Consider the following 57671-nt stretch of genomic DNA (forward strand, 5'->3'; position numbering starts at 1 on the left):
AGATGGCCATGAAAGCCTTCGGAATCGGTGCGGCCTCGCCCATGCTTTATAAGTTCGGCTCCAAAATGGCCCCATCAGCGATGTCTCCTTTTAAAACGGGGGATATCATCTCAAAAGGACCAGGACCACTCAAAACTTGGACAGAAAGCCGCGAGTTCCCTGCTCCAGGAAAAGAGAGCTTTCGGGACTGGTTCAAAAATCGGGAAAAAGGAGGGAAACCATCATGAATGGAACCATCCATAATGAAGGGACATTTTTAAACAATATAGCCAAAAACCTGGGAAGGGCTCCTATTACGGAAGGCATCTCCGTTCCGGAATGGAAGCACGCCCCCCAAAAAGAAGTTTTGAAGCATGCGACACCAAATGATCTTGTCGCGGAATTGAAGGAGCAATGTAAACGGGTACATACTCAGCTTCACATGACCGACACCAAGCAAGTGATGCATTGTTTAAAACGGGTGATCGAGGAGCTTGGAAACGGATCCTTGATCATCCCTAAGGACGATCGATTTTCCGACTATGGGTTAGACGGTATCTTAAGAGAAAAAGATGTCCATATATGGGATCACCAAACCGGGAAAGAAAATATCGAAAAAGCCGAAAGTGCTAACATCGGAATCACATTCAGTGAGATGACACTAGCAGAATCAGCGACGGTCGTCTTGTTCAGCGACAAGGACCACGGCCGTTCCATCAGCTTCCTTCCTTCCTGCCATGTTTCCATCATTCCAAAAAGCACCATCGTTCCGCGAATGACCCCGGCTGCTGCGGCCATCCGTTCAAAAGTTAACCGGGGCGAAGTCGTTCCTTCCTGCATCAATTTCATAACAGGGCCGAGCAACTCTGCTGATATCGAAATGGACCTTGTCGTCGGCGTCCATGGACCGATCAAAGCGGTTTATATAATCGTCGAAGATAAGTAGAAAATAGGAAAAGAAAATGGAGAGGTCCTGATTAGGCCTCTCCATTTTTAATTTCCACTACTCGTAAATGATCCGATCAACCGCTTCACGATCGAGGCGTTTAATCACTTCGACAATGAGCTTAACTGCATTCTCATAATCATCCCGGTGGAGCATTGCAGCGTGGGAATGAATATAGCGTGTGGCAATCGTGATCGCCAGAGCGGGAACGCCATTTGCCGTTAAATGGATGGAGCCGGCATCCGTTCCACCGCCTGGAATCGATTCATATTGATAAGGAATATTCATTTCATCAGCCGTGTCGGTGACGAAATCGCGTAATCCCTTATGTGCTACCATCGATGCATCATATATGACGATTTGCGGGCCTTCCCCCATCTTACTCATCGCTTCTTTTTCGGATACCCCCGGTGTATCACCAGCAATGCCGACATCGACGGCAAAACCGATATCCGGCTGAATTTTGAATGTGGATGTTTTGGAGCCACGCAGGCCGACCTCTTCTTGCACCGCGCCAATTCCATAAACTACATTAGGGTGGTCGCTGTCTTTCAGCTGTTTAAGCACATCAATGGCGATTGCACAGCCGATTCGATTGTCCCAGGCTTTGGCGAGCAGCATCTTTTCATTATTCATGACCGTGAATTCAAAATATGGCACAACCATATCCCCGGGCTTGACGCCCCATTCCTTAACATCTTCTTTGCTGGATGCACCAATATCAATAAACATATCCTTAATATCAATCGGCTTTTTCCGCGCATCCGCTGACAGGATATGTGGCGGCTTGGAACCGATAATGCCAGTTACATCACCTTTACTTGTAACGATCGTCACGCGCTGGGCCAGCATTACCTGTGACCACCAGCCCCCTACCGGCTGAAAACGCAAAAATCCTTTATCATCAATTTGGGTGATCATGAAACCGACTTCGTCCATATGCCCGGTAACGACGATTTTCGGTCCGTTTTCATCACCCGTTTTCTTGGCAATCAAACTTCCCAGGCCATCTGTCGAGATTTCATCCGCAAATGGTGTTATGTATTCGGTCATCACTTTTCTTACTTCACTTTCATTTCCTGCGATGCCTTTAGCATCCGTTAAGTCCCGAAGCATCCTTAACGTTTCATCCAATTGAGCCATCCTCATACCTCCCTATTACTTACATTACAAGAATAATTATACATATAATATAATGCATAAACAATCAGCAATCAATAGCCTTGCTTTTGCCTTTCGTAGTTCACTTCATTTTTGCTTACATAGGCTTTTTCCACATCCACTGCTGAAAATCCAAGCAACTCCCCTAAATGTAAATACGCAGCAAAAACCTTTTGGAAGGATGACTCTGTCAACTGTGTGCGAAATTCACTGATGTAGCCGTATATAGCAGTAAATTGAACAGTCAAATCCTCCTGATCCATGTTGGGGGCAGATGGAACTTCCGGTACAAATCCCCGTTCAATCCCGAGTGACAAAATGAAATGAATGCCATCCACGTATTCAGCCAAAATCGTTTCTTTATCAGAGGGGCCTTTAAGACTCCAGAATTTAAAACATCTCGTTTCATTGGCAAGTTCTCCAAGCTCCACTAAAAGAGCAAGTATCTTCCGTTCCACCAAGTCTTCAGCACCCAAATCATGCTTTGATTGTATATGCTCATCCAAAGCTGCCTGCATTTCCATTAATTTACCTATGTTCATTTTCATCACTTCTTTCCATTGTCTTCCCCTAAATTATATCAAATAAATGAAACTTATTAAAAACCCATACGTAAATGAAGGGAATCACTCTGTTTAAGGAGGTAGCTCCATGGTATTGATCATGCGGTTCATTCTTTTGGCTCTCATCATTTTCTTAATATATTCAGTCATCAAATACCTATTTAATCCGAAAAGAAAATTAGAGCTGGCACATGAACAGAAAAAGTTCTTTCTGCTCGACGATACAGCCAATATACGAAAGAATTTTTTATTGACGTACAACGGGGTGATGTTTGAAGGGGAAAAGTATCTAGGGACGACGGAACGCTCCTTTGAGGTCATTTCCATCTTCATCTGGCCTAAAAAAGTGGCCGGCCTGAAAGGCTTGAAGCAAAATGACTTCTTAAAAATCGAGGAAGCCATTAAAAAACAATATCCGGATGCCGTTATTGATTGGAAAAGCCCCGTTAAGGAATTTTTACAAAAATGAAAAAAATTACACGTAATGAAGAGCCTTGAGAAAAAATGACTCAAGGCTCTATATTAATCATCTGAACGGAAAAATTCCTTCCAGGGGACGACCGTCTGCTTCTCTCTCAATAAATATAGCAATAAGGTTAAGGATAATAAAATAATGACGATCAGCGTTGGACTGAAATCCGCAATATAGTGGCCAAAAACCGTATATACGAATGCAACAGGGAGATTGGTCATGAAGGAAAGATAAAAATAATTTTTCAGCCCTTTATTGGATTCCAATAAGCAAAGTGACAGTAAGTAAAAGTGAATGAATGGTATTAGCCTCAGTACTGCAATTTGCCGGCTGTTTAGCTTTCGGTTTCCAAACAGCTTATTCTTAAGCCGCAGCAGCCTATCCTTTGTTTTCGGAAATTTGCCTATTACGAAATAAAACGCCATGCTGGACAACGTCAAACCGATTACCGAATAGATGGTTCCAAAAGCTGCCCCGAATAATACTCCGCCAGACATGCAAACCACAATGACGGGAATGAATAAAAATTGCCTTAATAAATGAAAAGTGATAAAAATCAACGGTGCAAACACGCTTCCTGATTGAACGTAGCTCATCACAAGTGTCAGTTTATCATTCATGCTCTCCCTCCAGCCACTCTTTGCTGCTTCTACAAGCATATACATTATACGGGCTACATATTACAACTGAATGAATATCTTGATCAATAAGCCTATTTGAAGGATCATCAATATTGGCAGGCCCCACTTAAAGGCTGCATGCTTCGTCTTATGGCGAAATTGCTTCATCCCCAAGAAAGAACCAGTCCCTCCGCCTATGACCGCCCAAAACCAAAGTGTCTTTTCGCTTATCCGGTACTCCCCATTACGCGCTTTCCTTTTGTCGATTCCCATTAAGGAAAACCCGATGATGTTTGTGATGATCATATAAACAGCAATGAGCCATACTCCTTGCATCCTCATCCCCTCCTTTAAATATGTAAAAAGCCACCCTCTTGAAAAGAGAGTGGCTGTATCAGTCAGACTTATTTGTCTAATTGTTGTTTAGCAGCAGTTGCTAATTGAGCAAAAGCTTGTTCGTCAGCAACAGCAAGATCAGCAAGCATTTTGCGGTTCACTTCGATACCAGCAAGCTTTAGACCATGCATTAAACGGCTGTAAGAAAGACCGTTGATGCGTGCTGCAGCGTTGATACGAGTGATCCAAAGTTTGCGGAAATCACGTTTCTTTTGACGACGGTCACGGAAAGCATAGTTTCCTGACTTCATTACTTGTTGGTTAGCTACTTTGAAAAGAATATGTTTCGCGCCATAGTAACCTTTAGCTAATTTTATTACCTTTTTACGACGTTTGCGAGTAACAGTACCGCCTTTTACACGTGGCATGTTATTTCCCTCCTATTTAACTCGATAAATCGAACTTATTTAATGTTGTCTAACATATGACGAATACGTTTGAAGTCACCTTTGCTTACAAGGCTAGCTTTGCGAAGCTTACGCTTTTGCTTAGTAGATTTGTTAGCAAATAAATGGCTTGTGTAAGCGTTAGAACGCTTAAGTTTGCCGGATCCAGTCTTTTTGAAACGTTTAGCAGATCCGCGGTGAGTTTTCATTTTAGGCATAAGGTATTCCTCCTCATTACAAATTACTTTACAATTACTTTTCGTTTTTCGGTGCTAAGATAATGAACATGCTGCGCCCGTCCATTTTTGGGTGTTGCTCGATAGTAGCCACTTCTTTACATGCTTCAGAAAAACGAACGAGTACACGTTGACCAATTTCCTTATGCGTAATGGCACGTCCTTTGAATCGGATAGAAGCTTTTACTTTATCGCCTTTTTCAAGGAATTTAATACCGTTGCGAAGCTTCGTATTGAAATCATGTTCTTCAATCGTCGGGCTCAAACGAACCTCTTTCAGACTGATGACTTTTTGATTTTTACGTGCTTCCTTGTCTTTCTTTTGCTGCTCGAAGCGGTGTTTTCCGTAGTCCATGATCCGGGCTACCGGAGGCTTTGCATTTGCAGCAACTAAAACTAGATCAAGATTTACACGAGCGGCAATTTCCAATGCTTCGAATTTCGTTTTAATTCCAAGTTGTTCTCCGTTTTGGTCAATAAGACGAACTTCACGGGCTCGGATGCCCTCGTTTACCATCGCGTCTTTACTAATAGTTAGCCACCTCCAAAGATATTGGCGAATACGAATATTTGAATAAATTCGGTCACGCTCACAACTCGCTTACAGGATATAATCATAATAAAAAAGTGTGGATGCATGTTGCACCCACACTGATAGACTCATTCAGAAAGATCCAAATAATCAAATCATGACCTGTTAACTGCATTGTTTGCGTCAACCAGGTGAGAAGCGGGTGCTTCTTCTTTTCCTCAAACACGTATTCAATTCACTTTAGAAATATATCATAAACACAGATGACTTGTCAAATACTAATTTATTCGTTTTTCACAACAAAATTAATATTATCAGACATTCTGATATTTGACAATACGTTTTTTAAAGTAATTTGGACAAAAAATATTCATCATGATATTCCCCATCAAAAAACAGTGATTCCCGCTTTATTCCTTCCTTTTCAAAACCCATCTTTCTATATAAGGAAAGCGCAGGGGCATTGTTTGCAATCACGGACAATTCCAGGCGCCGGATTTTGTTTGTCCTTGCATGCTCCTCCATTTTCTGAAATAGCTTCGTACCGATGCCTTTTCCCCTGTCCTGTTCATTGATGCCGATGACGATTTTGGCTGAATGCCTCGTTCGGCCCAATTGATTGCCCAATAATATTAGGTAACCCTTCAGTTCCTGGCCGCTAGCAGCAACAAGGAAAATGGAAAGGGGATTTTTTTCGATTTGCTCCAATTGCTTTTCCACTTGTTTCCCCTTCGCTTTTCTTTCCCCAGGGTTGAACAGCATATACCCGGAATCTTCAACATGATTGAACAGAGCAGCCAAGTTACCCGCGTCTTCCCTTGAAGCCTTTCTAATCTCCATTCATCCCAACTCCCCCTTGGTTACAATCCATACTGACCGAAATCATCAAGAATTTTCTTTCGCCTTTTTCTTTTTCTCAATCGTCTCCCAAGAAAATAGGGCTATCCAAAAAAACAGGACCGGGACAATGGCATATTGTCGATAACCATCCAATAACAATAAGATGATGATGACAAGGAATGTCGGTCCGAATAAGTAAGTGAATTTCTTTTTCATGCTGACCCTCCTTTTCATTGCTGTACAATTTTCACATGATGGTTTCATTTTATCATGCCTTAATTAAAAAGAGGGACACAACTATGTGCCCCTCTTTTTGCTGTTAACGGCTTACTTCCGCTTTAATTGCTGAAACGAAATCTTCAAAAGCGATCGTTTCGGATTTTTGTTCACCGTATTTTCGTACATTCACGCTGCCTTCTTTGGCTTCATTGTCTCCAACAACCAGCATGTACGGGATTTTTTGCATTTGCGCTTCACGGATTTTGTAACCGATTTTCTCGTCACGTGTATCGAGATCGACACGAATGCCTTGCGCTTTAAGTTTTTCCTGTACTTCTTTCGCATAATCCAAGTGCACTTCAGGTGAGACCGGAATCACTTGTGCTTGGATAGGTGCCAGCCAAGTCGGGAATGCCCCCTTGTATTCTTCGATCAAGTAAGCGACAAAACGTTCCATTGTGGAAACGACGCCGCGGTGGATAACGACCGGACGATGCTGCTTGCCGTCCTCACCGACGTAATTAAGATCAAAACGTTCAGGAAGCAAGAAATCAAGCTGAACAGTGGAAAGCGTTTCATCTTTCCCTAATGCAGTACGTACCTGAACATCAAGCTTAGGACCGTAGAATGCCGCTTCACCTTCCGCTTCAAAGTAATCCAGACCAAGTTCATCCATGGCGCCTTTTAACATGCTTTGTGCTTTTTCCCACATGTCATCATCGTCGAAGTATTTTTCTGTATCCTGCGGATCGCGATAGGACAGACGGAATGAATAATCCTTGATATCGAAATCTTTATATACTTCCAGAACCAGGTTCACAACGCGCTTGAACTCTTCTTTGATTTGGTCGGGGCGAACGAAAATGTGCGCATCATTCAATGTCATCCCACGTACACGCTGAAGGCCGGAAAGGGCACCTGACATTTCATAGCGGTGCATCAAGCCTAGCTCGGCAATCCGGATTGGCAGTTCGCGGTAGCTGTGGATACTGTTTTTATAGACCATCATGTGATGCGGACAGTTCATCGGACGCAGGACAAGCTGTTCGTTTTCCATCTCCATGACTGGGAACATGCCGTCCTGGTAATGATCCCAGTGTCCAGATGTTTTATAAAGGTCCACACTACCCATTACAGGTGTGTAGACATGGTCATAACCCAAACGTTCTTCCTTGTCCACGATATACCTTTCGATTGTCCGGCGGATGGTCGCGCCTTTTGGCAACCACATCGGCAGCCCTTGTCCCACTTTTTGTGAGCTCATGAACAAGTTCAATTCTTTGCCGATTTTACGATGGTCACGTTCCTTGGCTTCTTCAAGGAAACGCAGGTGTTCGGCTAAATCTTCTTTTTTATAGAAAGCCGTACCGTAAATGCGTTGCAGCATTTTGTTTTTGCTATCGCCTCTCCAGTAGGCTCCAGCGATGCTCAAAAGCTTGAATTCTTTGATTTTCCCAGTTGATGGAACATGAATTCCACGGCAAAGGTCAAAGAATTCACCCTGCTCATAAAGCGTTACCTGCTGATCGGCAGGAATCGCATCGATTAATTCCAATTTATACTCGTCACCTATTTCTTTAAAACGGGAAATCGCTTCATCACGACTTACTTCAATGCGGGAAATTTCCAAGTTCTCGTTGACGATTTTCTTCATTTCTTTTTCAATCAATGGAAGGTCTTCGGGAGTCAATGATTCCTCCATATCCATATCATAGTAAAAGCCGCCCTCGATGACTGGCCCTACGCCGAATTTAGCGTTTTTGTATAAACGTTTGATCGCTTGTGCCATCAAGTGCGCTGTACTGTGACGCAATACTTCAAGAGCATCCGCTGTGTCCTGTGTGACGATTTCGATTGAACCATCTTGTTCAATCGGGCGTTTCAAATCATATAATTCACCATTGAATTTTCCGGCAATGGATTTTTTCCTTAAACCAGGACTGATGGATGCAGCGATGTCTTCAGTTGTTGTGCCTTTAGCAAACTCCTTAACCGCTCCGTCAGGAAAAGATATTTTCAGTAATTCTGACATTCAGTTTCACTCCTTCTTATTGTTCGAACAAATTACAGGTATTTGATTCCATTACAACACAAAAAAGCCCGCCCCTGTATAAAACAGGGACGAGCTTAGTAATAAATATCATTAACCCGCGGTTCCACCCTCGTTCCAGCTTGCTTTTCACGGCAAAATGGCACTTGTAACTTGGTAACGGCAGCTTCCCGTCAGCTCATATTCGCAGGATGCCTGCTTTCCGAGCCGAAGTTTAAAGGTGGTAAGTGTTCCATGCGAATAGGAAGCTTACAGCCTGTTGGCTCCCCTCTCTGATAATCGGCGACTAGAATACCCTTGTCCTCATCATAACTTTTAGTTTTTTAATAGTATGTAGGAAATTATAATTTGTTATACGGTGAAAATCAAGGTTAATTTTCTTTTTTCCACGAAAGATCATTCAAATGCATGGAAAATGACGAAAGTGGCAGGACAGTCGCCCGTTCTTCGAAAATCCTCGAAATGGTCTGGATCAGCCCTTCTTCCTTGTCATCGGTATAGATACACAAGTTTTCAGGAGCAATCGATAAAAGCGGGGCAAGTATCACCGTATCGAGAAAAAGTGAACTTTTGGCAAGTAGCCTCCTGTCGATCATACTATTGATTTTTTGACGGTCGAGCTTGCTGAACTTCTGATCATAGAAATGAAAACCATCCCGGTTGACCAGGTGTAGCTTTCTTAATTTCGACTCCTGCCCATGAAGGCAATCACGGAGCGTAGCAATGAAATTTTGATAGTCCTGCTCCAGCTTGTATTCATCAATCGCCTTGACGACATACTTTTCCAAAGTGTGCTGAAATGATTTTAAACGGAACGTCGTAAAAGAATCGAATGAAAAAGATACCTCTCCAGCCAAGATGCTTTGAAGTCCTTCCTCAATCAATCGTTTCTCCATACTGAATGCTTCATCTTGATTCCTGGCTCTTTCCACCTCGATGATTGATGATGCAATTTCAATGATGGCTTCAATTTCTTCCCGTTCCCTATAAAAAAATTTACCGACTATTATTTGCTCCAGAACAGGAAGCGTCTTTTCTTCCAATAAAAAAGAATGAAATGCATCACGAAGCAGGATTAGCCATTTATCACCTGAAGACTCCGTCATATCCACATGCATGCCTTGTTGTGGAAGAAATCGAATGTATGCTTGAAATTCTGCCCCCAATGGATGGACAGAAACGAAATTCAGTAATTTCAATGCCTCTGAATCGTTTTGAAACGAAATTTGCACTACGACATCCCCCCTTCCCCCTTGCTTCTTTTTTCATGTATATGGGAATGGGGACGTGTTTAGAAGTAGGATGGGCCTTGTAAGAAGAAAAAAGTGACCTCCTTTAAGAGACCACTTTTCTTCATCTTCTCCGATTCACGCCATCCAGCTTGACCGGCTCCGCTAAATATTGAATTCGTTCCAGTACCCTGGCCGCCTTCACTTCTTCCTTTTCACCACGCTGTGAAAAGGTAAGGTGGTTCTCCAGGCCATTCAAGTCAAAATTCGAAGTGAAAAACGTCGGCAGGTTTTCCAGCATCCTAAATTGCAAAATCGGACCAAAAACCTCATCGCGTCCCCAACTCGTCATGGACTCCGCTCCAATGTCATCCAGCATGAGGACAGGTGCCGTTTTCACCATTTCAATTTTTTCATTGACCGTATTATCACCTATCGATCCCTTAAGTTCCCTCAAGTAGTCAGGGACATAGACAATAAGGGAGGAAATTTGCCTTTTTGCAAGTTCATTGGCAATCGCACCTAATAAGTACGTTTTCCCAACACCGAATTTCCCATATATATATAAGCCTTTTTGCCTTTTACCTGGCTCATATTCCATAATGAACGACATCGCATTACTTAAAACAGCCAAGCGTTTGTTTTCATTATCCGTTTGGGTAAAGTCTTCAATGCTCGCCTTTAAAATATCCTTCGGTACATACAGGCTGCGGATCAACTTTTCCCGTTTCCGCTTTTCATCCTCTGCCAATTTCCGCGGGCAGACTTCATAATGCAGGTTCAGGGCTTTCCCTTGAACCACCAATTTGGGATAATACCCTTGCATCATATTGATGCAGCCATCCAAGCTCGGACATTTATCACATTTATTGCTTTGTGAAGTGAACTCATAAAGCTTCCCCAAGTTTTTATCAATCATTTCCTTCGTGACCGTCGAGCTGTTGGCATTCATAAATAACCGCACCTGTTCGTTTTCAAAAATCTCCTGTTTCAGCTTTTCATAACGCTGTTGAAATTGATTTGTATTGGCCAATTTATTTAGGGACCTATTAATCTTTTCCATCGTTCATTTCACCTCCTGCTTTCCACTGCTTCCATTTCTCCAGAAGCTCGCGTTTCTGGGCATCCAATTCAGGCTGATCCGCATTCTGCTCCTGCTGTGCTTCTTCTTTTTTCTCAAGCCACTCCGGAACCACTTCTTCCCGTATCGCCTTTTTCCGGCTGCCCTTCGCAGCATTCCTGCTTCCTTGAGCCCAGTCCTGATATTTCCGGTGTTCATTTTTAGCCAGTTCCATCGCCTCGACGACCGTGGAGACCTTCAGCCGTGCCCAATGGCCCGCCAGCTTTTCCACATAACCCTTCGTGAACTTCATATCCGTTTTGAGCATGACATATTCAATCAATACATTGACGACACCCGGATTCAGCTTTTGATTGATCATCACGCCCTCAACCACTTTCAAATCACCGCTTGATGGCTCTGCACCGCCAGACAATTGCATCAGCCGCTCCCTTGGAGAAATCGTCTCCAAATGACGGATTAACTCTTGTTCCTGTGTTTTCGGTTCTTCTTTTTGTGTCCGTTCACGAATCGGCTGCACCCGATTGACAAGGGAAGGCATATCGGCCTGCCGCTCGATCTGGTACCAATCCCTTGCTGCCTTTCTGAGCACTTCCTCATCGATCTCATCATCCAATGAAACGGCATCCATTACTAGTTTTTGCATTTCAAGCGGATCGATGCCATATAAAAAAGCAAGTTTGGCAATCGTACTTTTTATTTTCGGGGTAAAGGCCTTTTTCGGTACGATCGAGGATTTAATCCCGGCAAATAAAAGGTCAAAATCAAATAAGTCATCAAACCCCGATGGCTCGACGCCTTCCGTCCGATCGATGAATTGCTGTTCAGGCATCGGTTGCCATTCATTTTTCGCTTCATCCGTTACATATAAAGAGTCCAAATGATCTGATGAGAACACTTCCGCAAAAGATTTAGTCACACCTTCATATTGATCGGTCAAGATATGGTCATCACAAAAGAATCTCTTTAACCGGTTGAATTGCGCTTTACCGATTTTTTTGTATAAGTAAATATTCAGCATTCCGTCCGTGAAAAACTGCTGGGGGGAAAGCGGCGGGTTTAACTCATAGATGAATTCCTTCGTTTCATTTTTCGATTTCTTATATACATTCAACAGACCGATTCCCTCAAGTAAAAGGCGTGCTTCGTAAATATCACCTAACTTAAGGCCGATGGTATTCATTAATTGATAATGTGAGGAGGTTTCCGACCATAGCCTGTTTTCCTCCAACTCACTCCATAACGTCATATATAGGCTAATGCAGATAGGTCCAATAAGAGGTTGATATAGTCGGGTAAGTATTTTCCGATCATAATCATGAAGCAGCCCCGCAGATGAGACCAAATATGAATCAGCTGGGAGCAATTCTTGCCAATGCATTGACATCTCCATTCAAACCTTTCAAAAGATGTAGTGAAAAAAGAGCCAAAGTGAATCTTCAGCTCTACTTTCTTTCTTTATTTATCAAATCTTTCAATTCATCGATAAAGACATTGATATCTTTAAATTGTCGATAGACGGATGCGAACCTTACATATGCAACCTCATCGACTTCTGCCAGCTTGTCCATCACCATTTCGCCGACACTGTCGCTTTTCACTTCCGATATGCCCTGGTTGCGTAGTTCTTTTTCTACATAACTGGTAATTTGCTCCAGTTCTTTCAAGGGAACCGGACGTTTTTCGCAAGCCCTGATTAAGCCACGCAGGATTTTATCACGACTGAACTCTTCCCGTGTCCCGCCCTTTTTCACTACAATGAGCGGTGTTTCCTCCACCTTTTCAAATGTCGTGAATCGAAAACCACATGCCTCACATTCACGGCGTCGTCGAATCGATTTACTTTCATCGACTGGCCTGGAATCGAGCACTCTTGTTCCGTTATATTGACATGATGGGCATTTCATCATTATCAGCTCCGTATTTTATGTAGGACTCCCCTATCTAAATGTTCCCCAAGGAATTACTTCTCTATCTTAATCTTATATTAAAAGGAACGGCCAGTACAAGTAAAAAGTGTAACTTCCGGCACCAGGCACTTTTTGTTCTGCCCTTGAAGCACCGTTGTCAAAGTCTTCGTGCTACAAGGTCTTCCTCCCCTATAAAGTGAAGCGGACTGCCGATTGATTGCATTAAAAAAGAGATGCACCCATGGCATCTCTGTGTATACGTGTTTTTTATAGGGCACTTATATTGGCTTTTTTCATTTGTACAGGACCTAATCCACGTGGCAATTCTATGTTTTCACGTGTTTGCGCATTCAAAGCTTCTGCAATATAATCTGCCGCAATATTCGGATCCAAGTTACCGCATGTATAGACATCAATGCTCGCATAGCCGTGTTCTGGAAAACTGTGAATCGTTAAGTGTGATTCAGAAATGATGACAACCCCGCTGACTCCTTGTGGAGCAAATTTGTGAAAGGCAACTTCTCGTACCTCTGCACCTGATTTCAAAGCAGCATCAACAAAAATCTTTTCAATTAAATCGATATTGTTCAGTTTTTCAAAGTCACAACCCCAAAGTTCAGAAATGACGTGTCTACCCATAGTTTCCATAGTGTAAGCTGTTTCCATATTAAGCTTCCCCCTTACCATGATTTAAAAATAAGTTCTGATAACTACCACGGGGGAAAGTTAGTCCAAAGAGGTCCTAACCCTTTAAGTAGCCATCATGCAAACCGCTTTTGAAGAAGTTCACGATTCATAGTATATATGGTTTGAATTTTTTTTGCAACTCCAAATTGAATTTTTGGAAAGATAAACTTTATATGTAATAGAGATATAGCGAAGGTTCCAATGTGGGGGGAATTATGTTTTCGGGATTATTCAGCGCCTTAAAGCAGACAGGAAGTGATGGATCACTGCATTAAAAACTAGCCCGCTAAAAAATTTTAGCAGGCTCGATTTTTTCATTATTTTACTGATAACTCGACTTCGGAAGTTTTTTTCAACTCGGAGCCAACCAATTTCACAAGATCCACTACCCGGTTGGAGTAACCCCACTCATTATCATACCATGCAAGCACTTTCACTTTCCTGTCCCCGATCATCATCGTCGTCAACCCATCGATGATTGCAGAGTGTGGATTCGTTTTGAAATCACTGGAAACTAAAGGTTCCATCGTGAATTCCATGATTCCTTTAAGTTCATTTTCTGAAGCATCGATGAAAGCTTGGTTCACTTCATCAATCGTGACATCACTGTTTAAATCCACAACAAGATCGACTAAAGATACGTTAGGTGTCGGTACGCGTATCGCCATTCCATGAAGCTTGCCTTTTAATTGCGGCAACACTAGTGAGATGGCTTTTGCAGCTCCTGTAGTCGTAGGAATCATGCTTTCCGCAGCGGCACGGGCACGTCTCAAGTCTTTGTGCGGGTTATCGATATTATTTTGGTCATTTGTATAAGAATGTATCGTTGTCATTAAACCGTTGTTTATGCCGAATTTTTCATCAAGCACTTTTGCAACCGGTCCAAGGCAGTTCGTTGTACAAGATGCATTGGATATGACGAAATGCTTGTCAATTTCCAGCACTTCCTGATTTACTCCCATTACAATGGTAACGTCTTCATTTTTACCCGGGGCTGATAATATAACTCTTTTTGCTCCTGCTTCTAAATGAAGAGCCGCTTTAGAACGATCATTGAATTTGCCAGTGGCTTCAATTACAATATCTATGTTCATCTCTTTCCAAGGCAATAGCTTTGGATCGCGGTTATTTATTAGTTTTACTCGGCGGCCATTCACTACTAGTGAATCATCTTCAGCTATAATGATACCGTCGAATTTACCATGTATCGTATCATATTTTAGTAAGTGTGCTAAAGTTTCAGCTGGATAGCTTGCATTAATGGCAACAATGTCCAAACTTTCATCTAATATGGCCTTTCGGAAAACCATTCTTCCAATTCTCCCAAATCCGTTAATCGCTATTCTTGAATTCATTGTTCGGACCCTCCAGAAAATATTAGTGTTATACTTATTACCTTTCACATGTAATTAGTATAACATAATTCAAGGGAATTGTGCTAATAAAAATGCGGATTGTTCTTATTTTTTCAACATAAAAAGAAGAAACCGGGCGGTTTCTTCTTTTTATCATAATTATATGACATACCATTCGCTAAGTATGGACTTCACTTGCCTCTTCGTTTCATTAATGTCCCCATTATTATCGATGACGGCATCCGCCAATGCCTTTTTATCGGCCAAGGGCATTTGCGAATTGATCCTGGCAAGTGCCTCCGTCTCCGAAAGACCATTCCTGTTCATTAATCGCTGCAATTGAACTTGCTCATCCACATAGATCAAAAGCGTCTTATCCACCATGAATGTCAGCTTGCTTTCGAATAGGAGCGGAATATCCATGAACACCGTTTCTTCCCCTGATGATAGTGCCGCTTCCGTTTTGAGTCGCATCCAATTTCTGACGGCAGGATGCACGATGCTATTCAATAGCAATCTCTTTTCTTGATCATTAAATATGATCGACCCAAGCTTTACGCGATCTATATTCCCATCCGTCAATAAGATATCTTCACCAAATGCCTTCACAACTTGATGATAGGCTTCTTCACCTGGCTCAACGACAGCACGGGAAGCCAGATCTGCATCTACAATCGTGAATCCGAGTTCCTGTAAATAGAGGCTGACACTGCTTTTCCCACTGGCGATGCCTCCGGTGATTCCGATGATTTGTCCCATAAGCTCCCCCTTTTAAACCATGTATCATAACTTGAATATACCAATGATAATCAATAGTACACCTGGAAGAAAGGTCAAATGCTGGACAACTTTATTATTTGAAAGCATTTTCCCGCTTTGAATTCCGCTCCAAATGAAAATCGAACTCATAACCGCGATGCACCCTGCGAGGATAATCGGTGAAATGCCGATCATAGCCGCTCCAACTCCGGCCCCGAAAGCATCCAGCGAAAGTGCAAACCCGAGAACAAGCGCTTCAACACCCGTAATCGTGCCTGATTTATCAAAATCGGCATTCAATGGTTTTTGTAAAATATTAATGACTACCCCAAGTGATTTAATTTCAAAATTGAAGATGATCTTTTCATGATATCTATCATCTTTCAGATCTTTTTCAGGCTTAAAATACTGATATACCATCCAGGCACCAAGAAAAATGAGGATGATGCCACCCGTTTTTTCAGCCGCCCCGATAGATATGAGCTGACTGATGAATTGTCCGATGACCATCGCTATACCTAAACTCAATGCAGAACAAAATGAGATGACCGCTATTGACCTTAAGGGGATTTTCATCTTCCGCATACCGAATGTCAAACCTACGCCAAATCCGTCAATACTAACTGCAAAAGCGAGAAAAATAATTTGTAGCCACATCGGAATATTACTCCTTCCCTACTCGTTGCTACCCTAGTATATGGAAGGAGCCCATCCGATGTGTTTGAAATAACATTACCTATTTAAGCGGCTGGCATAACGGGCAAATATGTGTACCGCGTCCTGCAACAACCAGTTTCTCAAGCGGCGTGCCGCATGTTTTGCAGTTCTCGCCTTTTCGTCCATAAACATTCAGTTCCAACTGAAACATGCCGATTTGCCCTTGGGAATTGATGTAAGAACGAATTGTACTTCCGCCTTTTTCCACAGCTTCACCTAAAGTCGCAATGATTTCTGCATGCAACGTCTTGATTTCCTGCAATGAGAGTGAAGAAGCGATTCTCTCCGGATGGATACCGGAACGGAATAACGACTCGTCCACATATATATTTCCAATCCCGACGACAACCGTTTGATCAAGGAGAACGGGCTTGATTTTCCTGTTGGTTCTTGCCAACTTGCTACTTAGCCCCTCGACAGTAAAATCTTCAGACAAAGGTTCAGGCCCTAAATGCAACAGAGGCAGCCGATCAAGTTCTTCCCCTTTGGCAAATAGATGCATCGTTCCGAATTTCCGGACATCCCTGTATCGAAGTTCACTGCCATCCGTGAAAGTGAAGATCACATGGGTATGCTTATCATACGGCTCTTCTTTTGGATGCACGCCGTATTTCCCCTCCATCCTTAAATGCGAAACCATCGAATAATCATCCAAGGTGAAAATGAGGAACTTGCCCCGACGGCCTATTCCCCTTATCGTCTGCCCCTTTAAAGCATCCTGAAACTGTTCGACAGGTTCAGGAGCTTTAATGATCTTTGGCCAGAAGACGGACACTTCCTTGATCTCTTTTCCGAGTATGAGCTGCTCTAACGTTCTTCTGACTGTTTCCACTTCTGGAAGTTCTGGCATTGCAATCACCTATCTTTTATTATTTGGCATCATACCATGTTGGCCCGAAAGCATAATCCACTTTAAGGGGCACGTTCAATTCAATGGCATTTTCCATTTCCTCCGGAACGATCACTTTAAGGATTTCCAGTTCCTCAGGAGGAGTTTCAAAAATCAATTCATCATGCACCTGAAGAAGCATTCTCGTTTTAAGTCCTTCACTTTTCAGGCGCTTATTCATATTTATCATGGCAAGCTTGATGATATCCGCGGCGCTGCCTTGAATCGGCGTGTTCATTGCTGTCCGTTCGGCAAAGCTCCTGATGTTGAAATTCCTGCTTGTTATCTCAGGTATATAGCGCCTTCTTTGCATCAGAGTCGTGCTATATCCTTTTTGACGGGCCTCATGTATGCTTTCTTCCATATATTCCTGAACACCAGGAAAGCTTCTTAAATACTTCTCGATGAACTCTCCAGCTTCTTTTCTCGTGATGCCAAGACTTTGCGATAGCCCGTAATCACTTATGCCATAAACGATTCCGAAGTTGACCGCTTTGGCATGGCGCCTCATGTTCGAAGTGACTTCCTCTGCCGATACATGGAACACATCCATGGCTGTCTTTGTATGAATGTCCATCCCGGCCTGGAACGCTTCCACCAATCCGCTGTCATTGGCGATATGTGCCAGAACGCGTAACTCGATCTGGGAGTAGTCGGCAGCAAAAATGATCCAATCCTTTTCGGAAGGAATGAAGGCCTGCCTGATTTTCCTGCCTTCTTCCAGTCTGATCGGGATATTCTGCAGATTGGGATCTGTAGAGCTTAACCGGCCTGTCTGGGTCAATGCTTGGTTGAACCGGGTGTGCACCTTGTCCGTTTTGCCATTGACCACTTTAAGCAACCCTTCAATATAAGTGGATTGCAACTTACCAAGCTGGCGATACAATAGTATCTCCTTGACGATATCATGCTTGCTCTCCAATTTTTCCAGCACATCGGCTGAAGTCGAATAACCTGTTTTGGTTTTCTTCATGACAGGAAGCTCCAACTTTTCAAACAGGATGGCCCCAAGCTGTTTAGGTGAATTGATATTGAACGCCTCACCAGCCAAATCAAAAATTCGTGCTTCGATGTTTCTTAAGCGAATGGCTAATTCCTGTCCCATGTTTTTCAGTCGGCCTATATCCACCTTGATCCCCTGCCATTCCATATTGGCCAGGATGATCGACAGTGGCAGCTCCAGTTCCGTAAATAGGTGAAATTGCTCGAACTCTTGCAGCTTATCAATCATCGGTGCTTTCAGAGACAGGATCGCCTTCGCTTTTCTGGCGATATGCTCCCTCAATTCCGCTTCCTCAGGTATTTTGCGTTTTGCACCTTTTCCATAAAAAACATCATCCGTTTCAAGGCGGATAGCACCTTGAGTTTTCGTGATTTCTGCAACTTCGTCCACTGACTCCGCCGGATCCAGGATATAGGATGCCAAAAATACATCAAAATCGATGCCTTTTATGTCGACTCCTCGATGACGCAGTGCAACAACCGTACGCTTCGCATCAAAAACCGTTTTCTTTTTTGTTTCATCCTCTGCCCAGGATTTAAAGGCCCCGGAACTCAGAGCATCATCTCCATGGAAGTAAAAGTGACCTTGTTCATTACTGATGGCAATCCCTATTATATCGGCACGATGATAATTATCTTCTAAAATTTCAACATACAAAGCACTTTCATCTGTAAACATTCCTTCTGTCATTTCAGAAGTATGCACCTCTATCTTCTCCTGTTCAATCGGTGCACTTTCCGTTACATCCAATTTATCAAGCAAAGTCGAAAAGCCAAGCTCTTTATAGAATGAAATGACTCGATCCTGATCCATGCCAGTATACTCGGTCTCGTTTACGGAAACTTCAAGCGGCGCTTCCCTCGTTATTGTAGCCAGCTCTTTGCTTAATAGGGCCAGGTCTTTATGTTCTTCTATTTTCTCTTTCAATTTTTGTCCGCTTACCTCATCAATCGACTGCAAAAGGTTTTCAACCGTTTCAAATTGATGCAATAATTTAAGGGCAGTCTTTTCACCAACACCCGGAATACCGGGAATATTGTCCGAGGCATCTCCCATCAGCCCTTTTAAATCAATGATTTGCAATGGGGATAGACCGTATTTTTCATGTATATGCTTTGGGGTGTACTCCTCAATTTCAGTAATCCCCTTTTTCGTGATGGAAACCGTCGTACTAGGGGAGGATAATTGCGTTAAATCCTTATCACCGGAAATGACCTTCACTTCAAAACCATCTTTTTCCGCTTGCAAAGACAGCGTACCGATAATATCATCGGCTTCGTAGTTCTCCAGTTCATACCTTTTTATTTGAAAACAATCAAGCAGCTCGCGAATGAAAGGGAATTGCTCCGATAATTCTGGCGGCGTTTTTTGGCGCCCACCCTTATATTCTTTGAATGATGCATGTCTGAATGTCGTTTTACCCGCATCGAATGCCACAAGTATGTGCGTTGGCTTTTCTTCTTCAAGAATGCGGTTAAGCATCATGGTGAATCCGTACACGGAATTCGTATGGACCCCCTTATCATTATTCAAGAGCGGAAGCGCAAAAAACGCACGGTATGCAATGCTGTTTCCATCTATGAGTACTAACTTTTTATCCAAATCCGTCTTCCTCCAGTCATACAGGTTTATGTAGTTATAGCTTCTATATAAAAACGCAAAAAGCCGTTCATTTTCTTTCTCTATTCTACCATGAGTAGAAGCGGAAAGAAAAATGACGGCATCAAGGTTATTTAGTATTTCCCATTAACAAGCTGGCATAAGGGGAATCCGAAGGCAGAACGATGACCGTTTGATCTCCGATCGTTTTTTTGTAGGATTCAAGAGTCCGGTATAGTTTATAGAATTCGGGGTCTTTGGAAAACGACTTATTATAGATTTTCGCTGCTTCCCCTTCACCTTCAGCCCTGATCACTTCTGCATCAGCCTCTGCAGTAGAGAGCAATTCTTTCACTTTCCGATCAGTATCCGCAATGATCCGGTTTTTCTTCGCATCACCCTTGGATAGGTATTCTTGCGCTTTCGATTCCCGCTCGGATATCATCCTCTTGAAGACTGATGCTTCGTTTTCGGCGGGCAGGTCAGTCCGCTTTATCCGGACATCCGTCAAGCTGATGCCATAACTGTCCTTTTGCAGCAAATCGTTGACTTTTTCCGTTATGCGGTCGTTTAAACTTCCCCTGGATGACTTCTCATCATTGATGATCTCATCATAATTCAGCTGGCCCAGCTCTGAACGAACTGCCGAATAGATGAACTCTTCCATTTTCGTTTCGGCATTCTCAAGTGTCCTTGCATTTGTAATCAATTTCTTCGGATCTTCTATTCTCCAAACTGCATAGTTATCGATCAGCATCCGCTTTTTATCTTTTGTATTGATTTCCGCTTCGGAAACATCAGAAGTCATCTGATACTTCGGCAAGGTCATGATACTCTGAATGAAAGGCACCTTCGCCTTTAATCCCGGGGTCTTATCGATCCTTACCACCTCACCGAATTGGCGGACGACTTTGTATTCGCCCTCTTTGACGATATATACATTGGTGAAGATGATTAGCAGCAACACGATGAAAATAATCAGGAAGATGCCGATTCTCACATAGCCCCTCCAATGAAAATCCCCTTTTTTCAACTCAGAGAAATCTATTATTTTTCCGCTCATTGTTTAGTGCCCCCTTCCCCTGTCGCTTTTTCTTCCGATGCATTCCCTTTTTTCGTTTCTTCTTCAGGTATAGTGGCTTCATCAGGGGCAGGCGTTTTTTTCGTTTCTTCCTTTTCAAGCGAGCGGAGCGGCAAGTACTTCATTGTGTTTCCATCATCATTCATAATATAAATCTCTGCATTCGGCAATACTTCCTCAAGGGTCTCAATAATAAGACGGTCCTTCGTAATCCCCTTATTGCCCTTATACTCACTGAGTAATTTTTCAAAGACCGCTACATCCCCGCGGGCAGCTTCCGTACGGGCAGCTTTATCCCCATTAGCCTGTGAAATGAGAGCATCTTTTTCCCCTTCCGCTTCATTCATACGCTTATTTTCATATTTATCCGCTTCGTTGATTTTCGTATTCGCCGTTTCCCGGGCATCCGTTACATTGGTAAATGCTTTCCGCACTTCCTCATTCGGTAACTCCACGTCCTGGAGTTTAACAGCAGATATGGAAATCCCGACATCATATTTCTCCATTAGCTGTGACAATAGATCGCGTACATCCGCTTCGATTTGCGCTTTACCAGATGTAAGGGCATCATCGATTCTCGTGCTGCCGATAATGCTCCGTAATGCAGCTGAAGTCGTATCGTATAATATTTTTTCTGGATCATCCGCATTGTATAGATATTTTGGAGGGTCTGTGATTTTCCACTGAACCACTAGGTCGGCCAGCACAATATTTTCATCACCCGTAATCATTTTGGTCTCACTCGGGTAATCCGTCACCTCTCCATCCTCTTCCTTATATCCAAATTTAAGGCTGAATGTTTCTTTGGATAATTTCTCGACCGATTGAATGGGCCAAGGCAGTTTAAAGTGAAGTCCTGGTTCCGTTATCGTCTCCTCCACTTTACCAAACGTCATTATGACAGCTTGATCGGATTCATCAACAGTGTACCAGGTCGATATCGCAACTACACCTAAAATTAAAAGAAAAAAGACAAGTCCTGTGATCGTATATATCCTTTTTAAGCTAACGATATGTATCACCCCTTCTTTGCAGTTATATCTTATTTACGCAAGAAAGGGCCTAAAGTTTCATGAAAATCAAATATTTTCCTAGAAAAATAGGATAGAGGAATGGTTCCCGGGGAATATAGCCAAAATTAAAGACAGAGACTATGTCTCTGTCTACTGTTTTTTAAGGCTTTTGTACAATTTGAACGTTGATTGGAACATAGGACACTCGCTTTCCGCGGGCAGTCCGCCCTTTACGCCTTCGGGGTCTCCTTGGACGGGCTTTCCTACAGGAGTCTCGCCCACCTGTTCCAATAATCAACTTTGCTTTAATATTTAGATTGAACTGCCACAAAATCAAACAGAGACTATGTGTCTCTGTCAATGTTTAACTCCTTGGATGAGGGGTTGTACAACCATTGTACCCCTGCATTATGAAGTCCGTTTTAAGGAATTGTAAAGGACATGTAAATAAGAAACCCGCTACATTTTTCCTTTTAAGCTTTTATTTAAAGTGACTGTAAAAGTCGTCCCGGTTCCAGGAGTGCTTTCCACGTTGATTTTACCTTTATGGACTTCTATTATATGTTTAACAATTGCCAGTCCAATGCCCGTACCTCCTGAATCGCGGCTCCTGGCCTTATCGATCCGGTAAAACCGTTCAAAAATCCTGGGCAGTTCTTTTTCTTCGATGCCGATCCCGCTGTCTTGAACTGCTATATCGACCGTCTGTTCATTTTCAATGATATCAACGGAGACCCTGCCGCCATTTGGTGTATAGGTCAATGCGTTCGTAATCAAATTGATGAAAACCTGTTTGATCCTGTCAGATTCCCCTTCAATGAATACTGGTTCCGGTGATGTTTTAATTTCAAGGGATACTTCTTTTTCCTTCAGCTTGCCTATAAGCATCTCTTGTATTTCGCCAAGTACTTTCGTAATATCCACGACCCCTGCGTTTAAAACGAATTCCTGTTGCTCCATTTTGGATAAATTCAGAAGCTCCTGAATGAGTTCTTGCAGCCGATCACTTTCTTTCAGGATAATCGATAAAAAGTGCTTTAAGGTCTTTTCGTCTTTTAAGGCGCCATCTAACAATGTTTCAGAAAAGCCTTTAATAGAAGTGATCGGGGTTCTCAATTCATGTGACACATTCGCCACGAAATCCTTCCGCATCTGCTCGAGCCTTTTCAATTCGGTGATATCATGGAAAATGAGGAGGATCCCCTTCCATTCATCATGATTCCCAATAATGGGAGCCCCGTAAATCTCAAAATGCTTACGTTCTATGGCAAGCGGTATTTTCACCTGTCGTTTTATCGTTTTTTCCGTTCGAAAGATCTCTTCGATGATGGCTATCACTTCCTGATCTTTAATGACCGAATAATATTCCTGAAACAAAAACGTAGCGGCGTTCACATGGAAACTTTTCTTGAATTCCCGGTTGATTAAGGTGGTATACCCTTTACTGTCTATCAGCAAGACTCCACTACCGATATTTTCAACAAGTGCTTCCAAACGATCCTGATTCATTTCCCTCGCTATTTCTGTTTCCTGAAGATTCCTCGCCAATATGTTCAGGGAAGTTGTCAGCATTCCCGTTTCATCGGAATGCCGCCCGAATGTCCGGGTTCCGTAATTCCCTTTTGCCAGTTCAATGGCTGCCATCGTCGCCTCTTCGATCGGACGGGTATAATATGAAGTGATTTTGCTCGCAAGCATGAGAATGATGATCAAGGCAACCCCTAGACAAATGATCAATATTTGCCACATTTGTTTATTCACTTGATGGATGGCCTCTATTTCATTGCTATGAACGACAAAGCCTTCAATCTCGCCATCCTTTTCAACCGTCTTCCAATAATAATGGAGGTCCGATTCCCCTTCGACCACTTCATACCCTTCCCCATGCTTAAGCCCTTTTTCCAAAGTTATTTTACGAAGGACATTGGCATGGCTTTTAAGTATTTCATTGGATGATGTGGAATCGTATAATATTTCCCCACTCGTGGAAAGAATGGTTAAATTCGAATCTAAAAGGGGTGTCAGTTTTTCCGTTTTCCCTTTTTCCAAAAAGGACTCGATCCCGCCATGCTCCTGAATATATGTAGAAATGAAAAATGTTTCGTTCTGTATACGCTCATTGAACGTTTTAATATAATAACTTTTGAACAAGTGTCCTAATAAAAAGCCCACGGCCATCAGGACGACCATCACCAATGTGATGAGGGTATATAAGAGCTTTTTACGATAGGTGGTCATTCTTTTTTAGGCTCCTCAAGCTTATACCCCAAGCCCCTTATCGTTTTAATATAGAGAGGTTTTTTTGTATCCTTCTCTATTTTTTCACGAAGATGGCTAATATGGACATCGACGATTCGTGAGTCTCCCGCGAAATCATAATTCCATACCGCACTGAGCAGTTGGTCCCTAGTCAGCACTCTTCCTTTATTCTTCGCCAAGTATAAAAGTAATTCAAATTCCTTTGGAGTCAATTCTAATTGCTGTTCATCAAAGAATGCTTCGTATCGTTCCGGGAACACTTTCAATTCCCCTAATTTCAAGAGACCATCTTCCTGATCCTGACTTGACTCACTGCCGTTCGATTGAAACTGGGATCTTCTTAATATGGCTTTAATCCGGGCCACTACCTCCCTTGGACTAAATGGCTTGGTCAAGTAATCATCCGCCCCAAGTTCAAGTCCCAGCACTTTGTCAAATTCATCGTCCTTAGCTGTCAGCATCAAGATCGGTATATTGATTTTTTGCTGGCGAAGCTGCTTACATACTTCAAGCCCATCCATTTTTGGCAGCATCAAATCCAATACCACTAAATCGGGGCGTATATCCACGGCAGCCTCCAGCCCTTGTTCTCCATCCAAAGCTGTGATTACCGAATAGCCTGCTTGTTCTAAATTGTACTGAAGTAAGGTAACTATTGATTGTTCATCATCCACTACGAGAATTTTCTTTGACATTAGATCCTCCTGATTATGTATTACCCCAAAGACCAATTTCTCGGTCTACTCATCCAATTCCATTATAAAGAATATTATATGAAATTTACACATAAAAAAACGGAAAGAAAGTTATTCCTATCTTCAGCAGGGAGATTATAAACCTCCGGATAGTTCCAGCGTCTTTTAAGCGGATTAAAAAACTGCCCGGAGTTGGAAAATGGCCTCGGCCTTTTCTTCCAATATCCGGGCAGTCCGTTCATGATCTCTTATTGAAGGACTTGCATGACTGCTTTTACTGATTCAACTGATTTTGAAAGTGCCGCTTTTTCGTCTTCAGTCAATTCAAGTTCGATGATTTGTTCAATACCGTTTGCACCTAGTACAGTCGGCACTCCAAGGTAGATACCTTCGAATCCGTATTCGCCTTCAAGATAAGCGATGGATGGAAGAACGCGACGTTGGTCTTTAAGGATCGCTTCAGCCATCTCCACTAGAGATGCAGCTGGTGCATAATATGCGCTTCCGTTTCCAAGAAGGTTTACGATTTCTCCGCCGCCAGTGCGGGTACGGGCCACTATTGCTTCTAAACGATCTTCGGGGATCAATGTTTCCAAAGGAATTCCGCCTGCATAAGAGTAACGCACTAGAGGAACCATATCGTCTCCGTGTCCGCCAAGTACGAAACCAGTTACATCTTTAACGGATAAGTTTAATTCTTGAGCTACGAAAGTGCGGAAACGAGCTGTATCAAGAACACCTGATTGTCCGATAACGCGTTCTTTAGGGAAACCTGATTCTTTGTATACAGTGTAAGTCATTGCATCTACAGGGTTTGTCAAAACGATGATTGTTGTATTAGGGGAATATTTAACTACTTCTTTAGTTACTGATTTCATAACTTTTTGGTTGGTTTGAACTAAGTCGTCACGGCTCATGCCGGGCTTACGGGCAATTCCGGCAGTGATGATCACTACGTCGGAATCAGCTGTTTCTGCATAGTCGGATGTACCGATGATGTTAGCATCGAAACCTAGAACAGGTCCTGCTTCCGCCATATCAAGGGCTTTACCTTTTGTAGGGTTTTCAGCTTGCGGAATATCAACCAAAACGATATCACCAAGTTCTTTTTGAGCTGCTAGGAATGCTGCTGTAGCACCGGTGAAACCAGCACCTACCACCGTGATTTTTTTACGTTTAGACATGTTATTTCCTCCTTAAAATATATAAATACTTTTGGAATACTTTTAACATTCTCATGAAAATATATATAAGCCTCCTGGAAAAGCAGCCCGTTCAGGCACTTTTCCAGAAAGCATATAATGAATTATTTAAGGTTTTTGATAAGCTCGTCTGCGAACTCAGAACATTTAACTTCTGTTGCACCTTCCATTAGGCGGGCAAAGTCGTATGTAACAACTTTAGAAGCGATTGTTTGTTCAACTGATTTTGTGATGCTGTTTGCAGCTTCGTTCCAGCCAAGGTGTTCAAGTAAAAGAACGCCTGAAAGAAGAACTGAAGATGGGTTAACTTTATCAAGACCAGCATATTTAGGAGCCGTTCCGTGAGTTGCTTCGAAGATGGCATGTCCAGTTTCGTAGTTGATGTTTGCTCCTGGAGCGATACCGATTCCGCCAACTTGTGCAGCTAATGCATCAGAAATGTAATCTCCGTTCAAGTTCATTGTTGCAACAACATCAAACTCTTTAGGACGAGTCAGGATTTGTTGTAAGAAGATATCAGCAATGGAATCTTTAACGATGATTTTGCCTTCAGCTTCAGCAGCAGATTGTGCTTTGTTAGCAGCTTCAGTTCCTTCAGCTTCTTTAATTTTGTCATATTGGTTCCATGTGAACACTTTATCGGCGAATTCTTGTTCTGCAACTTCATAACCCCAAGTTTTGAATGCACCTTCAGTGAATTTCATGATGTTACCTTTATGAACAAGCGTTAATGACTTACGGCCTTCTTTGATCGCATAGTTAAGTGCAGAGCGAACAAGACGTTTTGTTCCTTCTTCGGATATCGGTTTAATTCCGATACCTGAAGTTTCAGGGAAACGAATTTTTTGAACGCCGAATTCATTTTGTAGGAATTCGATTAATTTCTTAGCTTCGTCAGAACCTTTTGCATATTCGATACCAGCATAGATGTCTTCAGTGTTTTCACGGAAGATGACCATGTCAGTGTCTTCTGGACGTTTAACTGGTGAAGGTACACCTTCAAAGTAACGTACTGGGCGAAGACATACGAATAAGTCCAATACTTGACGCAATGCAACGTTCAATGAGCGGATACCGCCGCCGATTGGAGTTGTAAGAGGTCCTTTGATAGCGATCAGGTATTCGTTAATGACATCAAGAGTTTCTTGTGGAAGCCATTCGCCCGTTTGGTCAAATGCTTTTTGTCCAGCTAAAACTTCTTTCCATTCGATTTTCTTTTCGCCATTGTAAGCTTTTTCAACTGCTGCGTCCAAAACGCGAGATGCTGCAGCCCAGATATCAGGACCGATTCCGTCTCCCTCAATATAAGGAACGATTGGGTTGTTTGGTACGTTAAGAACACCGTTAGTAACTGTGATTTTTTGGCTTTGTGTCATGTCTCTTACCTCCGATTCAAATTCAAAGGTTAGATGGCCTGCCATTAAATGAGGCAGAACCACTAACCTTTTTTACTCACATCTATTAATTTACTACAAATTCGATGAAATAAAAAATGATTTTTCGAAAAAACTTTTAATTAGCGTTTTTCAATCGGTACATATTTTTGCATACCTGGTCCAACATACTCTGCACGCGGACGGATAAGGCGGTTGTTTGAATATTGCTCAAGGATATGAGCGATCCAGCCTGAAACACGGCTTACAGCAAAGATTGGTGTAAATAGGTCATGCTCGATACCTAAACTGTGGTATACGGAAGCAGAATAGAAATCCACGTTCGGCGGAAGATTTTTTTGACCAGTTACGATTTCATGAATTTTGATGGACATATCATAATATTGCGGTTGTCCAGTAAGTTCAGTCAGTTTTTGTGACATTTCTTTAAGGTGTTTAGCACGAGGATCACCTTTACGGTATACACGGTGGCCAAAGCCCATGATTTTTTCTTTATTGGCTAATTTTTCGTTGATATATGGCTCAACATTATCAACCGAACCAATATCTGTAAGCATTTTCATGACTTGCTCGTTAGCTCCGCCGTGAAGTGGGCCTTTTAAAGCGCCGATGGCAGAAGTTACGCCAGAATAGATATCAGATAATGTAGCCACACAAACGCGGGCAGTGAATGTAGAAGCGTTTAATTCATGGTCAGCATGAAGAACCAATGCTTTGTTGAATGCTTCTTCTTCGATTGCCGTTGGTTCGTTACCGCTTAACATATATAAGAAGTTAGCAGCGAAGCTTAAATCTGTACGTGGAGCAACAGCTTCTTTCCCTTGGCGGATGCGAGCGAAAGTTGTTACCAATGTAGGGATTTTTGCTTGGATGCGGATTGCTTTACGATAGTTAGCGTCTTCACTCATTACATCTGCCTCTTCATCATAAAGACCAAGAAGAGATACTGCAGTGCGAAGAGCTCCCATTGGATGTACTTTATCAATTGGGTATGTTTTGAAGTGATTAACCACTTCAGCTGGAATTTCAGCATTTTCAGCAAGTTGTTTAGTTAATTCTTCTAGTTGGCTTTTGTTCGGAAGAGCTCCGTGCCATAAAAGATAGATTACTTCCTCGAATGTTGCGTTTGTAGCCAAATCATCGATGTCATAACCTACATACGTTAATGTGTCATCGATAATGGAGCTTACTGATGAAGTTGTTGCTACCACACCTTCAAGACCTTTTGTTGCTGTCATACTAAATCTCTCCTTTTCCTAAATATTCCCCTATGCCCTTGCTATTAGCGTATAAATATAGCGCTTCCAAGAAATTAGCTATTGCAAACAACCATCTATTTTTTAGCAGAAGACATACATTTTGTATTGGAAGCGTTCACAGAATATGACCCCAACAATAGTAAAATGTACGATAATCTTTAATAAGAAATTCTAAAAATAATGCTTGTAGCTATTCCTAGTGAGCGCTTGCTCAATAACTACATCTTTTTTAAGATTCCTCAAAAATATCAATGATATTCTGAATCCCATTTTTAATAAATCAGAGCAGTTACATGATTATTATAAACAATAAACACTTTTTTGGGAATGAAAAGCACTTAAAATGTGAAAAAATTATTATTTTATTAGAAAAATTAGCTACTTATTCTCTTGCTTTTTTTAATGCGTTTCAAAACGTTTTTTTGAAAATTCGCCGCAAAGCAGAATAAACGAAACATTAAATAGAAAATTTTCATTCCCGACACTGACGGACTCTTCTATCCTTTGCCACTCGCTTCATTTAAAAAAATTGAAGATCTGCATGCATAAATAAGCAATTCCCGCCCCGATTAACGGACCGACAGCCACACCTTTGAATAATGCGACCGCAAGAATCGTCCCAAAAACAAGAGCCGTGGTAATGTGCGGATCATGTGACAGGAGCGTAATCCCATTTTTTGCTATGAGCGCAACCGCTATTCCAGATGCAAGTGCAATCCAAGCATAAGGAGATTTTATCGCGTCTCCGAGTTCCTTGAAACCTATCGCCCCGTTTGCTATTGGTATGAGTACGGAAATCGTAATGATCGTAACGCCCAGGTTGATTCCTTTCGCTTCCAGGTATGGAAACACTTTAGCGTCGAGGCCAATCAGTTTCATGCTTAAAAGAAAGCCCGCAGCCATGATCAGTGATGTATTTTTCCCAAACCAACCGATTGCAGCAAGCAGAATTAAAAATACGACAGGACCGTTGATCATTATCCCTTCACCTTCTTCCTTCTTTTTTGTTATTTTAACATAACAAACTCCCCTGTTTCCTGGGAGAAAAATGATTTATGGAACGATGCATCACGGAAAAAAGTTAAGCCGAAAAACGAAAGAATCTTTCCTTTCTTTTCCATCATCGTTACAATTATAATACAAACTTTATGATTGAAGGAGGATAAGACTTGAATCCGGTATATATGTATCGTTTCATTCGCTCTTTACTGGTCATCGGAGGAGTAATTTTAGGCGGGATTGCCTTGTTTTATTTATCTAAATATACATATCCATTCATCATTGCCATGATAATCGCTTTCCTGATGAATCCCCTGGTCACTTTTTTCGAAAGGAAAGGAAGGCTGCCGCGAGGGTTAGCTGTATTCGTTTCCCTTTTACTCATTTTCCTTTTATTTGCAGGTCTTATCACCTTACTGGTTGCCGAGATCATTTCAGGAACCAATTACCTTGCCGGAGTCATCCCGAAACACATTGAAACCATCGTGGATTATATAGAAACATACATCGCGTCCACCGTCATACCTTTATATAATCAAATAGCTGCCATGTTCAATAATTTGGATATCGAACAGCAAGACACAGTCCTCAAGAATATTCAAAATATCGGTGAATCGATCACTACCGGAGTAAGCGGCTTCATTCAAGCTTTCTTGAAAAACATCCCCACAATCATCGGTTGGTTTCCAACTACAGCAACAGCACTCCTTTTTACCCTGCTGGGCACTTTCTTCATCAGCAAAGATTGGGATACCTTTGGCAGAATGACCGGAAAGGTGTTGCCTGATAAGATTTTTGCGGGTGCAAAGCGTTTATTCAAGGATTTAAAAAGGGCTTTGTTCGGGTTTATCCGTGCACAATTCACCCTTGTTTCATTGACGACTGTCACGATTTTAATCGGATTTCTCATTTTGGGGGTGAATTATTCAATTACCATTGCCCTGATATGCGGACTGGTCGATATCATCCCCTATTTAGGGACAGGTACGATTTTCATTCCTTGGATCATCTTTGAATTCATCGCCGGTAATACAAGTCTTGCAATCGGTTTGTCCGTCCTTTACATAATCGTCGTTGTCCAACGTCAACTAATAGAGCCAAAAGTACTTTCTTCCAGTATTGGTTTGGATCCGCTTGCCACTCTCATCGCCTTGTTCATCGGCTTCAAATTGATCGGTTTCCTAGGTCTGATTGCAGGACCTGTCGTACTTGTCATATTCAATACACTTCAGCGTGCCAATGTCTTCAAGGCCATATGGACTTTCATCATCGGGGATACAAACTTAAGTTAATCAAGAATATCCTTAGCATTCACCCATTTCCATTTAAAAATCCGCCTCGGGTACAAGGCGGATCTTTGGTTTTAAGCTAAAATTATTTTGACGTCTCGAATTGTTCTGTTTCAGTTGAACCTGCAAGTGCTGTTGTGGATGATGTTCCACCAGAAACGACTTGTGCCACTTCATCAAAGTAACCAGTTCCCACTTCACGCTGATGACGTGTTGCTGTATAGCCGTCGGGCTCACTAGCGAACTCCGCTTGTTGAAGTTCTGAGTATGCAGCCATGCCGCGGTCTTTATAACCAAGAGCAAGATTGAACATGCTATGGTTCAATGAGTGGAAACCTGCAAGTGTAACGAATTGGAATTTATAACCCAATTTACCCAATTCCACTTGATAATTGGCAATCTCTTCATCACTTAACTTCGCTTTCCAGTTAAATGATGGGGAACAATTGTAAGCAAGCAGTTTGCCCGGGAACTCTGCATGGATCGCTTCGGCAAAGCGGCGAGCATCCGCTAGATTAGGTTCAGAAGTCTCACACCAGATAAGGTCGGCATACGGCGCATAAGCAAGACCTCTTGCAATAGCTTGGTCAAGACCTGCATTCGTGCGATAGAATCCTTCTGGAGTCCTTTCACCCGTGATGAATGGTGCATCGACCGGATCAATATCATCGGTAATCAAATCTGCAGCATCAGCATCCGTACGGGCAATCAAGATAGTCGGTGTACCCATTACGTCGGCTGCCAATCGGGCGGAAACTAAGTTACGTACTGCCGTTTGGGTTGGAAGGAGGACTTTGCCGCCTAGGTGACCGCATTTTTTCTCGGAAGAAAGCTGGTCTTCAAAGTGAACGCCTGCCGCTCCAGCTTCGATCATGCCTTTCATTAATTCGAAGACGTTAAGGGAACCACCAAAGCCTGCTTCAGCATCTGCCACGATTGGAGCGAACCAATCGATATCATCTTTTCCTTCAGCAAAGCTGATTTGGTCTGCACGCTGAAGTGTCTGATTAATGCGTTTAACCACTTGCGGCACGGAGTTGGCTGGATATAAACTTTGATCAGGGTACATTTGCCCTGCGATGTTAGCATCTGCCGCCACTTGCCAGCCGCTTAAGTAGATTGCTTTTAAACCAGCTTTCACCTGCTGCATGGCTTGGTTACCAGTCAATGCTCCTAACGCGTTGATGAAATCCTCTGTATTTAATAGATTCCATAGTTTTTCAGAACCACGGCGTGCCAATGTTTGTTCAATATCGATGGAACCTCTTAGTTTAATAACTTCTTCTGCCGTATAAGGACGTTTAATACCAGTCCACCGTGAGTCATTTTCCCAGCTTTGTTGTAATTTTTGCGCTCTCTCATTCATCATCATTATTTCCTCCTAATTTATATTATATATTTTGAATATTAAGATAATTTTTCATATGCCGCGTTGGTTAAAAAATCTGCAAAGTCATCCTCTTCAATCAATTGTTCAAATAGTTTAGTAGACTCTTCAAACCTTCCTGATTTGAAAGTTTCTTCCCCTACTTCCGATTTAATGGCCGCCAACTCTTCTTCTTTGATTTGATGGAATAATTCCTCGGTTATTTTCCTGCCATCTTCGAGAATGCCTTTTGGATGACGGATCCATTGCCAGACTTGAGCCCTTGAAATTTCAGCGGTTGCAGCATCTTCCATTAAGTTATTGATGGGTGCCGCACCTCTGCCGCTTAGCCAGGAGGCGATATATTGGATGCCTACGTTAATATTCGTCCTTAATCCTGCCTCTGTGATCGTTCCTTTCGGTACAGCCAGCAGCTCTTGAGCTGTTACATGGACATCTTCCCGTTTCCGGAAAATTTGATTCGGTTTTGGGACGAGCAGGTCAAAAACCTCTTTTGCCGTGCTTACCATACCTGGGTGGGCAACCCATGTTCCATCATGACCGTCTCTTGCTTCGCGTTCTTTATCTGCCCTTACTTTCGCAAAAGCCTCATCGTTCTTGACCGGGTTATTTTTAACAGGAATTTGCGCTGCCATCCCGCCAATTGCAGGAGCATTACGAGTGTGACATGTTTTGATTGCCAGTAAGGAATACGCCCTCATGTTCGGGACGGTCATCGTGACCTGCTGCCGGTCTGGGAAGATAACATCATCCGAGTGACGGAATTTTTTCAGGAAACTAAAGATATAATCCCAGCGGCCACAGTTCAGGCCTGCCGAATGTTCTTTCAGCTCGTACAGAATTTCATCCATTTCGAATGCAGCAAGAATCGTTTCTATCAAGACCGTTGCCTTGATGGTTCCTTGCGGAATTCTCAAATCGTTCTGTGCATATACGAATATTTCATTCCATAATCTTGCTTCGAGATGGCTTTCCATTTTTGGTAAGTAAAAGTATGGACCGCTTTGTTTTTCGATCAATGCTTTTGCATTGTGGTAAAAGTACAGTCCAAAGTCAAAAATGCTGGCTGATATAGGCTGTCCATCCAAAAGGACATGTTTTTCCTCTAAATGCCATCCGCGTGGCCTTACCTTTAGGACAGCTGTTCTTTCATTTAATTCATACATTTTGCCATTTGGATTTTTAAACGAAATGGTTCCGCGAATTGCATCGTGCAGATTCAATTGACCATCAATGCAATTCTCCCAAGTTGGTGAATTGGCATCTTCAAAGTCCGCCATGAATACATTGGCACCTGAGTTCATGGCATTAATGATCATTTTACGATCGACAGGTCCAGTGATTTCAACCCTGCGGTCCTGCAAATCATTCGGGAGGGGCGCAATTGTCCAATCACTTTCACGAATATGCTTCGTTTCTTCAAGGAAATCAGGAAGCTTGCCTTGATTCAGTTCTACCTGAACGCTTTTCCGCCGTTCTAGAAGTTCTGCCCTTCTTCCACTGAAATGCCGTTCAATTCTTTCGATGAATTGAAGAGCTTCCGTTGTAAGTATTTGTTCATATCCTGGCTTAATATTGCCTGTAATTTGTAAGCCTTTTGCTTCCGTAATCATGTTGCCTCTCCACATCCTTTCCAACTCTTTTATGTTATAATACAGTTGTTTTATTTCCTGTTTGTATTATATAACACGTTGTATAAATTTGTCACCAGTTTTTTCTAAAAAATCTAAAAAAAGATTTTTATACATGGAAAAGCCTGATTTACCAATGTTTTCAGGGGTTAATAATTTAATAAACCTGTATGATACACATTTTCTTTCTCGTGAAATTCACCATTTTATGGTGAAACAGGCAATATCCGATTTACATTGAAATGCAAAAAAGCACCCATTAAAAAACTTGGATGCTTTTGTAGACCTATTTTTCCAGACCAAAAAGGCTGCCTAAAAGCTTGAGCCCTTAGACAGCCTTGTATTATTTATGCCGAATGATGGTAACTTTCCCTTTATTCATCCTGTTCATGATAAACCGGATAACGATCGGTTTGAGGAGATTCCGGGTTGGCGGAAACACAAGGATCAATCCCATGATATCCGAGATGAGCCCAGGGGACAGCAACAGTGCAGCTCCGATAAAGATACAGATTCCATCAATGATTTCATTTCCAGGCATCATTCCGTAACGAATCTGTTCCTGTGCCTTTTTCCATGTTTCCATCCCTTGCCGTTTAGCCAAATAAGCTCCGATTAAACCTGTGGCTACAATCAGGAACAGCGTTGGCCAAAAACCAATCATATTGCCTGACAGCAATAGGACAATGATTTCAACGACCGGCATCGCAATGATAAACAATAAAAAATATTTCATCTACATTCCTCCTGCACAGCCCATTTCTGGTGCGGTACATCCATCTTACCTCATTGGCACGAAATCAGCCAAAATTTCGTTTTACAAAACGTTGGCATGTCCATCATAAATGACTCCACGACCTGCATCGACTGTTATTCTTTGCCCATCCGTGAAAACCTTGGTCGCGTCCTCCGCACCAACGATGACCGGAATGCCCAATGTAACTCCTACAACAGCGGCATGGCTTGTCAAACCGCCTTCTTCCGTAATCAATGCCGCACACTTTTCAATCGCTGGCATCATATCGCGGTCCGAACCGATTGTAACCAATACTGAGCCTTCCGTCACTTTTTCCAAAGCTTCCTTGGCATTCTTAGCTATAACCACTTCACCTTTCGCCGATTTCCTGCCGATTCCTTGAGCCTTCAAAAGAACCTCTCCTAACACATGAATTTTCATCAAGTTAGTCGTACCTGTTTCTCCTACAGGAACACCGGCTGTAATGACGACTAAATCCCCATGGGAAACTAAGCCTGAATGCAAGCTTTCATCTATAGCGGTTTGAAGCATTTCATCGGTAGTCGTCGCTTTTGGACCAATCTGCGGATAGACTCCCCAAGCCAATGCAAGCCGTCTTGAAACATGATCATTGGATGTAACCGCAATGATCGGTGCTTTAGGGCGGTATTTGGAAATCATCCGTGCCGTATGGCCGCTTTCCGTAGGGGTGATGATTGCTCCGGCATTAAGATTAAGTGCGGTGTGGGCAACGGATTGACCAATTGCATCCGTGACATTATGACGGTTCACTTTGCTTCTGACTGATAATATATCCCGATAATCAAGCGCAGTTTCAGCACGTGAAGCAATATTATGCATCGTTTGCACAGCTTCGACAGGATAGGTTCCAGCAGCTGTTTCACCAGAAAGCATGATGGCATCCGTTCCATCAAATATGGCATTGGCGACGTCACTTGCTTCTGCACGGGTTGGCCTTGGGTTACGCTGCATCGAATCGAGCATTTGTGTAGCCGTTATGACAGGTTTCCCGGCATTATTACATTTTTTGATCATTTGTTTTTGGACTAAAGGCACTTCTTCAGCAGGAATTTCCACTCCCAAGTCGCCACGGGCTACCATCAAACCATCTGAAACTTCCAAGATTTCATCAAGCCGGTCTACGCCCTCTTGATTTTCGATTTTAGGGATGATTTGAATATGTTCCGATCCATTTTGCTGCAATAATTCACGCACTTCAAGCACATCGGAAGCCCTGCGTACAAATGAGGCAGCAATGAAGTCGATACCCTGTTCGATTCCAAAAAGGATATCTTGTTCATCTTTCTCCGTTATGCCTGGCAAGTTAACCGAAACACCTGGAACATTCACGCCTTTTTTGTTCTTAAGTGTACCGCTATTCAATATTTTGGTACGGATTTCTTTTCTTACCTCATCGATCTTCAACACTTCAAGACCGATCAATCCATCATCCAAAAGGATTTTAGATCCTGGGTGGACATCATGCAGAAGCCCTTCATAGGTAATGGAGAATTTTTCAGGTGTTCCCAGGACTTCATTCATGGAAATAATGACTTCATTGCCGGCTACAAGCTCAATAGAGTCATTTTCCATATTATTTGTCCGGATTTCAGGTCCTTTTGTGTCCAACAGTATGGCAACCTGTTTACCCGCTTTTTCGCCAGCTTCTCTGATATTGCGGATTCTAGCGGCATGTTCTTCATGATTTCCATGAGAAAAGTTAAGCCGTGCCACATTCATCCCTGCTTCTATTAATTGAACCAGCTTTTCTATACTTTCACTCGCGGGTCCAATCGTACAAACAATCTTGGTTTTACGCATGTGTCATCCTCCTTTAAGGAAAACTCGCCGCCTGTTCACCTTTTGAAGGCAGGGGCGCAGTGTTTTATGTCTTCTTTTTAAATACCCAATTCTTTAAAAAGCAAATTCATATCAATAATGATTAAATCGATAGCTCTGCAGATAAATCATACATCTTCTTGTCAATTGTATGCGGTTTAGCAAGAGCTTCGATGATATCATAATCAACAAGTTGATTTTGTTCTATCCCGACAGCCCTGCCTCCTTTTCCTTCAAGAAGCAATTCGACGGCTCTTGCTCCAAGTCGGCTTGCCAATACCCGGTCATTAGCAGAAGGAGATCCTCCGCGCTGAACATGGCCCAGGACGGTTACACGGGTTTCAAATCCTGCTTTCGCCTCAATTTTCCTGGAGATATCAACAGCACTTCCAACACCTTCAGCTACAATGATGATACTGTGCTTTTTCCCTCGGTCATGTCCGCGGTTCAGCTTCCCAATCAAATCTTCTATATCATATTCATATTCAGGACAAAGAATCGTTTCGGCTCCGCCAGCCAATCCAGCCCAAAGCGCAATATCGCCGGCATCTCTTCCCATCACCTCAACCACATAAGTCCTTTCATGAGAAGTAGCCGTATCCCGAATTTTATCGATAGCGTCGATGACTGTATTCAGGGCCGTATCGAAACCAATCGTAAAGTCCGTACCCGGTATGTCATTATCAATCGTTCCAGGAACTCCGATACAAGGAAAGCCCCTTTCCGTTAAAGCTTTCGCTCCGCGGTAAGAACCATCGCCACCAATTATGACAATGCCCTCGATACCAAGTCTATTCAATTGTTCAATCGCTTTCAGCTGGCCTTCCTCTGTCTTAAATTCCGGACAGCGAGCCGTATGTAACATCGTGCCGCCTCGATGAATGATATCCCCGACCGACCCAAGTTCAAGCTTCTTTATATTTCCATTTATCAGGCCCTGATAGCCATGATAAATCCCGAAGACCTCAATTTCATGAAAAATTGCTTTCCGGACAACTGCTCGGACTGCCGCATTCATTCCTGGAGAATCTCCTCCACTTGTCAATACACCTATTCTTTTCATAAATGTCACCTCTCTACAGCACTAATCAATTTTACGCTTCATTATATCATTGTACCCTTTTTCAAGCTTCAATAAGCAGTAACTTGCTTCACTTATGCTAACTTGATGTTATAAGCCTAACCGATTCTCTTCAGAAATTGAAGTAAAATGGCGTAAAAGTTTACATTCTACACACAAACCATATTCTTTACTCGTTTCGATAATGAATACATATGCGCCCCTTGAAAGGATGAAAAAACGTGTTGCCCCAGGCAGCACGTTTTTCCTTTTGCAAAATGTGTTTATGAATGCTGTTCCACTTCCTTAGGTTCGCCCTCAGGTTGTTTTGCAAAATCATATTCACCGATTTTCTTGAATTTCATATAACGCTGGTTGATAAGATCATCACTATTCAATGGCAGAAGTTCATTGAATGAACGTTTCAGGATATCCTTGATGGCTTCTGCCTGTAAATTTGAATCACGATGGGCGCCGCCCCTCACTTCAGGAATGATCTCATCGATGACTCCTAAGCGGTTTAAGTCGGGAGCCGTGATTTTCATCGATTCCGCAGCCCTCTTAGCCTGAGAGGCATCCTTCCACAGCAAGGCTGCAGCCCCTTCAGGGGAAATTACCGAATATGTGGAGTTCTCAAGCATGAAAATTCGGTCTCCGACGCCAAGTGCCAATGCACCGCCACTTCCGCCTTCACCGATGACAATACTGATGACCGGCACCTTCAGCCCTGCCATTTCAAAAAGGTTTTTCGCAATGGCTTCACTTTGCCCGCGCTCTTCAGCAGCTTTACCAGGGAAAGCTCCCTTCGTATCAATGAAACAAATAATCGGCCGGTTGAATTTTTCCGCCTGTTTCATCAGACGCAAAGCTTTTCGATAGCCTTCAGGATGGGGCATGCCAAAGTTACGACGGATGTTTTCCTTCGTATCTTTACCTCGTTGATGACCGATGACAGTCACGGCAAGTCCATCAAATTCTGCGATTCCAGCGACAATCGCTTCATCATCCCCATAATAACGATCACCATGAAACTCGATGAAGTCATTGAATAATAACGGAATGTAATCAAGCGTCGTCGGACGTGCTGGATGCCGGGCAATCTGAACACGATCCCACGGTTTAAGATGGTTATAAATATCCACTTCCAGCTTCTCTAAACGCTTTTCCAATGTTTCGATTTCAACAGTAAGGTCTACATCAGCATCCTTCGAAATCGCCTTTAGCTCTTTAATCTTATTTCTCAGGTCCGTAATGGGACGCTCAAACTCTAATTCGTAAATCATGACCATTCACCGCCCGGGGCATGGATTTTAAGGATCGTCGTCAAGGTTTCCTTCATTTCCGTACGGTTGACGACCGCATCCAATTGGCCGTGCTTCATCAAGAATTCAGCCGTTTGGAAATCTTCAGGAAGCTCTTCATGAATCGTCTGTTCAATGATCCTTCTTCCCGCAAAACCAATAAGGGCTCCAGGTTCGGCTAGGTTAATATCGCCAAGTGACGCGAAACTTGCCGAAACCCCACCTGTGGTAGGATGGGTCATCATTGATATGATCAGTCCGCCTCCATTGCTGAATATCTTGAGTGCTGCACTTGTCTTTGCCATCTGCATCAAGCTTAAAACACCCTCCTGCATCCGAGCGCCGCCTGATGCCGTAAATATGATGAACGGAATCTTCAATTCACCTGCACGTTCAATGGCACGGGTAATTTTTTCCCCAACAACGGATCCCATGCTCCCCATACGGAAATTCGAATCCATGATGGCTGTTGAAACTTGGTACCCATTGATGCTTCCAACTCCTGTGACAACCGCCTCATTAATCTTGGCTTTCTTTCTATCTTTTTCCAATTTTTCTAAGTAATCCGGAAATTCAAGCGGGTTAACTGAAATCATTTCTTTATCAAATTCATTAAAACTCCCGGCGTCGAATAAAAATTCGATGCGCTCATGGGAAGACATCGAATGATGGTGCCCGCAATGAAGACAGACTTTCTTGTTTTTCACCAATTCTTTTGTATACATGATTTTTTTACAGCCGGTGCACTTTGTCATGATTCCTTCTGGTACATCTTGTTTCTCCCGATCAAAAGGAACCGTTGCATATTTCTTCTTAGACTTCGCAAATAGCTCTTTAAGCAAGCTTAATCCTCCCTTTACCACCAATTATCTATTTTATGATACTTGGTACAAACTATATCAGAAATAAAATTAGTATCGTGTAAAAAGGTGTCACTCGTCCTTCGACATATTTCTAATTCTAATAAGATACGTTTCGATGGCTTTTTCTTCATCACGTTCGAGCAAATATGTAAGAAGTGACAGATAATCTTCTTTTTTCACATTACCCTGTACCATCTCTGATGTTCTAGCATAGCTGTTGACAATGCGCCAAATTCTTTCCAGCAACCGATTGCGATTCAAAATGGCAATTCTTAAGAAGAAATCATCATCATGAAACTCATCCGCTTTGACCCAGACCATTAATCTTTTGATGTCCTCAGCCGTAGCGAAAAAGGCGACGATCCGCAAACAGTCAATTTCAATCAGCCTTTTCGTCTCAGCCAAATCTTCTTGTACTTTTTTATCTTGCAAAAAAAAGGTTCCCAGAAGCTCGACTAGCTTATGCTCCTGGAAATCCCTGATAAACGTCCCTTCACCACGCCTTGTTTCTATTAATCCTAATAGCTCTAAGGCACGCAATGCTTCACGGACAGAGGAACGGCCTACATTAAAACGATCCGATAACTCCCGTTCTGATGGGATTTTATCTCCCGGCAGGAGGCTGTCCGCTTCAATCATGCTACGTAGGCTCTCAACGACATCGAGATATATTTTGGATGAAGAAGTACGACCTGCCAAATTAATTATTCCTCACTTTTTCCAATGATCGCTAATTTCCTTGTTTTTTCTTTAATTTCCTCGGGATTCACATTAATTCTAGCCACTCCCGTTTCCATCGCTGCCTTGGCAACAGCAGCCGCAACGGCAGGTGCTACCCTCTCATCAAATGGAGCAGGGATAACGTAGTCTTCGTTTAACTCATGTTCCTGTATTAAACCGGCAATGGCTTGTACTGCAGCAACCTTCATTTTTTCATTGATATGTGTCGCACGTACATCTAAGGCCCCACGGAAAATCCCTGGGAAAGCAAGGACGTTATTGACCTGATTCGGGAAATCCGAACGGCCTGTTCCTACAACCTTGGCACCCGCTGCTTTCGCATCTTCCGGCATGATTTCCGGATCTGGATTAGCCATCGCGAAAATGATCGCATCCCGATTCATCGAAGAAACCATTTCTTTTGTCAATGCACCTGCGGCAGAAACACCTATAAATACATCAGCGTTTTGAATGACAGTTTCCAAAGGTCCTGAAATTTTATTTCGATTGGTCACTCTCGCCACTTGTTCTTTTGTATCATTCATACCTGTCGAACGGCCCTCATAAATGGCACCCTTCGTATCACACATGATGATGTCACGAACTCCATAGCTATAAAGCAATTTAATGATGGCAATGCCCGCAGCTCCCGCTCCATTCGCCACCACTTTAATTTCCGACATAGATTTATTCACAAGCCGTAACGCGTTCACAAGACCGGCAACAGTAACAATGGCTGTACCGTGCTGATCATCATGAAAAACAGGGATATTCATTTCTTTCTTGAGTCGTTCTTCAATTTCAAAACAATTTGGTGCAGCTATGTCCTCTAAGTTCACACCACCGAAAGTCGGTTCGAGTAATTTAACGGTCTCTACAATTTTGTCCACATCCGTCGTTTTTAAACAGATTGGGAAAGCGTCCACTCCAGCGAAACTTTTAAATAAAACGGCTTTTCCTTCCATAACCGGCATAGCAGCTTCCGGACCGATGTTTCCAAGTCCCAACACAGCCGTTCCATCGGAAATAACGGCAACAGTATTCCCCTTCATTGTATAGTCATAAACGGTTTCCGGCTTATCGTAAATATCCTTACATGGTTCTGCAACACCAGGAGAATAAGCCAGGCTTAAATCTACTGCATTCCTAACCGGTACTTTCGAAACTGTTTCTAATTTCCCTTGATTCAAGCGGTGCATATGTAATGCTTCTTCTCTTAATGTCATGTTTTCACTCCTAAAACAAATTGGATAACCCATATCTTATATGCTGAAATCTAGTGGTCAGACCACAGCGGCCTGTTTTCAATATAACATAACTATTTAAGTTGTAAAACAGTTATTCTTTCTTATAAACCACATTCCCTTTTCCGACCAAGTCAAATAGTGCCTGCATCAGACTTTCTGTAGGGTTGACCCAATCCCAATAAGATAGCTGTACATAGCGGTTTTCCCTCTCGTAAAAAAGCATGACCTTGGTTTCACCGCTATGCTGCATCAAAATTTTTTTTATTTTTTGCAGTGTATCCTTCGTTTGCTTGCCAGCCTCAATTTTCAGGAATATCTTTCCGTTTTTTTCCTCTTTCATCTGCTTCACTTTTTCAAGCGGGTATACGTTCCTGATCAGGAGCTGTGTTTTTCCATCCCGCTCTTCCAATGTTCCTTGCAGCATAACGAGTTGTCCATGATTCAAGTCGGCAGAGTGGTTTTTATAAACATTTGGAAAAACGACCGCTTCAATATCCCCCTCTTCATCACTAACGCTCAAGAATGCCATCACATCACCCTTTTTTGTCCTTATTGTTTTAACCGACGTAATGTATGCGCCAAGTAAGACCTTTGATTCCTTTTTATTGGTAGCTTCATCAATGGTCAAGCAGCCGAAGTGCTGAAAAAGTTCTCTGAAGCTTGTCACCGGATGATTCGAGAGATAAAGCCCCAATGCGCCTTTTTCCAATGAGAGTTTGTGCTCGATAGGGATGGGATCGACCCGGTTGTATTTCGGTTTGAGTGAAAACTCGCCATCCGAAAACATATCGAATAGATCATCATCCGGATTAACCAATTCCGTATGATTGATCGCTACGTCCAAGCTCGCCAACAATGTTGCCCGGTCTTCACCGAATTCATCAAATGCACCTGAATGCACAAGTGCCTCCAACACTTTTCTATTTACGATTTTTCCCGAAACGCGCAAACAGAAATCGAATAAATCAGCGAACTTCTTCTGCCTCCTCGCAGCAAAGATTTCTTTCAGGACCGTACCGCCTATCCCTTTTATGGCTCCAAGGCTATAACGGATCCCGTCCTTTTCCGGTAAAAACGGGTATCCGCTCCGGTTAATCGAGGGAGTCAGAACCGATATCCCTTTCTTTTTTGCTTCACGGATATATTGCGAAATCTTTTCATCATTCCCGACGACCGATGTCAGGAGTGCTGCCATGAAATATTCCGGATAGTGGGTTTTCAAGTAACCAAGCTGATAAGCGATGAAACTATACGCCACCGCATGGCTTCGGTTGAATCCGTAGTTAGCGAAACGGACAATCAAGGAATAAATCTCATCTGCCGTTTTTTCGGAATATCCTTGTTTCAATGAGCCGCTCACGAAATGCTGCCGCTCTTGATCCAGAACATCCTTTTTCTTCTTCGAAACGGCACGACGGAGCAGGTCAGCCTCCCCTAGTGAAAACCCGGCTAAGCGGGAGGCAATTTGCATGATTTGTTCTTGATAAACGATGACCCCGTATGTAGGCTCGAGAATATCCTTCAAATCCTCGTGCAGGTAATCAATCGGAGCCAAACCATGTTTTCGCTCGATGAACAGCGGTATATTTTCCATCGGACCTGGACGATATAGGGCATTGACCGCGACGATATCCTCGAATCGGTTCGGTTTCAGCTTGATCAAAACCTTTCGGATGCCATCCGATTCAAATTGAAACACTCCGGTTGTTTCTCCCCTACCTAAAAGGGCTAGCGTCTCGGGGTCATCCATCGGGATATGGGACAAGTCAAGCTTTTTCCCCGTTCCCTTTTTGATGTTATTTAAAATATTATCGATGAGCGTTAAATTGCGAAGTCCAAGAAAATCCATTTTAAGAAGTCCCAGTTCTTCGAGAAGGTCCATTGGATATTGAGTCAGATGGATGCCATCATGCCCTCCCTGAATCGGAATATGCTCGGTCAGTGCCTGGTCGCTGATGACGACGCCGGCAGCATGGGTCGAAGCATGGCGAGGCAGGCCTTCAAGCAATAACGCGGTTTGAAAAAGTTTTTGATTCAGGTCACTCTCATTAACGAATTCCCTGAGCCTTTTCGATTCCTTGAAAGCCTCGGGAAGCGTGATGCCCAGACGGCCTGGAATCATTTTCGATACCGCTTCCTGTTCCTTTGAATTCAAGCCGAAAACACGTCCTGTGTCCCTTAGTGCAGCCTTTGCAGCCAATGTTCCGAATGTAATGATTTGTGCTACATGTAGTTCCCCGTACTTCTTCGCGACATAGGCAATCACTTCTTCGCGGCGATTATCCGGAAAGTCAATGTCGATATCCGGCATCGAGACACGCTCCGGATTGAGGAAACGCTCGAACAGCAAGGAATGTTCGATGGGATCGACATCCGTTATCGATAGCACATAAGCGACCATCGATCCGGCGGCCGAACCCCTTCCCGGACCAGTCAGGATTTGATGTTCCTTAGCGAATTTCATGAAATCCCAAACGATTAAAAAGTAATCGCTGAATTTCATCTTGGTGATGACATCCAATTCATATCGCAGGCGCTCTTCATATAGAATGGATGGCTCCGGCAATCTTTCCTTCAGCCCTTGGAAACAGATGGCCTCGAGCATTTCCTCGGCTGTGACTCCATCTTCAGTTGGGTACTTAGGCAGCAGTGAACGCTGAAATGGAATTTCCAGATTGCATTGCGAGGCAATCTGTAGTGTATTTTCGAGTGCTTCCGGTCTGTCATGGAATAGTTCTGCCATCTGAGCCCGGCTTTTCAAATAATATTGATCGGATTCAAGAACCGTATGCGTCTCATCCGCCAGCTTGTCGCCATTTCCAATTGCCAACAGGACTTCTTGAGCGAGTGCGTCGCTTTCGTTCAAATAATAGACCGGATTCGTCGCGACAATCTTTATTTCTAAATCTCTCGCCAACTGACTTATGGCTTCGTTACCTTTTTCCTCATCCGCAATCGAAAGTCTCTGTATGGATACATAAAAGTTATCATGACCAAAAATTTGCAGTAATCTCCCTGCTGCCTGTTTGGCTTCTTCAGGATTTTCTTCTCTCAATAGCGTTTCTATTTGCCCCTCTGCACCCGGTGTGATTGCAATCAATCCCCTGGAATAGGCTTTTAGCCAATTCATTGGAATGCCTGACGGGGATTTCGTTTTTATGGCACTGCTTATTTTAAGCAGATTTTGATATCCTTCTAGACTTTTTGCCAATAAAAGAAGTCCATGTGCCGATTCCCGTTCATCGAGGACATCCGCAAGTATGCCGATGATCGGCTTTATCCCCTGTCTCTTGCATTCTTTATAAAAATAGACCGAACCGTACATAACATTTCGATCGGTTAAGGCAAGACTTGTACAGCCATCCGCTTTCGCTTTGGCCACAAGTTCAGTGATCTTCACCGTACTTGTCAGCAGGCTGTATCCGCTCTGAATATGGAGATGAGTATACACGTTTTTTCTCCCACCTTTGTAAGGCATGTTTCTTTTCATTATAGTGTTTATTTCAAAAAAAGAAAATATGTTCTCATTACCAATGCAATTTAACTTCCTGATTTCCGGCGACTATCATAATACCTCTGAACTTCCCATATAAATGGAATAGAAGAATATCAAGCAAAAAAGGATGATGATATATGAATGAAGCCTTTGTTCCAGCCTTTCTCAACAGCTTTTTCATATCGCTTGGCGTATTGCTTGGCGGCTCGATAATCGGGGGCCTCGCCGCTTTTTTTACTGGACAAGCCCCGATGACGACTGTGTTCCGGCTATCGGACAGCCTTCGTATTTGGGCGATTGTCGCTGCGATCGGTGGTACTTTTGATATGGTCTATAATTTCGAACGCGGTATTTTCCACGGAGAAACAAAGGATATAGTCAAGCAGGTACTATTGATTCTATCCGCACTTGGAGGGGCACAGACAGGAGCACTGATCATAAACTGGTTCACGCAGGAGCATATTTCATCATGAGGATTCCTCCCTATCACAGGTCTCCCACCTGGCAGCGTTTTTTTGCCGGAGCCGCACTTGGCGGATTGATCAGCTGGGTGATTTTCTTTTATATGCATGGTGTCCAGCAGGAGAAACAGATCCGGACCCTTCACGAACAAAGAGAAGAGATCAAGGATTTAAACGGGGAAATCGCAATTTGGGAGCAGGATTATAAAAAATTGAACCAGAAAAACGAGGAGATCCTGACGATTCAGGAAGTGGAAGTAACCATTACGAATGAAAAATACAGTCTGGATCGGCTGAGTATTGCAGAAGCGGAGGATGTGATTGAGGACGACCTGTCCTCCCTTCTCGCCAAAGATGTCGCCAGTGTCTATGACGGAAAGGTGCTTTTGAAAAAATCGATAGAAAATAAGATCGTGACCATCAATAAAAAGCGCTATCAACTTGAAGTCGTCGAAATCATGTTTTATACGAAAATGAATATTGAAATCAAACTAAAAAGGACGACTTCTTAAAGTGGATACCCACCAAATTTAAAGACCAAATCAGCTGCGATTTGGTCTTTAAATAGTGCAAAAAACTATTTAGTCTTTTTCACTCGCTTTATTCAACTCTTCCATGTCGGCAAGGATATTATCCACTACGTCCCAAGAATGGATCGAAGCCCCTGCTGCAAACGGGTGGCCTCCGCCGTTATATTTACGGGCAATCGTATTGATGATTGGTCCTTTAGAACGGAAACGGACCCTGATTTCTTTATCCTCTTCAATGAAAAAGACCCATGACTTAACATTTTTAATCGAACCGAGCGAGGAAACGAGCTGAGATGCCTCAGATGTAGAAGCATGGAATTTTTCAAGTATATCTTTTGTGATGATCATTTTCCCTGTACCATATGGAAGGATTTCAAAATGCTGCAGCACATAGCCATTCAACCGTACTATGCTTTCCTCGACGTCATACATCTCCTGATATAACTGAGGGCGGGAGAACGAGTAGTGAATCAACTCACTGGCATAGGCAAATGTCTTTTCAGTCGTACTTTGGAATAGGAAACGACCTGTATCGCCAACAATGCCCGCATATAGAAGGCGTGCCGCTTCATCACTCATCTTCAAGCCTTGTTCTTTCCCGAACTGGTAAAACTCATAAATCATTTCACTTGTGGAACTTGCCGATGTATCGACCCAGCGCATATCCCCATATGGATCTTCATTGGGATGATGATCGATTTTAATCAGTTTATCCCCCGTCGTGTACCGTGCATCACAAATCCGGTCCGTATTCGCGGTATCACAAACGATTACCAATGCACCTTCATATGTTTCATCCGAAATCACATCGAGCCTTCTTAAGTAATTCAATGACGGTTCTTCTTTCCCGACCGTAAAAATTCGCTTTTCGGGGAAGGATGCTTTCAGGATTTCCGCCAATCCCCCCTGTGAACCATAAGCGTCCGGATCTGGACGGACATGACGATGGAGAATTATAGTATCATAACGCTTTATATCTGCTAATATTTCAGCTTTCATATAGATCTCCCCTTAACATATGTATTATCGAGCCAAATAAAGATGATATATTTCATTTAATCAAAAAATTGCGGAAATAGGAAGACTCATCTTGTTTACTGTGGCATTCTCTTTCATTTCCCGCTACAATAAAAAGGTACATATGTTAAATTGGGGGAATTTCAAACGATGCCTATTCTTGTCACCTTGATCGTTCTTTCATTAGGGGTCTATCTGTTTTATAAAATCAAATCGGTCCGAACCAGAATGCCGATGGAGAAAAAGTGGATTTCAGGGAAATCTTCCATTGCCCTTGGTGCGTTTGTCGCACTATTCGGAATCAATCAGCTTTTTCTATTCCACACGACCATCACTTATATCATTGCTGCCGTTTTCATCTTCGTTGGCCTATTCAGCATTTGGGGCGGCTATAAAATGTATAAATTTTATTTGCCGCATGCAATCGAAGAAGCTGCAAATCAAAAAGGATAATCGAAATTCGATTATCCTTTTCATTTTTCATGATCGGTCCAGCAATTGGCAAGTCAACATCGCCTTTCCGACAAGTTTGCCTTGGTTAAACACCTCAACATCCACTTTTCCGAATTTACGTCCTACATCGAGGACACGCGGATGGATTTCAAGCGTACTGTCGATCTGGACTGGCTTGATGAAATAAATCGTCATGTTTTCCACGACCAAGTCACCGCGCTTATAGCTTCGAAGTGCACGATTTGCTGAGTCGGTGACCAATGTCGTGAACACACCGCTTGAAATGGTCCCAAGGTAATTGGTCATCTGCGGAGTGACTCCATAGCTATACACTTCCTCGCCCTTCCCTCGATTCGAAGTCATCACAAGCTGGCTTGTGATCGTATCGTCGATCGTTTCGCCGACCTGAGGCTGCCTTTGGCTCATTTGCAGTGCCTTAAGGACATCCTGCCTGCTCACGATACCCTTGAGGATATGACTGTCATTCACGACCGGGATTAACTCAATTCCTTCCCAAACCATCATATGTGCAGAAGATGCCACACTCATTTTATCGCCTACGGTCATCGGGTTTTTCGTCATCACCTTATCAATGAGCGTCAGCTCTTCCTGTCCGATGATATCTTTTGATGTCACCATTCCTTGAACCTTCATATTGTCATCTACTACAGGGAAACGGCTATGCCCGGATTCCTGATTCAGTTCATGCCAAGTCTGAACACGGTCACCCACCGTTAAAAAGGTAGTTTCCTGTACGGGTGTCAAAATATCCTCCACCAGCAAGATTTCCTTTTTGATCAATTGGTCATAGATCGCCCTATTGATCATCGTTGCGACGGTAAACGTATCGTAACTTGTTGAGATGACTGGCATCTCCAATTCATCGGCTAACCTTTTAACGGGCTCTTCCGTATCGAATCCCCCGGTGATCAGCACTGCTGCACCCGCTTTTAACGCGTGCTCGTGGGCCTGTGTACGGTTTCCGACGATCAGCAGGTTTCCTGCCCCTGTATATCTCATCATGGCATCCAGCTTCATCGCCCCGATGACGAATTTATTTAATGTCTTATGAAGTCCCGTTTTACCACCCAGAACTTGTCCGTCAACAATATTGACTACCTCAGCAAAAGTTAGCTTTTCAATATTCTCTTTTTTCTTTTTCTCGATACGGATCGTGCCTACCCGCTCAATCGAGCTCACGTAGCCCTGGTTCTCCGCCTCTTTAATTGCCCGGTATGCCGTACCTTCACTAACATTCAATGCTTTCGCAATTTGACGAACCGAAATCTTTTCGCCAACAGGGAGCCCATCGATATGTTTTAATATTTGTTCATGCTTTGTAGCCAAGCGCTTCACCCTTTTCACGGTATTCCTATTCTCCATTATAAGGTCAAAGAGCCTAGTTTATCAAACAACTACTAGTATTGGCGCAACCTTTTGTATTCCGGTTGGCGTTTTACCTTTTGTTTCTTAGGGGAATATAGTATCCCCGTCAAGTTGCCAGCCACCGCCAACAATGCAAACAACAGCCAGGATCCAGCAAACAGACCCTCAAGACCGCCGTTTTCCAACGACAAACGCGGCACGGCATAATACAGCATCACACCGCATAAAAGCAAACAAAGCAATAACCTCTGTTTCATCCAATCCCCCCTTTTTTCATCTATTCATTTTATGCCTGTGAAAGGAAAAAAGACTTGGCTGCTGAACGAGACTTAACTTTCCGATTGCCGGAATCACCCGTCATTTTGGTCGGCCATCCCCACACGATACACATAAAAAACGGAAGCCCCTATAGGCTCCCGCTCCTTTTATAATTCGATTTCATCTCCGGCTTCCATAATCAATCCATTTCCCTCTTCAAGCAGGTCGATGAATTTGTTAGGATCCTGTTTGATGACAGGGAAAGTATTGTAATGAATCGGCACGACTTGTTTGGCTTGAAGGAATTTCGCTGCAAGTGCGGCATCTTCGGGGCCCATGGTGTAATTATCGCCGATTGGCAAGAATGCCAAGTCAATCGGATGTCGCTCACCGATCAGTTTCATATCGGAATATACCGCTGTATCCCCTGCATGATAGATCGTTTTCCCTTCTATCGTAAGCAATACTCCAGCAGGCATTCCCAAATAAACGATTTGCCCATCTCCGTCAATGAATCCTGTTCCATGGAAAGCTGGCGTCAGTTTCACTTTTCCAAAGTCGAACTCGAAAGCTCCGCCGATGCTCATCCCGTGGGTCCTAACCCCTTGAGCACCCAGGTAGTCGGCAATCTCCGCTATACCAATGACAAGTGCATCATGCCTCTTTGCCAATTCAACCGTGTCACCGACGTGGTCATTATGACCATGTGTTAAGATGATCACATCCGGTTTCACATCTTCCACCTTCAAATCGGTCAATTCGTTTCCAGTAATGAATGGATCGAATAAAATCGTTTTACCATTCGTTTCGACTTTTACAACTGCATGTCCATGAAAAGATACTTTCATTTTTGATGCTCCCTTCCCTTACTCACTTTTTTAAAAATCGCCTTATTAGGCCTTTCCCATTTACTATACTTATAAATATTGCTAAGGTAATTATATCTTACTAATGGAGGTATCGTCATGAATGAACGTTTGACAGAACTACAAAATTGGCTCCAGTCCAATGAGGTAGAAGCCGCTTTACTAACATCTACAGAGAGCATCTACTATTTAAGCGGTTTTTTTAGTGACCCTCATGAAAGACTGCTTGCACTTGCCATTTTTGCAAATGCCGACCCATTCCTGGTCTGCCCGCAGATGGAAGTTCCGGATGCTAAACAGGCTGGATGGAATGGAGATATCATCGGTTACACCGACACTGAAAATCCATGGGAAAAGGTTAAGCAAGCAGTGGTGAATCGCGGGTTAACCATTAATAAAATGGCCATTGAAAAAGAGCATATGAATGTAGAACGCTATGAAAAGGTCCAACAATACTTTGGAGCACCAAAGCTCGTTTCCGCAGAAGAAAAACTTCAAAGGATGCGAATGATCAAGTCGGAAGATGAAATGGTCAAAATCCGTGAAGCTTGCCGCCTTGCCGACTTTGCGATTGAAGTGGGGGTCAGCGAAATTCATGAAGGTAAAACGGAAATGGAAATCCTTGCAGCTATAGAATTCGAATTGAAAAAGGCCGGAGTCAGCCAAATGTCTTTCTCCACCATGGTCCTGACTGGTAAAAATGGCGCTTCCCCACATGGCACACCTGGGAATACGAAGGTTCAGCGCGGCGACCTTGTCCTTTTTGACCTGGGCGTCGTTCATGAAGGATACTGCTCTGACATCACTAGAACGGTTGCTTACGGAGATATCAATGATAAACAGGCAGAAATATATGAAACTGTACTTAAGGCACAAGAAGCTGCCGTTACAGCCAGTAAACCTGGTGTATCCTGTTCCGAGATAGACTTGACTGCCAGAAACATCATCAGGGATAAAGGATACGGTGAATTCTTCCCTCACAGGCTCGGCCACGGACTTGGGATCAGCGTCCATGAATACCCATCCTTGACTGAAACGAATTCCCTCGAGCTTCAATCCGGAATGGTTTATACGATCGAACCTGGCATATATGTTCCGAATGTTGCAGGCGTCAGGATTGAAGATGATCTATTGATCACCGATACCGGCTGTGAGGTTTTGACCAAATTTCCGAAGAGCCTGCAAATCATAAAATGATCATGCATTAACCAATTCATGTACCCCCCGCCTTCATTTAAGACGGGGGTATTTATTCAAAGTTCCCTTTCAACTAATCGGTCCGCAGTCTATACTTCACTGCTTTATCACTGCCGTCAAACCAAATGACCAGCCATTCACTATCTATTCTTATGATTCCCCTCTCGGCACCGAGATAATAAACAACATTATCTTTCTCTTTAAAATATTCCGTTTCCGTTGGGGAACCTAAAAGCGTAATCACTTCTTCTTTTGTCTTGCCCATCAATTCATGCTCATTCATTAAGTCATCAACCAGATATACTCTTCCTTCATCATCATTTAACCATCTTTCAGTGGTGAACCTTGATTCATATTCATTTACCCCTAACATAACCACACTATAAAATAGAAGAGATAAGCCAAGGCTTGATATGACTATAAATCTAATTTTGATTTTTCTTTTATTATGCTGATCGGTATATTTCCATGAAATCCATTGTAAAAACAGTAATAGAACAAATGGTAGAAACATGGCTGATATACTCATTAAACTGGTAGAAGCATGTACAGCATTAATGTATAAAGCATAAATGAAGTAGATAAATGCATACAAAAGTACATATAAATATAATGAATAGTTTACTATTCTTGAAACACTCAAAGAAAAAACTCCCCTCACACATTAAAGGTTACCATAAATAAACAAATAAGGTAAAAATGAGAGTTTCGTTTCTTCCATGATTTTTTCTTCATAAAAAGGTTGGAATCATTTACTTCATTTTGCGATTTCCAGATTAAAACATTCGCTAATTTGTTACAATTGAAATCAGACCCATTAGGTAAATCATAGTATAATAGGAATGAAATAGAAGGAGGAGATTCCCTTGAATAGTATAGATTATAAAAATATTCTTGTAGCAGTGGACGGTTCTGAAGAAGCAGAGTGGGCCTTAAAAAAGGCAATCTATTTAGCAAAACTCAGTGACGCTACCCTTGTGCTCACACATATCGTGGATACAAGGAATTTCCCTACTGTCGAAGCTCATGATATGACTATCCGTGATCACTCTGAAACCTTTGCCAATGAGCTATTGGACAAGTATAAAACGGAAGCCATTGCCTCCGGGATTGCAAAGGTCCAAACAGAAGTTGCATATGGTTCTCCTAAAGTTCAAATTCCAAGGGATTTAGCGAAAAAGCATTCGATCGATTTAATTGTTTGCGGTGCAACAGGCCTTAATGCAGTCGAACGTTTCCTCATCGGCAGTGTGTCGGAAGGCATCGTTCGCCATTCAAACTGTGATGTAATGATCGTGCGTACGAATTGATAAAAGAAAATGATAAAAAGCTCGTTCGCCAAATTGGTGAACGAGCTTTTTTACTGTTATTCACTTACCAGTTTTTCCGCTTTTTCAATCGCCAGCAACACTTGGGCAAAACCTGTACCGCCCGCACTGTTACGGCGTTTAACGGCTTCATAAGGATTTAATGCATCATAAATATCCTGTTCAAACAACTCGGAAGCTTCCTGGAATTGTTCAATGCTTAGGTCCACTAAATAGCAGCCATTCTGGACACAGAACAATACAAGCTTCCCGACCACTTCGTGCGCCTTACGGAAAGGCATACCCTTTGAAGCCAGGTAATCAGCTAATTCCGTCGCATTCGAGAAGTCATTTTTTGTTGCTTTTTCCATTACGTCCGTTTTCACTTTCATCGTTGAAATCATGCCGGCAAATATTTTAAGTGAACCAACAATGGTCTTAACCGTATCAAAAACGCCTTCTTTATCTTCTTGCATATCTTTGTTATAAGCAAGCGGCAGTCCTTTCAAAACGGTCAATAACCCCGTTAGGTTCCCATAAACCCGTCCTGTTTTACCACGGATCAATTCCGCCATATCAGGATTTTTCTTTTGCGGCATGATGCTGCTTCCCGTGGAAAACGCATCATCCAATTCAATGAATTGAAATTCCTGGCTTGACCAGAGAATGATTTCTTCGCTGAAACGGGATAAGTGCATCATCATCGTAGCACTGTTGCTCATGAATTCAATGGCAAAATCACGATCACTCACCGCATCAAGGCTGTTTTCGTAAATTCCCTCAAACCCCAATAACTCGGCACTGAGGGCACGGTCAATCGGGAAAGTAGTCCCAGCTAATGCCCCAGCCCCCAATGGAGAGATGTTAATCCTTTTGAAACTCTCCGTGAAGCGCTGCTTATCACGCTCAAGCATCCAAAAATAAGCCATTAAGTGGTGCGCAAATGAAATGGGCTGTGCACGCTGCAAATGTGTATAACCTGGAATTAGTGTTTCCACATTTTTCTTGGATTGTCCCAAAATCGCTATTTGCAAGTCATTGATGAGTTCCAGAATCACTTTCGTTTGGTTACGCATATACAGATGAAGGTCGGTTGCAACTTGATCATTACGGCTCCTGCCTGTATGAAGCTTTCCGCCAACTGGACCGATTTCACTTATAAGCATACTTTCCAGGTTAAGATGGATATCTTCCATCTCAACCTTAAAAGTCAATTCACCCTTCTCAGCTTTTTCCTGTAAACTTTTCAGACCTGCAATGATCTGATCCGCATCTTCTTCAGGTAAAATGCTGCATTGCTTTAACATGGTTACATGAGCTAAACTGCCTTGTATATCTTCAAGCACAAGTTCCTGGTCAAAGGAGATGGAAGCTCCAAACTCATCTACCCATTCTTCGGCAGATTTCGTAAATCTTCCTCCCCAAAGCTTGCTGCTCACACTGTCACCTTCTTGTTATTGACCATGCTGTTCACTTTCGTTGGAAGTCCCCATAACTTAATGAATCCAACTGCTGCATCATGATCAAATTCGTCTGCTTTTGTATAGGTAGCCAATTTTTCGTCATATAGGGAGTACTCGGATTTTCTCCCTTCAACAATCGCATGACCTTTGAATAGTTTCACACGGACCGTACCCGTTACATTCACTTGTGTTTCTTTCAGGAATGCGGCCAAAGCTTTTTGAAGCGGAGAGAACCAAAGCCCTTCATAAATCAATTCAGTCATTTTCTTCTCGATCACCGGCTTGAAGTGAGCCAATTCTTTTACAAGCGTGATATCTTCAAGTTCTTTGTGTGCAGCTATCAATGTCATCGCACCAGGAGCTTCATAAACTTCACGGGATTTGATTCCCACTAATCTATTTTCAACGTGATCGATACGTCCCACTCCGTGTTTGCCGGCAATTTGATTCAACTCGACAATCAGGTCAGCCAATTTATAGTTTTTATCATTCAATGTAACCGGCACACCTTGTTCAAAACCAATTTCAATGATATCGGCAGTATCTGGCGTACATTCAAGGCTTGTAGTCAAATCATATGCTTCTTCCGGCGGAGCTGCCCAAGGATCTTCCAGGATTCCACATTCGTTACTTCTTCCCCAAAGGTTTTGGTCAATCGAGAACGGACTCGCCATGCCAATCGGAACGGGAATGCCATTTTTCGCTGCATATTCGATCTCCTCTTCACGAGACCATTTCCAGTCACGAACAGGTGCAAGAACTTGTAAATTAGGGTTCAAGGCGGAGATGGATACTTCGAAACGCACTTGGTCATTTCCTTTTCCCGTACAACCGTGCGCAACGGCTACCGCGTTTTCCGCTTCAGCCACTTCCACTAATTTCTTCGCGATCAGCGGACGTGATAAAGCTGATACCAAAGGATATTTCCCTTCATACAAAGTATGTGCCTGAAGAGCAGTCAATGCGAATTCATCAGCGAATTCGTCCTTCGCATCAATGACATAGGAACTTACCGCACCAACAGTGATCGCTTTTTCTTTAATGAAGTCCAAATCTTTCCCTTCGCCGACATCCAAGCAGCATGCCACAACTTCGTACCCTTGATCTTGTAACCATTTAATTGCAACGGAAGTATCCAAACCTCCGGAATATGCTAAAACAACTTTTTGATTTTCCATTTCCATCGTCCTTTCGTGTGAATAAAAATTCATCGTTTGTTATTTTTATTCAATCTATGATTAGTACTTTATCATCTTTATTAAAGGAATACAAGGGGTATTTTTAAGATTTTGCTAAATAATCCGCTAATATTTTCAGGGAATTTACACATTGGATGCATCCGCAAGAATATAGTAAACTAGGAGTATGATAAATCGAAAAGCGGAGGGCATATGAAAGAACAATTTACCTATGATGAACGGCTTGGCATCTCGATTCCCGATTTGAATCTGGAGTGGGATGAATATACAAAAGGCGAGCAACAGCAAATACTCGTACATTGGGAGAATATCCGGGGAAGCATCCCGGACCGCATCAAGGAGCTGGAATCCACCATTAACCGAAAGCAGTTTCGGCTCTCCGATGAGAGTAATTTCATTAAATCATGCCAGCTCAACTCCGAAATTGCGGAACTTGCTTCCATCATCAATGATTTATGGCTATGGTATCGTGCCAATCAAGGAGTAAGTGAAAAGATGCATAATTAAGGCCTATTCCATGCAAAAAAAGCCACAGTTTAAAACTGTGGCTTTTTTTGCATCCCTTTTATAAATCCTTGCGAAGTTCACCAACGACATGTCCCAACTCCGGGAGAATCAATTTAGTCATCGCTAGCCGAACCGCCCCTGATGAGCCTGGGGTGGAAAAGACGGCTTTGTTGTTCACGACTCCGGCAATCGCCCTGGATAGAATGGCTGCAGACCCGATATCCTCTTGATAGCTGAGCATTCGGAAAACCTCGCCAAAACCGGGAATTTCCTTGGTCATCAATTCTTTGACCGCCTCGATCGTTACATCCCTATTGGCGATGCCAGTGCCTCCATTTGTTAATATGACATCGACCGTGCTGCTTTGACTACCAGAAGTGACCGCATCCTGAATCGCTTTCCGCTCATCTTTAACGATTACATATTCCGACACTTCATGACCATTCGATTTCAGCAATTCCATCATCAGTGCTCCGCTTTTATCCGTTTCTTCATTACGCGTATCGCTGACGGTTATCACCTTGCATCGAATTGCCTCCGTGATGGCTTTTTTATGATCCTCGACACTCATTCTTCATCAGCCTTCTTCTCAAGTAAATAACGATATTGATAGAACTTCTGGGCAAATTCACTGACATTCCGGGTCATTTGATAATTGGATCCAGCCCCGATGGCCATGCTGATGAACGGTATGCCCCGTACCAGTTTTTTTCGGAAAACAGTAATGGATAATGCTTTCAACAGCTGCTTCAGCGGCTGTTCCATCCAGGTAGGGTTTGTCAGTTCTTCGATTCCTAAATAAAAATAGTCATCTTCTGCGGTCTGGACCTCGCGTATCAATTCTTCCCAGGCTATTCCTTGAAGCCTTTTTGGCATCGCTCCTGCATTGAATACCTTAAGGGCCAGCATCATTTCAAACGGCGTATTCACCTCAACACCATAAGACATCGCAATCAGCTGTACGATCCTGACATTGATGACCGTCATGGCCGGAATATCGCTCCCTAGCAGAAGCAGGCCTCCTGATCCGCTCATCCCGCCTTGTACAAATGAATATAAGCGATGCTTGGCGATATGCTGATTGGCTATGTAATTCAACTGATCGATCGATAAGTGATTCAAATCACTCAACGTTTCGATTTCTTCATTGAACACGCGCGCAGATGCTAAAATCCGCTCTCTTGCATCTATTTGAACTTGTGAGCTCTGAACCATGGCATGCAAATGAAAAAGCCAGGTATCAAGCTTTTCAAAAAACTGTTGTTGGACGTTTTCCGGAAGGAGGGCAAACCCCTGCTCCAACCATTTATCATACAATGCAGCAAGGTCCGTTGGCTCATATTGATAAAGTTTGTCCTGCCATTCACTAATTTCATTCCAAATTTTCATTTCACGGTTCGTGAATTCCATGCATCAAGCCTCCTATGTACAGAATTGGTGGATTCTCCCTTAAGTATACCATAGAGGGAAGCCTTTCAGAGAACGGTGATGGGAATCCAGTGTTAATGGGGATGGGCCGCATGGACATAAACTCCATAAGGAGGCGGTTTCCGAGGGTGAAATTTCATGGTAAAGACCCCTTACCAGAGTGATAAGGGGATCATTATAAAAAAACAGGAAGTCATGTTTTCCAAGTTTCGCTCAAAGCTATTTTCATGGTATCCCTGACAATCATGATTTCTTCGTTAGTGGGGATGACCATGACTTTTACAGGGGAATAGGGTGCATTGATGAACGCTTCTTTACCCGAGGTGCGATTGAGATCCTTATCCCAATATACCCCCATGAATTCAAGTCCCTCCAAGATTCGCCCCCTAATGGTTTGACTGTTTTCACCGATGCCCGCTGTAAAAATGATGCCATCCACACCTCCCATTTTAGCTGAATAGGAGCCAATGTACTTGTG

58 protein-coding genes and 1 other annotated feature (2 of these 59 running past the window's edge) are annotated in these 57671 nt (G+C 42.8%); of the genes, 10 read left to right on the top strand and 48 right to left on the bottom strand.

Annotated features, from left to right (window positions below; translation table 11 throughout):
• Positions 1 to 227, top strand: partial view of a LutB/LldF family L-lactate oxidation iron-sulfur protein gene (locus tag J7E52_RS16060; RefSeq protein WP_214748443.1) — the final stretch only. 1204 nt of this gene lie to the left of the window's left edge; the window shows 227 of its 1431 coding nt (coding positions 1205-1431); its start codon lies off the left edge, out of view; the stop codon is at positions 225 to 227.
• A complete protein-coding gene (locus J7E52_RS16065; RefSeq protein WP_214749027.1) occupies positions 221 to 925 on the top strand; it encodes a LutC/YkgG family protein in 705 nt (234 codons plus the stop codon). The genes J7E52_RS16060 and J7E52_RS16065 overlap by 7 nt, the downstream gene beginning before the upstream one ends.
• A 57-nt stretch (positions 926 to 982) precedes the next feature.
• On the opposite strand, the gene J7E52_RS16070 is transcribed toward J7E52_RS16065, so the two are convergent.
• The gene (locus J7E52_RS16070) at positions 983 to 2068 is read right to left on the bottom strand and encodes a M42 family metallopeptidase (RefSeq protein ID WP_214748446.1); all 1086 of its coding nucleotides are present in this window, start codon (positions 2066 to 2068) and stop codon (positions 983 to 985) included.
• Between the two features lie 71 nt (positions 2069 to 2139).
• Positions 2140 to 2628, bottom strand: a complete 489-nt coding sequence (locus J7E52_RS16075; RefSeq protein WP_214748449.1) for a dUTP diphosphatase — start codon at positions 2626 to 2628, stop codon at positions 2140 to 2142.
• Between the two features lie 109 nt (positions 2629 to 2737).
• Between J7E52_RS16075 and J7E52_RS16080 the strand changes: the two genes are divergently transcribed.
• The gene (locus tag J7E52_RS16080; protein WP_214748452.1) at positions 2738 to 3118 is read left to right on the top strand and encodes a sigma-w pathway protein ysdB; all 381 of its coding nucleotides are present in this window, start codon (positions 2738 to 2740) and stop codon (positions 3116 to 3118) included.
• A 53-nt stretch (positions 3119 to 3171) separates the two neighbouring features.
• Here J7E52_RS16080 and J7E52_RS16085 read toward each other — a convergent pair whose 3' ends face one another.
• The 26 genes from J7E52_RS16085 to J7E52_RS16210 all read right to left on the bottom strand — a co-directional run bounded on the left by J7E52_RS16085 (position 3172) and on the right by J7E52_RS16210 (position 29510).
• Entirely contained in the window at positions 3172 to 3741 is a 570-nt protein-coding gene (locus J7E52_RS16085; protein ID WP_101222877.1) for a TVP38/TMEM64 family protein, read from the bottom strand.
• A 60-nt stretch (positions 3742 to 3801) separates the two neighbouring features.
• Entirely contained in the window at positions 3802 to 4077 is a 276-nt protein-coding gene (locus J7E52_RS16090) for a DUF1294 domain-containing protein (protein ID WP_214748455.1), read from the bottom strand.
• Between the two features lie 68 nt (positions 4078 to 4145).
• Entirely contained in the window at positions 4146 to 4505 is a 360-nt protein-coding gene (rplT, locus tag J7E52_RS16095; RefSeq protein WP_034309067.1) for a 50S ribosomal protein L20, read from the bottom strand.
• Between the two features lie 35 nt (positions 4506 to 4540).
• On the bottom strand, positions 4541 to 4741 hold the full coding sequence (gene rpmI, locus J7E52_RS16100; RefSeq protein WP_034309070.1) for a 50S ribosomal protein L35: 201 nt from the start codon (positions 4739 to 4741) through the stop codon (positions 4541 to 4543).
• A 34-nt stretch (positions 4742 to 4775) separates the two neighbouring features.
• Positions 4776 to 5276, bottom strand: a complete 501-nt coding sequence (gene infC, locus J7E52_RS16105) for a translation initiation factor IF-3 (protein ID WP_034309072.1) — start codon at positions 5274 to 5276, stop codon at positions 4776 to 4778.
• A gap of 98 nt (positions 5277 to 5374) precedes the next feature.
• Positions 5375 to 5511 (bottom strand) — a sequence feature (ribosomal protein L20 leader region).
• A gap of 125 nt (positions 5512 to 5636) precedes the next feature.
• The gene (locus J7E52_RS16110) at positions 5637 to 6131 is read right to left on the bottom strand and encodes a GNAT family N-acetyltransferase (protein WP_214748458.1); all 495 of its coding nucleotides are present in this window, start codon (positions 6129 to 6131) and stop codon (positions 5637 to 5639) included.
• A gap of 45 nt (positions 6132 to 6176) precedes the next feature.
• Positions 6177 to 6347: a hypothetical protein gene (locus J7E52_RS16115; protein WP_214748460.1), complete on the bottom strand. Its 171-nt coding sequence runs from the start codon at positions 6345 to 6347 to the stop codon at positions 6177 to 6179.
• A 103-nt stretch (positions 6348 to 6450) separates the two neighbouring features.
• Positions 6451 to 8382, bottom strand: coding sequence for a threonine--tRNA ligase (gene thrS / locus J7E52_RS16120; protein ID WP_214748463.1), 1932 nt, complete (start codon positions 8380 to 8382; stop codon positions 6451 to 6453).
• A gap of 389 nt (positions 8383 to 8771) precedes the next feature.
• Entirely contained in the window at positions 8772 to 9632 is an 861-nt protein-coding gene (ytxC, locus tag J7E52_RS16125) for a sporulation protein YtxC (RefSeq protein WP_214748466.1), read from the bottom strand.
• Between the two features lie 121 nt (positions 9633 to 9753).
• On the bottom strand, positions 9754 to 10692 hold the full coding sequence (dnaI, locus tag J7E52_RS16130) for a primosomal protein DnaI (protein WP_214748469.1): 939 nt from the start codon (positions 10690 to 10692) through the stop codon (positions 9754 to 9756).
• A complete protein-coding gene (locus tag J7E52_RS16135; RefSeq protein ID WP_309476898.1) occupies positions 10679 to 12091 on the bottom strand; it encodes a replication initiation and membrane attachment family protein in 1413 nt (470 codons plus the stop codon). The genes dnaI and J7E52_RS16135 overlap by 14 nt, the downstream gene beginning before the upstream one ends.
• 64 nt (positions 12092 to 12155) lie before the next feature.
• Positions 12156 to 12617, bottom strand: coding sequence for a transcriptional regulator NrdR (nrdR, locus tag J7E52_RS16140; protein WP_034309080.1), 462 nt, complete (start codon positions 12615 to 12617; stop codon positions 12156 to 12158).
• Between the two features lie 270 nt (positions 12618 to 12887).
• On the bottom strand, positions 12888 to 13268 hold the full coding sequence (gene speD, locus J7E52_RS16145; protein WP_034311443.1) for an adenosylmethionine decarboxylase: 381 nt from the start codon (positions 13266 to 13268) through the stop codon (positions 12888 to 12890).
• 356 nt (positions 13269 to 13624) lie between these two features.
• On the bottom strand, positions 13625 to 14662 hold the full coding sequence (locus J7E52_RS16150) for a glyceraldehyde-3-phosphate dehydrogenase (RefSeq protein WP_214748475.1): 1038 nt from the start codon (positions 14660 to 14662) through the stop codon (positions 13625 to 13627).
• A gap of 159 nt (positions 14663 to 14821) precedes the next feature.
• On the bottom strand, positions 14822 to 15421 hold the full coding sequence (gene coaE / locus J7E52_RS16155; RefSeq protein WP_214748478.1) for a dephospho-CoA kinase: 600 nt from the start codon (positions 15419 to 15421) through the stop codon (positions 14822 to 14824).
• 24 nt (positions 15422 to 15445) lie between these two features.
• The gene (gene ytaF, locus J7E52_RS16160; RefSeq protein ID WP_214748481.1) at positions 15446 to 16078 is read right to left on the bottom strand and encodes a sporulation membrane protein YtaF; all 633 of its coding nucleotides are present in this window, start codon (positions 16076 to 16078) and stop codon (positions 15446 to 15448) included.
• A gap of 79 nt (positions 16079 to 16157) precedes the next feature.
• Positions 16158 to 16988: a DNA-formamidopyrimidine glycosylase gene (mutM, locus tag J7E52_RS16165; protein WP_214748483.1), complete on the bottom strand. Its 831-nt coding sequence runs from the start codon at positions 16986 to 16988 to the stop codon at positions 16158 to 16160.
• Between the two features lie 19 nt (positions 16989 to 17007).
• Complete coding sequence (polA, locus tag J7E52_RS16170; protein ID WP_214748486.1) at positions 17008 to 19632, bottom strand: DNA polymerase I; 2625 nt, start codon at positions 19630 to 19632, stop codon at positions 17008 to 17010.
• A 127-nt stretch (positions 19633 to 19759) separates the two neighbouring features.
• Positions 19760 to 20692, bottom strand: coding sequence for a protease modulator HflC (hflC, locus tag J7E52_RS16175; RefSeq protein WP_214748490.1), 933 nt, complete (start codon positions 20690 to 20692; stop codon positions 19760 to 19762).
• The gene (gene hflK, locus J7E52_RS16180; protein ID WP_214749030.1) at positions 20689 to 21723 is read right to left on the bottom strand and encodes an FtsH protease activity modulator HflK; all 1035 of its coding nucleotides are present in this window, start codon (positions 21721 to 21723) and stop codon (positions 20689 to 20691) included. Before hflK ends, hflC begins: the two co-directional genes overlap by 4 nt.
• Before the next feature lie 459 nt (positions 21724 to 22182).
• Complete coding sequence (gene pnpS / locus J7E52_RS16185; protein WP_214748493.1) at positions 22183 to 23961, bottom strand: two-component system histidine kinase PnpS; 1779 nt, start codon at positions 23959 to 23961, stop codon at positions 22183 to 22185.
• Positions 23958 to 24677, bottom strand: a complete 720-nt coding sequence (locus J7E52_RS16190) for a response regulator transcription factor (RefSeq protein ID WP_214748496.1) — start codon at positions 24675 to 24677, stop codon at positions 23958 to 23960. Before J7E52_RS16190 ends, pnpS begins: the two co-directional genes overlap by 4 nt.
• A gap of 248 nt (positions 24678 to 24925) precedes the next feature.
• Positions 24926 to 25861: a malate dehydrogenase gene (gene mdh / locus J7E52_RS16195; protein ID WP_214748498.1), complete on the bottom strand. Its 936-nt coding sequence runs from the start codon at positions 25859 to 25861 to the stop codon at positions 24926 to 24928.
• A gap of 122 nt (positions 25862 to 25983) precedes the next feature.
• On the bottom strand, positions 25984 to 27300 hold the full coding sequence (gene icd / locus J7E52_RS16200) for an NADP-dependent isocitrate dehydrogenase (RefSeq protein ID WP_286197810.1): 1317 nt from the start codon (positions 27298 to 27300) through the stop codon (positions 25984 to 25986).
• Between the two features lie 95 nt (positions 27301 to 27395).
• Positions 27396 to 28511, bottom strand: a complete 1116-nt coding sequence (citZ, locus tag J7E52_RS16205) for a citrate synthase (protein WP_214748504.1) — start codon at positions 28509 to 28511, stop codon at positions 27396 to 27398.
• A gap of 537 nt (positions 28512 to 29048) precedes the next feature.
• Positions 29049 to 29510, bottom strand: a complete 462-nt coding sequence (locus J7E52_RS16210) for a DUF441 domain-containing protein (RefSeq protein ID WP_034309113.1) — start codon at positions 29508 to 29510, stop codon at positions 29049 to 29051.
• A 191-nt stretch (positions 29511 to 29701) separates the two neighbouring features.
• Between J7E52_RS16210 and ytvI the strand changes: the two genes are divergently transcribed.
• Positions 29702 to 30823 (top strand): sporulation integral membrane protein YtvI, encoded by a 1122-nt coding sequence (ytvI, locus tag J7E52_RS16215; protein ID WP_214748507.1) that lies wholly within the window; start codon positions 29702 to 29704, stop codon positions 30821 to 30823.
• An 82-nt stretch (positions 30824 to 30905) separates the two neighbouring features.
• Here the strand turns inward: ytvI and aceA are convergent, their stop codons facing one another.
• The 10 genes from aceA to dnaE all read right to left on the bottom strand — a co-directional run bounded on the left by aceA (position 30906) and on the right by dnaE (position 45103).
• A complete protein-coding gene (gene aceA / locus J7E52_RS16220; RefSeq protein WP_101222909.1) occupies positions 30906 to 32189 on the bottom strand; it encodes an isocitrate lyase in 1284 nt (427 codons plus the stop codon).
• Positions 32190 to 32227: 38 nt separating this feature from the next.
• Complete coding sequence (gene aceB / locus J7E52_RS16225) at positions 32228 to 33820, bottom strand: malate synthase A (protein WP_214748510.1); 1593 nt, start codon at positions 33818 to 33820, stop codon at positions 32228 to 32230.
• 361 nt (positions 33821 to 34181) lie between these two features.
• Positions 34182 to 34574 carry an FxsA family protein gene (locus tag J7E52_RS16230; protein ID WP_214748513.1) on the bottom strand — a complete coding sequence of 131 codons (393 nt, stop codon included), beginning with the start codon at positions 34572 to 34574 and terminating at the stop codon, positions 34182 to 34184.
• Positions 34575 to 34655: 81 nt separating this feature from the next.
• Complete coding sequence (gene pyk, locus J7E52_RS16235; protein ID WP_214748516.1) at positions 34656 to 36416, bottom strand: pyruvate kinase; 1761 nt, start codon at positions 36414 to 36416, stop codon at positions 34656 to 34658.
• A 121-nt stretch (positions 36417 to 36537) separates the two neighbouring features.
• Positions 36538 to 37497 (bottom strand): 6-phosphofructokinase, encoded by a 960-nt coding sequence (pfkA, locus tag J7E52_RS16240; RefSeq protein ID WP_214748519.1) that lies wholly within the window; start codon positions 37495 to 37497, stop codon positions 36538 to 36540.
• 281 nt (positions 37498 to 37778) lie between these two features.
• Positions 37779 to 38777, bottom strand: a complete 999-nt coding sequence (gene accA / locus J7E52_RS16245; protein ID WP_214748522.1) for an acetyl-CoA carboxylase carboxyl transferase subunit alpha — start codon at positions 38775 to 38777, stop codon at positions 37779 to 37781.
• The gene (gene accD / locus J7E52_RS16250) at positions 38774 to 39637 is read right to left on the bottom strand and encodes an acetyl-CoA carboxylase, carboxyltransferase subunit beta (protein ID WP_214748525.1); all 864 of its coding nucleotides are present in this window, start codon (positions 39635 to 39637) and stop codon (positions 38774 to 38776) included. Before accD ends, accA begins: the two co-directional genes overlap by 4 nt.
• A gap of 90 nt (positions 39638 to 39727) precedes the next feature.
• Entirely contained in the window at positions 39728 to 40357 is a 630-nt protein-coding gene (locus J7E52_RS16255; RefSeq protein ID WP_214748528.1) for a FadR/GntR family transcriptional regulator, read from the bottom strand.
• Between the two features lie 5 nt (positions 40358 to 40362).
• On the bottom strand, positions 40363 to 41604 hold the full coding sequence (ystJ, locus tag J7E52_RS16260) for an NADP-dependent malic enzyme (protein ID WP_214748531.1): 1242 nt from the start codon (positions 41602 to 41604) through the stop codon (positions 40363 to 40365).
• Between the two features lie 112 nt (positions 41605 to 41716).
• Complete coding sequence (dnaE, locus tag J7E52_RS16265; protein WP_396020287.1) at positions 41717 to 45103, bottom strand: DNA polymerase III subunit alpha; 3387 nt, start codon at positions 45101 to 45103, stop codon at positions 41717 to 41719.
• A 155-nt stretch (positions 45104 to 45258) separates the two neighbouring features.
• On the opposite strand from dnaE, the gene ytrH reads away from it, so the two are divergent.
• On the top strand, positions 45259 to 45594 hold the full coding sequence (gene ytrH, locus J7E52_RS16270; RefSeq protein ID WP_076364742.1) for a sporulation membrane protein YtrH: 336 nt from the start codon (positions 45259 to 45261) through the stop codon (positions 45592 to 45594).
• Entirely contained in the window at positions 45591 to 46094 is a 504-nt protein-coding gene (ytrI, locus tag J7E52_RS16275) for a sporulation membrane protein YtrI (protein ID WP_214748554.1), read from the top strand. Before ytrH ends, ytrI begins: the two co-directional genes overlap by 4 nt.
• A 69-nt stretch (positions 46095 to 46163) precedes the next feature.
• Here the strand turns inward: ytrI and J7E52_RS16280 are convergent, their stop codons facing one another.
• Positions 46164 to 47111 carry a DHH family phosphoesterase gene (locus J7E52_RS16280; protein WP_214748557.1) on the bottom strand — a complete coding sequence of 316 codons (948 nt, stop codon included), beginning with the start codon at positions 47109 to 47111 and terminating at the stop codon, positions 46164 to 46166.
• Positions 47112 to 47279: 168 nt separating this feature from the next.
• Here J7E52_RS16280 and J7E52_RS16285 point away from each other — a divergent pair, with 168 nt between their 5' ends.
• Entirely contained in the window at positions 47280 to 47582 is a 303-nt protein-coding gene (locus tag J7E52_RS16285) for a YtpI family protein (protein ID WP_034309143.1), read from the top strand.
• A 27-nt stretch (positions 47583 to 47609) separates the two neighbouring features.
• Here the strand turns inward: J7E52_RS16285 and J7E52_RS16290 are convergent, their stop codons facing one another.
• From J7E52_RS16290 to J7E52_RS16300, 3 genes are all read right to left on the bottom strand, one after another.
• On the bottom strand, positions 47610 to 48929 hold the full coding sequence (locus J7E52_RS16290) for a DRTGG domain-containing protein (protein WP_214748559.1): 1320 nt from the start codon (positions 48927 to 48929) through the stop codon (positions 47610 to 47612).
• A 71-nt stretch (positions 48930 to 49000) separates the two neighbouring features.
• Positions 49001 to 49225, bottom strand: a complete 225-nt coding sequence (locus tag J7E52_RS16295; protein ID WP_214748562.1) for a hypothetical protein — start codon at positions 49223 to 49225, stop codon at positions 49001 to 49003.
• A gap of 168 nt (positions 49226 to 49393) precedes the next feature.
• A complete protein-coding gene (locus J7E52_RS16300; protein WP_214748565.1) occupies positions 49394 to 50074 on the bottom strand; it encodes a metal-dependent hydrolase in 681 nt (226 codons plus the stop codon).
• 117 nt (positions 50075 to 50191) lie between these two features.
• On the opposite strand from J7E52_RS16300, the gene J7E52_RS16305 reads away from it, so the two are divergent.
• On the top strand, positions 50192 to 51289 hold the full coding sequence (locus tag J7E52_RS16305; protein ID WP_214748568.1) for a M24 family metallopeptidase: 1098 nt from the start codon (positions 50192 to 50194) through the stop codon (positions 51287 to 51289).
• Between the two features lie 73 nt (positions 51290 to 51362).
• Here the strand turns inward: J7E52_RS16305 and J7E52_RS16310 are convergent, their stop codons facing one another.
• Positions 51363 to 51932 (bottom strand): hypothetical protein, encoded by a 570-nt coding sequence (locus J7E52_RS16310; protein ID WP_286197813.1) that lies wholly within the window; start codon positions 51930 to 51932, stop codon positions 51363 to 51365.
• A gap of 232 nt (positions 51933 to 52164) precedes the next feature.
• On the opposite strand from J7E52_RS16310, the gene J7E52_RS16315 reads away from it, so the two are divergent.
• Entirely contained in the window at positions 52165 to 52599 is a 435-nt protein-coding gene (locus J7E52_RS16315; protein WP_214749036.1) for a universal stress protein, read from the top strand.
• Between the two features lie 56 nt (positions 52600 to 52655).
• Here J7E52_RS16315 and argH read toward each other — a convergent pair whose 3' ends face one another.
• Together argH and J7E52_RS16325 are read right to left on the bottom strand one after the other, a co-directional pair.
• Entirely contained in the window at positions 52656 to 54035 is a 1380-nt protein-coding gene (argH, locus tag J7E52_RS16320; protein ID WP_214748571.1) for an argininosuccinate lyase, read from the bottom strand.
• A complete protein-coding gene (locus J7E52_RS16325; protein WP_048681084.1) occupies positions 54032 to 55237 on the bottom strand; it encodes an argininosuccinate synthase in 1206 nt (401 codons plus the stop codon). Before J7E52_RS16325 ends, argH begins: the two co-directional genes overlap by 4 nt.
• Positions 55238 to 55450: 213 nt before the next feature.
• Between J7E52_RS16325 and J7E52_RS16330 the strand changes: the two genes are divergently transcribed.
• Positions 55451 to 55765 (top strand): hypothetical protein, encoded by a 315-nt coding sequence (locus tag J7E52_RS16330; RefSeq protein ID WP_214748574.1) that lies wholly within the window; start codon positions 55451 to 55453, stop codon positions 55763 to 55765.
• Positions 55766 to 55823: 58 nt separating this feature from the next.
• Here the strand turns inward: J7E52_RS16330 and J7E52_RS16335 are convergent, their stop codons facing one another.
• From J7E52_RS16335 to J7E52_RS16345, 3 genes are all read right to left on the bottom strand, one after another.
• Positions 55824 to 56336 carry a MogA/MoaB family molybdenum cofactor biosynthesis protein gene (locus tag J7E52_RS16335; RefSeq protein WP_214748577.1) on the bottom strand — a complete coding sequence of 171 codons (513 nt, stop codon included), beginning with the start codon at positions 56334 to 56336 and terminating at the stop codon, positions 55824 to 55826.
• Positions 56333 to 57175: an EcsC family protein gene (locus tag J7E52_RS16340; RefSeq protein ID WP_214748580.1), complete on the bottom strand. Its 843-nt coding sequence runs from the start codon at positions 57173 to 57175 to the stop codon at positions 56333 to 56335. Before J7E52_RS16340 ends, J7E52_RS16335 begins: the two co-directional genes overlap by 4 nt.
• A gap of 211 nt (positions 57176 to 57386) precedes the next feature.
• Positions 57387 to 57671, bottom strand: partial view of an acetate kinase gene (locus J7E52_RS16345; protein WP_214748583.1) — the 3' end only. Its footprint extends 921 nt past the window's final position; only the last 285 of its 1206 coding nucleotides appear in the window; its start codon lies off the right edge, out of view — the gene reads right to left on this strand; it ends in the stop codon at positions 57387 to 57389.

Source organism: Bacillus sp. ISL-34 (assembly GCF_018613325.1).
GTDB lineage: Bacteria > Bacillota > Bacilli > Bacillales > DSM-1321 > Peribacillus.

Excerpts from the sequence above, each read along its gene's own strand:
- J7E52_RS16070 (WP_214748446.1), bottom strand. The coding sequence starts at position 2,068 with ATGGCTCAATTGGATGAAACGTTAAGGATGCTTCGGGACTTAACGGAT.
- J7E52_RS16075 (WP_214748449.1), bottom strand. The coding sequence starts at position 2,628 with ATGAACATAGGTAAATTAATGGAAATGCAGGCAGCTTTGGATGAGCAT.
- J7E52_RS16080 (WP_214748452.1), top strand. The coding sequence starts at position 2,738 with ATGGTATTGATCATGCGGTTCATTCTTTTGGCTCTCATCATTTTCTTA.
- J7E52_RS16085 (WP_101222877.1), bottom strand. The coding sequence starts at position 3,741 with ATGAATGATAAACTGACACTTGTGATGAGCTACGTTCAATCAGGAAGC.
- J7E52_RS16090 (WP_214748455.1), bottom strand. The coding sequence starts at position 4,077 with ATGCAAGGAGTATGGCTCATTGCTGTTTATATGATCATCACAAACATC.
- rplT (WP_034309067.1), bottom strand. The coding sequence starts at position 4,505 with ATGCCACGTGTAAAAGGCGGTACTGTTACTCGCAAACGTCGTAAAAAG.
- rpmI (WP_034309070.1), bottom strand. The coding sequence starts at position 4,741 with ATGCCTAAAATGAAAACTCACCGCGGATCTGCTAAACGTTTCAAAAAG.
- infC (WP_034309072.1), bottom strand. The coding sequence starts at position 5,276 with ATGGTAAACGAGGGCATCCGAGCCCGTGAAGTTCGTCTTATTGACCAA.
- J7E52_RS16110 (WP_214748458.1), bottom strand. The coding sequence starts at position 6,131 with ATGGAGATTAGAAAGGCTTCAAGGGAAGACGCGGGTAACTTGGCTGCT.
- J7E52_RS16115 (WP_214748460.1), bottom strand. The coding sequence starts at position 6,347 with ATGAAAAAGAAATTCACTTACTTATTCGGACCGACATTCCTTGTCATC.
- thrS (WP_214748463.1), bottom strand. The coding sequence starts at position 8,382 with ATGTCAGAATTACTGAAAATATCTTTTCCTGACGGAGCGGTTAAGGAG.
- dnaI (WP_214748469.1), bottom strand. The coding sequence starts at position 10,692 with ATGGAAAAGATTAATAGGTCCCTAAATAAATTGGCCAATACAAATCAA.
- J7E52_RS16135 (WP_309476898.1), bottom strand. The coding sequence starts at position 12,091 with ATGCATTGGCAAGAATTGCTCCCAGCTGATTCATATTTGGTCTCATCT.
- nrdR (WP_034309080.1), bottom strand. The coding sequence starts at position 12,617 with ATGAAATGCCCATCATGTCAATATAACGGAACAAGAGTGCTCGATTCC.
- speD (WP_034311443.1), bottom strand. The coding sequence starts at position 13,268 with ATGGAAACTATGGGTAGACACGTCATTTCTGAACTTTGGGGTTGTGAC.
- J7E52_RS16150 (WP_214748475.1), bottom strand. The coding sequence starts at position 14,662 with ATGAATTCAAGAATAGCGATTAACGGATTTGGGAGAATTGGAAGAATG.
- coaE (WP_214748478.1), bottom strand. The coding sequence starts at position 15,421 with ATGGGACAAATCATCGGAATCACCGGAGGCATCGCCAGTGGGAAAAGC.
- ytaF (WP_214748481.1), bottom strand. The coding sequence starts at position 16,078 with ATGTGGCTACAAATTATTTTTCTCGCTTTTGCAGTTAGTATTGACGGA.
- mutM (WP_214748483.1), bottom strand. The coding sequence starts at position 16,988 with ATGCCAGAACTTCCAGAAGTGGAAACAGTCAGAAGAACGTTAGAGCAG.
- hflC (WP_214748490.1), bottom strand. The coding sequence starts at position 20,692 with ATGAGCGGAAAAATAATAGATTTCTCTGAGTTGAAAAAAGGGGATTTT.
- pnpS (WP_214748493.1), bottom strand. The coding sequence starts at position 23,961 with ATGACCACCTATCGTAAAAAGCTCTTATATACCCTCATCACATTGGTG.
- J7E52_RS16190 (WP_214748496.1), bottom strand. The coding sequence starts at position 24,677 with ATGTCAAAGAAAATTCTCGTAGTGGATGATGAACAATCAATAGTTACC.
- mdh (WP_214748498.1), bottom strand. The coding sequence starts at position 25,861 with ATGTCTAAACGTAAAAAAATCACGGTGGTAGGTGCTGGTTTCACCGGT.
- icd (WP_286197810.1), bottom strand. The coding sequence starts at position 27,300 with ATGGCAGGCCATCTAACCTTTGAATTTGAATCGGAGGTAAGAGACATG.
- citZ (WP_214748504.1), bottom strand. The coding sequence starts at position 28,511 with ATGACAGCAACAAAAGGTCTTGAAGGTGTGGTAGCAACAACTTCATCA.
- J7E52_RS16210 (WP_034309113.1), bottom strand. The coding sequence starts at position 29,510 with ATGATCAACGGTCCTGTCGTATTTTTAATTCTGCTTGCTGCAATCGGT.
- aceA (WP_101222909.1), bottom strand. The coding sequence starts at position 32,189 with ATGATGAATGAGAGAGCGCAAAAATTACAACAAAGCTGGGAAAATGAC.
- aceB (WP_214748510.1), bottom strand. The coding sequence starts at position 33,820 with ATGATTACGGAAGCAAAAGGCTTACAAATTACAGGCAATATTAAGCCA.
- J7E52_RS16230 (WP_214748513.1), bottom strand. The coding sequence starts at position 34,574 with ATGAAATATTTTTTATTGTTTATCATTGCGATGCCGGTCGTTGAAATC.
- pyk (WP_214748516.1), bottom strand. The coding sequence starts at position 36,416 with ATGCGTAAAACCAAGATTGTTTGTACGATTGGACCCGCGAGTGAAAGT.
- pfkA (WP_214748519.1), bottom strand. The coding sequence starts at position 37,497 with ATGAAAAGAATAGGTGTATTGACAAGTGGAGGAGATTCTCCAGGAATG.
- accA (WP_214748522.1), bottom strand. The coding sequence starts at position 38,777 with ATGATTTACGAATTAGAGTTTGAGCGTCCCATTACGGACCTGAGAAAT.
- ystJ (WP_214748531.1), bottom strand. The coding sequence starts at position 41,604 with ATGACATTAAGAGAAGAAGCATTACATATGCACCGCTTGAATCAAGGG.
- dnaE (WP_396020287.1), bottom strand. The coding sequence starts at position 45,103 with ATGCCTTACAAAGGTGGGAGAAAAAACGTGTATACTCATCTCCATATT.
- ytrH (WP_076364742.1), top strand. The coding sequence starts at position 45,259 with ATGAATGAAGCCTTTGTTCCAGCCTTTCTCAACAGCTTTTTCATATCG.
- ytrI (WP_214748554.1), top strand. The coding sequence starts at position 45,591 with ATGAGGATTCCTCCCTATCACAGGTCTCCCACCTGGCAGCGTTTTTTT.
- J7E52_RS16280 (WP_214748557.1), bottom strand. The coding sequence starts at position 47,111 with ATGAAAGCTGAAATATTAGCAGATATAAAGCGTTATGATACTATAATT.
- J7E52_RS16285 (WP_034309143.1), top strand. The coding sequence starts at position 47,280 with ATGCCTATTCTTGTCACCTTGATCGTTCTTTCATTAGGGGTCTATCTG.
- J7E52_RS16295 (WP_214748562.1), bottom strand. The coding sequence starts at position 49,225 with ATGAAACAGAGGTTATTGCTTTGTTTGCTTTTATGCGGTGTGATGCTG.
- J7E52_RS16300 (WP_214748565.1), bottom strand. The coding sequence starts at position 50,074 with ATGAAAGTATCTTTTCATGGACATGCAGTTGTAAAAGTCGAAACGAAT.
- J7E52_RS16305 (WP_214748568.1), top strand. The coding sequence starts at position 50,192 with ATGAATGAACGTTTGACAGAACTACAAAATTGGCTCCAGTCCAATGAG.
- J7E52_RS16325 (WP_048681084.1), bottom strand. The coding sequence starts at position 55,237 with ATGGAAAATCAAAAAGTTGTTTTAGCATATTCCGGAGGTTTGGATACT.
- J7E52_RS16330 (WP_214748574.1), top strand. The coding sequence starts at position 55,451 with ATGAAAGAACAATTTACCTATGATGAACGGCTTGGCATCTCGATTCCC.
- J7E52_RS16335 (WP_214748577.1), bottom strand. The coding sequence starts at position 56,336 with ATGAGTGTCGAGGATCATAAAAAAGCCATCACGGAGGCAATTCGATGC.
- J7E52_RS16340 (WP_214748580.1), bottom strand. The coding sequence starts at position 57,175 with ATGGAATTCACGAACCGTGAAATGAAAATTTGGAATGAAATTAGTGAA.